Raw genomic sequence first — 42637 nt, 5'->3', positions numbered from 1 at the left:
CTGTCGGCTCAATCTGCGAACTCTACTCCTCAGACGAATGCTGGAATTATCTCAAACACGCTGGGTATGTTGCAGATTAATGGCTCGTTGCTCTAATGCGCAAGGACGCGATGGTCGGCGACATTCGCGGGGCGCGGCATTGGCGCTGAGTTTATGCGTGTTCGCTTGGACATTGGCAATTGCCCGCCCGGGATGAACACGACCGTGCTATTTCAGCCAACCCTGTTCCTGATACCATTCCGCTGCTTTCTTCAGACCCAATCTCGTGCCAACCTGCGGTTGCCACAGCGATGGCGGCGGGCGTTTCGCCGGGTCTATCACCCAGTCGGGATGGCAGAGATAATTGACCCGGTCTTCGGTCAGCTTTGCTTTTGTACCGCGGGCCAGCCGGTCCGCCTTGGCGGCAAGATGGAGGAACGCCCCGGGTAAAGAGACTGGTAGGATTCGCCTTCCCACGGCCCAGCCGATAGCTCGGCCGAAACTTTGATAACTCCATCCGCCCTCCAGGCGGTCGTCGGCTTCATAGATTGCACCGACGCTCTGTTTCTCATCGTGAGCGCAGGCGAGCAGCAGGCGTGCCAGGTCGCTCACCTCGATTACCGAAAACCGGCCTTTGGGAGGAAGCAGCACTAGGCCGCGGCGGGCAAGGCGGAATAGGTCGAGCATCTCGGTGTCGCCGGGACCGAATATGGCGGGGGGACGAACAATCGTCCAGTCAATGCCGCTCGCCATGACGATCTGTTCCGCACGACGCTTGGACCAACCATAATGTGAAAGGTGAGGCTCGCGGGCGGATAGCGAGGAGACGTGGACGAAACGCCGGATGCCAGCCGCGCGCGCTGCACGGACCACCGCCAGCGTGCCTGCGGCGTTGCCCGCCTTGAAGCCCGCGCGGCCGGGCGCATTCACCACTCCGGCAATGTGAATGACCGCATCGGCATCGGCCATCAGCCTCGACAGGCTATCGTCATGATCGAGCGCGCCATCGATCCATGTGACGCCTTCGCAGACCTCCTGCGGGCGACGCGTGAGGGCGTTCAAACTAACGCTCTGGGCACAGGCGAGGCTGACGACAGCCTTGCCTACAAAGCCGGTTCCGCCGGTTATGGCAAGGCGAAAGGGAGAGGTTATGGCAGGCATTTTTACTTCAGCAAACATAGCGGAAGCGGGGACCCATGGAGCGGCATTTGGCGGTGATGAACCATGAGGAATGGGTTCCCACGTTCGCGGGAATGACGATGTGAAACCTCATAGCATCACCATTTGATCGCGATGGACGAGAACTGAACGGGCGACGCCGCCCAGGATATGGGCAATCTCTTCCGACCGGTGTCCGGCAATTCGAACCGCATCCCTGCTATCATATTCGGACAGGCCCCGTGCTAGGATCTGACCTTCCTCCGTCAGGATATCGACGGCATCGCCACGCGCGAAATCCCCGCTGACACTGCGAACGCCTGCCGGGAGCAAGCTGTTCCCGCTGGCCAGGGCCTTTGCTGCTCCCGCATCGATAACGATCCGTCCCCGTATGGACAGGCGTCCCGCAAGCCATTTCTTACGTGCAGCGGGGCTCTCGGCTGCGTGGAAAACGGTGCCTTTACCAGTCTTCGCAAAGCCGCTTAGCGGATAATCCTGATGACCGCTGATAATGGCAAGGTGAATGCCCGCCTTGTTTGCGATTCTCGCGGCTTCTATCTTTGAAAGCATGCCGCCCGACCCCATGCCGGAAGATGAGCCGCCATCGGCCATCGCTACAATTTCGTCCGTGATCGCCTCGACATGCTCGACCAGATGCGCGTCGGGATTCCTGTGTGGATTGGCCGTGTAAAGGCCATCGATGTCCGACAGCAGGATGACTGCATCGGCGTCGGCCGCCTGCGCTATGCGCGCTGCCAGGCGGTCATTGTCGCCAAAGCGGATTTCCTCGGTCGCCACGCTGTCATTTTCATTGACGACGGGAATGACGTGAAGACCGAGCAGGCGTTCCAGCGTGGCCGACGCATTCAGGTAACGGCGGCGATGTTCAAGATCGTCGAGCGTGACCAGGATCTGCGCGGCCGTAAGGTTCTTTGCACCCAAAAGTTCGGCCCATTTCTGGGAAAGGGCGATTTGGCCCGTGGCCGCTGCTGCTTGCGCATCCTCAATACAGTTCCGACCGCCTTTGGGCAGCTTCAGACGGCGGGCGCCCAGGGCAATTGCACCGGAAGAAACGATGATGATCTGCTGCCCCGCCTCGCGGCGCGCGGCAATGTCCTCGATAACGGTTTTCAGCCACCCTTCCCGAATCTGGCCGTCGGCGTCCACGAGCAGGGATGAGCCAATCTTGACGACTATCCGGTTCCAACGGGTCGGATCGAAGCCTTCTATGACAGGGGCGACCATGCCATATCGTCCCCCTTATCCTCTTCCTCTTCGTCCAGATGGGCGGCGAGCAGGCGCACTACATCGTCCAGCAACTCGGGAATCCCGGCTCCGGTGGCGCCGGAGATGATGTAAATATCCTCCGCGCCCGCCTCTCTGAGTTGCGCGGCGATGTCGTTCATCAACTCGTCGTCGAGCAAGTCGCCTTTGTTGAGCGCCAGAAGCTGCGGCTTTTCATCAAGTCCGCCACCATAGGCGGTAAGTTCATCCTGTACGATATTCCATGCGGCCACCGGATCGTCGCCGGTCGCGTCGACCAGATGTAGAAGCACCCGGCAGCGTTCAATATGGCCAAGAAAGCGGTCGCCGATGCCCGCTCCCTCCGCCGCGCCTTCAATCAGGCCGGGTATATCAGCGATCACGAATTCCCGTTCGCGGTGGCTGACGACGCCAAGTTGCGGCTTGGTGGTGGTGAAAGGATAGGCGCCAACCTTGGCCTTGGCATTTGTGACCTGGTTGATGAATGTGGATTTGCCGGCGTTAGGCAGTCCGACCAGTCCCACGTCCGCGAGGAGCTTCAGCCGCAGCCAGACCCACATTTCCTCGCCAGGCCAGCCGGTGCCGTGCTGGCGGGGGGCACGGTTGGTGCTGCTCTTGTAACTGGCATTTCCGCGTCCACCGTCGCCTCCGCGCAGCAAGGTGATGCGTTGACCGACCTTGGTGAAGTCGGCCAGCAATTCCTCGCCGTCGTCAGAGATGACCTGCGTACCTACCGGCACCTGGATGAGAAGGTCCTGGCCGCCAGCTCCCGTGCGGTTCTTACCCGCCCCCGGGATGCCGCGCTGCGCCTTGAAATGCTGAGTGTAACGGAAGTCGATCAGGGTGTTCAGTCCGTCGACCGCCTCAAAGATGATGTCGCCACCCTTGCCGCCGTCTCCGCCGTCAGGTCCGCCATATTCAACATATTTTTCGCGCCGGAAACTCACCGCGCCGGGGCCGCCTGCGCCCGAACGGATAAAGATCTTGGCCTGATCCAGGAAATGCATGGGCGTGCATGTAGGATGGAATGGGGCGGATGGCTAGTTGTATATCCCTCTCCCTTCGAAGGAGAGGGTGGCGAGGTGAAACCGAACCGGGTGAGGGTGTGTGGGACTCCTTATTGAGAAGGAGTCTTGCTTACCCTCACCCTCAGGCCCTCTCTTTTACAGGGAGAGGGGGAGGTTAGGCGGCCATCGCGTGCCGATCATGATAAAGATCTTCCGAGGAGTCTTGTCGCATCTTCACAGGATCCCCTTCTTCGAACAGCGCGCAAGGCGCGTGTTCGCCCCGGCCACTGCTATGGCGCAGGGAGACGCGGCCGGTGGGACGGAAACCAATCTTGCGGAGAACATTGCCGGACGCGGGGTTATCCAGGAAATGCCCGGCCCGCAGCTTCGGCAGGTCCATCGCACGAGCTACTTTGACAACTGCTTTGCCGGCCTCGGTCGCAAATCCCAGGCCCCAATAGGGGCGGGCAATCCAATACCCAAGCTCAAGACCTTCATGATTATCAGGCATGATTCCGCAGCCGCCAACCAGGCGAGGGGCGCCACGCGTGCGGGAGAAGATCAGGAATTCAGGCAATCCTGAAGTCTGCATGCTTTCCAAATAGCGCAGCGCATCCTCCTCGCCATAGGGCCAAGGCGCGCGGGCGAGATTGCGGATGATGCCTTCGTCGCCAATGGCAGCGGCTAGTGCGGGCGCATCTTCACGCCAGCCGGGGCGGAGCAGCAATCTTTCGGTACGGGCAAACATTTTTCTCTCCTTTGCACGTTGCCGTGACGGCATTTGGTTACAGCTTGGCGACATTTTCAGGCCCCGGTGTGGGCAATGCGCCGAAGCGTGGTGATGGAGGGAGAAAAAACAAAAAGGGAGACCGGGGCGTCCCGTCTCCCTGCAAAGCGGATCCGACTGTTGCGGATCCCGGGTCGCCCTGGCGGACGACCCTGTCATGGAATCGTCCGAATTATTCTGCGGCTTCGGCCATCATGTCGACATGGACATATTTGCGACCGAGCTTGCCTTCGTGGAAGGATACACGGCCTTCTGCGAGGGCAAAGAGGGTATGATCCTTGCCGATGCCGACATTGCGGCCCGGATAGAATTTCGTGCCGCGCTGACGGACCAGAATGTTGCCGCCGATGACTTGCTGGCCACCGAATTTCTTTACGCCAAGGCGTTTGGACTCTGAGTCGCGACCATTGCGCGAGGAGCCGCCTGCTTTCTTATGTGCCATTTCCTATGCTCCTTATCTCGTCTCAGGCTTCGCCAGCTTCAGCAGCGGGGGCGGCCTCGGCCTTTGCAGCCTTCTTCGGCGCAGCCTTCTTTTCAGCGCCGATGCTCAGGATCTTCAGGATCGTGTGCTGCTGGCGATGGCCATTGCGGCGGCGGTAATTGTGCCGACGGCGCTTCTTGAAAACGATGACCTTCTCGCCCTTCGCCTGCGCGATGATTTCGGCAGAAACGGTCAAGCCCTTGGTGTCCTTCAGCTCCGTGCCTTCGCCGGCCAGCAGAACATCGTCCAGCGCAATCGTTGAACCAGCTTCACCAGCCAGCTTTTCAACTACGATCTTGTCTCCTGCGGCAACACGATATTGCTTGCCGCCCGTACGCACAACAGCGAACATGGCTTGTCTCTTCATTCTTCAATGCTTGGCGCAAGACAAATGGCTGATGCCGCATGCCTCGGCGCGGGAAGCCGGTCCGCTACTGGATTGAGTCCTTTCTGTCAACGGTCTTGGCCGGTGAGCAGCCACTTTTACGGTACGCCTTGGCCAAGCAAGGTAAGGATCGCCGTGATCGTCAGTACCGAAAGGACCGTGGAAAGGAATATCGCGCCCGAAGTCACCTTTCCGTCACGAGCGTAGAACTCTGTCACCATGAAGGGCCCAGTGCCGGTGGGGAGGGCGGCTATGGTTATGGCCATAACGGCGATCCGATCGGGCAATTGCAATATGAAGAAGGCGAGGACCGCAGTGATTGCCGGATGCGCCAGCAACTTTATGGCCGCGAGCGCCAGGACGGATGGATGCGCCGCCGCTTTCTTAATTGGACGGGCGGCCAGGAAAAGGCCGATCGCAACCAGCGCGACCGGACTGGCGGCGGTCCCGAGCAGGGACACAAATGTATCGACAGGCTGGGGCAGGGGTAAGCCAGTAAGCCACCACGCTAGGCCTGCGAGGGGCGACATCACGATGGGATTGCGCAGGATCGACTTAGTGACCTTCCCCAGGACGATGTGACTCTTATGGCCGCTATGCTGTGCAATTTCGATGAGGATGATGCCTGCCGCGAACAGCATCATCAGCGTCAATGTCGCGGCGATCACCACAAATGGGCGGCTGGCCTCTCCAAAGATCAGGAACATGAGGGGAAGGCCAATATAGGCGGAATTCGAATAGGACGCATTCAGCCCATCGACACTCATGTCCGCAAGGCTAAGCCCGCGCGCCTTGCCGGCCAGCAGCCCTGCGGCAAAAACCAGGAAGCTGCCGATCAGGGATGCGGCGACGAACCCCGGATGCCACACCGCCCGCCAATCTGTCGTGGCCACGACATCAAACATCAGGCAGGGGAGGGCGAGCCAGACGACGAACCGGTTCAGCTCACGGCTTGCCGGGTCGCCCAGCAGGCCTGCCTTGCGGCTTAGATAGCCGGCAAGGATGATCAGGAAGATGGGAAGGATGATCAGGGCGGTTGAAAGCATGTGATGCTTGCAGCTCTAGATGTTTCGGATGCGGTTGCCAATGCGCTCCGCTCTGCATAGATGAGCAGGATGAAGCTGAAAGCCGCTATCCAGATGTTTGCCTTGTTCCTGGCGGGATGCGCCGGTGGAACGAGTGGCGATTATCCATCGCTGGCCAAGCGGCCCATCGAGTCGAGTGGAAGCGAAGTGGCGAGCCCGGCTCCGACCGAGGTGCAGGAAGATACTGCATTGGCCAAAGAAGTGGGCGAATTGGTTGCCAAGGCGCGGGCAGGAGCGGTTTCGTTTGATGCTGGGCTGGCAGGCGCCAGGGAACGCGTCAATAAGGCGGCCGGTGCATCGGTTTCGAGCGAGTCCTGGGTTGCAGCAGAGCTTGCCATCTCCACACTGGAAAGTGAGCGCTATGACAGCGTGTCGGCGCTCGCGAGCCTTGATACCCTTTACGTCAAACGGATGAATGCGATTGCTGGCGGTGAGGCGCTAGGAGGCGACGACCTCATCAATCGGGCAAGGACGGATATCATCGCCATTGTGGACCGGCAGAATGATGTCCTGGATGAGCTGAGGAACCGGCTGGCTGCGCCTTGACCGCGGAACCGCTTACGCAGCTGCGATATAGACCCGGTTACGGCCGTCCGCCTTCGCATCATACATGGCCGCGTCGGCGGCGCGAAGCGCTTCGCGGGCGTCCTCATAAGCTGCGACATCGGCGATACCGGCGGAGAAGCTGACCGCGTCCAACCTTTCGCCTGTCGTCTTGTTCACCAGCGTCCGATGGGACAGATCGATGCGCGCGGCATCCACAATTTCACAGGCGGCTTTTGTCGATTGGCCCTCGAACAACATCACGAATTCTTCGCCGCCATGACGAGCCACATGGCAGGTGTCGTTGGATATATCTGCAAGCAGCTTGCCGACGAATTTCAGGATGCGATCGCCGACGTCATGACCATGGACGTCGTTGATCTGCTTGAAATGGTCGATATCGCAAAAGGCAATGCTGAGCGCTTTGCCGCTGATTTGCGCTCTTTGAGCGGCTTCGCGCAGGATGACTTCAAAGGCGCGGCGATTGGGCAGGCCGGTGAGGTGATCCTGTTCGGCGGCCTTGCGGGCATGTTCCAGATTTTTCTTGAGCAGCTTTGTCTGCTTCTGACTTTCGCGCATCTGCGCTTCAACAGCGCGGCTCTTGTCGATCATCGACTGAGTGAGCGCGATGAGTTGGCCCATGACTGGTCCAGCCTTTTCTGGGATAGCCAGATCGCGAACCTGCGCCTGCAACTGATCGCCATAATGATTGGCTTCGTGCTGCGATTTCTGCACCAGTTCCGATAGCTGGCCCAGATTGGCTTCAACCGAATCCAGCATTTCGGTCATGGCTTCGGGCGTGACCTCATCATGATTGGCTTCAGCCAATATGGTTTCCGCCTGGCTGTTGCTGAGCTTGCCCTTTTCCATGATGATGGCCCTGACCGCCTGCTCGATGGCGCGGTCATTGCCGGTCACATAATCATAGGCCAGGCCGAAATTGAGTGGCGTCAGGTCCAGGTCATGGGCGAACATGAACTCGCCGATTTCCTCATAGAGCCTAGCCCGCCGCTGTTCGAGCCGATCAAAGCGGGGCGGGCCCTCGGCTTCGCCATTATCCGCTTCTTCCGGCTCATTGGAAAGCAGGTTGCCCAACCATTGCGAAAGGCGACCGCGCGGCGCGGTTACAGCCTTGATGTGCCCTACCCGGATCGATGTAGCCTCATATCCCATGGGCACAAGAACGGTAACACAGGCGTTACATTTAACCTTAAGACATGAAAAATCCCGCCGGATTGCGCCCGGCGGGATTTTTGCGGAACGTCAGGCCGATCTGACATCGGCCAGTGCTTGTCATTCCTGATCGAGGTCCTCGGTCGTGAAATCCTCGCCCTGGACTGCGGCCAACGGATCGTCTCCAATGGCGGCTTCCGGCCCTTGCTGCAGTTCGGCCACATGCTCCTCTTCGGCCGTCAACGGCGCTATGAGGTGAGTCTGCATGGCCTTGAACTGAGCACGCAGCGCTGCATCGCGGCTGCTGGCGGCGATACGCATGCGGTTCATGCCTGCGCCAGTACCTGCAGGGATGAGACGGCCGACGATGACATTTTCCTTGAGGCCAACGAGCGTGTCCTTCTTCCCCTGAACCGCCGCCTCGGTAAGGACGCGAGTGGTTTCCTGGAAAGACGCGGCCGAGATGAAGCTGCGGGTCTGCAGCGACGCCTTGGTTATGCCCAGAAGCACCGGCTTGCCTTCGGCGGGCTCCTGGCCCGGCTTCAGCTTGTCGTTGATCTCGTTCATTTCCTCATGGTCGACCTGCTCACCGGGCAGCAGGGTAGTGTCGCCCGCATGGGTGATCTCCACCTTCTGCAGCATCTGGCGAACAATCACTTCGATATGCTTGTCGTTGATCTTCACGCCCTGCAAGCGGTAGACTTCCTGGATTTCGCTGACCAGATATTCGGCCAATGCCTCGATGCCGAGCACTTCGAGAATGTCGTGCGGGTCGGGCGATCCGCTGATGAGGTTGTCGCCCCGCTTCACATAGTCGCCTTCCTGAACGTCGATAACCTTCGACTTCGGGATCAGATATTCGACCGGTTCGCTGTCCTCAGGAACGATGGCGATTTTACGCTTCGCCTTGTAATCCTTGAGGAACTGGACGCGGCCGGACACCTTGGCAATGATGGCGTTGTCTTTAGGCTTGCGCGCTTCGAACAGCTCCGCAACACGCGGCAGACCGCCGGTGATGTCACGGGTCTTGGCGGCTTCGCGGCTGACGCGGGCCAGGACGTCACCGGCCTGCACCTGTTGTCCATCCTCGACCGAAAGCATTGCGCCGATCGCCAGCATGTAGCGCCCGGCTTCGCCGCTATCGGTGTCGAGCAGGGTGAGGCGAGGACGCAGGTCCTCCTTCGACCGTGCGGCGCCGCGATGCTCCGATACCACTTTCTGGGCGATACCCGTTGCTTCGTCGGTTTGCTCGATCAAAGTCTTGCCGTCGATCAGGTCCTGATATTTCACAATGCCTGGCTTTTCAGTGATCACCGGCATGGTGAAAGGGTCCCATTCGGCGATGCGGTCGCCTTTCTTCACCTGAGTCCCGTCGGCGTGCATGATCTGTGCGCCATAGGGCAGGCGATGGACGGCGCGTTCGCGGCCCTCGCTGTCCATGATCGCCAACTCACCATTGCGGGCGAGCGACAGGCGGCGACCGCGGCTGTCGACGATGGTCGGCATGTCGCGCAGTTCCAGCGTGCCGTCCGACACTGCTTCCAGGTTCGATTGCTCGTTGAGCTGCGCCGCGCCGCCGATGTGGAAGGTCCGCATGGTAAGCTGCGTGCCCGGTTCACCGATCGACTGCGCCGCGATGACGCCCACCGCTTCACCGATGTTGACTGGCGTACCGCGTGCGAGGTCACGACCATAGCATTTACCGCAAACGCCCATCTTCGATTCGCAGATCAATGGTGAGCGGATCTTGACCGCCTGGATGCCAATGGCCTCGATCCGCGCAATTGCGGCTTCATCGAGCAGCGTGCCGGTTTCGATCAGGATCGATCCGTCCTTGCTGTCGACGATATCCTCGGCAGTCGTACGACCCAGGATACGCTCGCCGAGCGAGGCAATCACCGAGCCGCCCTGGACGATGGCCTTCATCTCCAGCGCTTTTTCGGTGCCGCAATCCTCCTCGACCACGACGCAGTCCTGCGACACATCGACAAGGCGGCGGGTCAGGTAGCCCGAGTTCGCCGTCTTGAGCGCCGTATCTGCCAAGCCCTTACGAGCGCCGTGAGTCGAATTGAAGTATTCGAGAACGGTAAGGCCTTCTTTGAAGTTCGAGATGATCGGCGTTTCGATGATCTCGCCCGAAGGCTTGGCCATCAGTCCGCGCATCCCGGCGAGCTGCTTCATCTGAGCGGGCGAACCACGCGCGCCGGAGTGCGACATCATATAGATGGAATTGATAGGCGCGAGACGGCCATCATCCATACGTGGTGTCGCCTTGATCTCATCCATCATCGCATTGGCGACGACATCGCCGCAACGCGACCATGCGTCGATCACCTTGTTGTACTTTTCCTGCTGGGTGATCAGGCCGTCCTGATACTGCTGCTCATAATCGGCAACCAGCGCACGGGTTTCGTCGACGGTCGCCAGCTTCGAATCTGGAATGATCATGTCATCCTTGCCGAAGGAAATGCCGGCCTGGAACGCATGACGGAAGCCAAGCGACATGATCGCGTCGGCAAACAGCACCGTGTCCTTCTGACCCGTGTGGCGATAGACCTGATCGATCACATCACCGATGTCCTTCTTGGTGAGAAGGCGGTTTACGATGTCGAAGGGCACCTTGTGGCTCTTGGGCAGGCATTCGCCGATCAGCATGCGGCCCGGCGTCGTTTCAAAACGCCGCATATATTCATTGCCCTGCTCGTCCGTCTGGGGAACGCGGCTGACAATCTTGCTGTGAAGCGTCACTGCCTTGGCAAAGAGCGCCTGATGCACCTCGGCCATGTCGGACAGCAGCATACCCTCGCCAGGTTCGCCTTCGCGCTCCATGGAAAGATAGTAGATGCCGAGGACCATGTCCTGCGAGGGAACGATGATCGGTTTGCCATTGGCAGGGCTGAGGATGTTGTTGGTGGACATCATCAGCACGCGCGCTTCCAGCTGCGCCTCAAGGCTCAGCGGAACGTGCACGGCCATCTGGTCACCGTCGAAGTCGGCGTTGAAGGCTGAGCAGACCAGCGGGTGAAGCTGGATCGCCTTGCCCTCGATCAGTACGGGCTCGAAAGCCTGGATGCCAAGACGGTGAAGCGTCGGCGCGCGGTTCAGCATGACCGGGTGTTCGCGGATGACTTCGTCCAGAATGTCCCAGACTTCCTTGCGCTCCTTCTCGACCCACTTCTTGGCCTGCTTCAGGGTCATGGACAGACCCTTGGCGTCGAGGCGGGCGTAGATGAACGGCTTGAACAGCTCCAGCGCCATCTTCTTTGGCAGGCCGCACTGGTGCAGCTTGAGTTCCGGTCCGGTCACGATCACGGAACGGCCCGAATAGTCGACGCGCTTGCCGAGCAGGTTCTGACGGAAGCGGCCCTGCTTGCCCTTCAGCATGTCGGAAAGCGATTTCAGCGGACGCTTGTTGGCGCCGGTGATGATGCGGCCGCGGCGGCCATTGTCGAACAGCGCGTCAACCGCCTCTTGCAGCATGCGTTTTTCGTTCCGCACAATGATGTCGGGCGCACGAAGCTCCATCAGCCGCTTCAAGCGGTTGTTACGGTTGATAACGCGGCGATACAGGTCGTTGAGGTCGGACGTCGCGAAGCGGCCGCCGTCCAGTGGAACCAGCGGGCGAAGTTCAGGCGGAATGACCGGCACGACATCCAGGATCATCCATTCTGGGCGATTGCCCGAATCAATGAAGGACTCCACGACCTTAAGGCGCTTGATGATCTTCTTGGGCTTCAGTTCCGACTTGGTCTCGGCCAGGTCCTTGAGCAGAATTTCGCGTTCGCCCTCAAGGTCGAGGTCGATAAGCATCTGCTTGACCGCTTCCGCGCCGATGCCGGCAGAAAAGGCGTCTTCGCCATATTCGTCCTGCGCCTCGATCAGTTCGTCTTCGTTCAGAAGCTGATATTTCTCGAGCGGCGTCAGGCCCGGCTCGATCACGATATAGGCTTCGAAGTAAAGGACGCGTTCAAGCTGCTTCAGCTGCATGTCGAGCAGCAGGCCGATGCGCGATGGCAGCGACTTCAGGAACCAGATGTGAGCAACCGGGGCGGCGAGCTCGATATGGCCCATGCGCTCGCGGCGAACCTTCGAGACGGTAACCTCGACGCCGCACTTTTCGCAGACAATGCCCTTGTACTTCATGCGCTTGTACTTGCCGCACAGGCATTCATAGTCCTTGATCGGGCCAAAGATGCGCGCGCAGAACAGGCCGTCGCGCTCAGGCTTGAACGTACGATAGTTGATGGTCTCGGGCTTCTTGATCTCGCCGAAGGACCAGCTGCGGATACGCTCTGGGCTGGCCAGACCGATCTGGATCTGGTCGAAGGACTCTGGCTTGGAAACCGGGTTAGCGAAATTGGTCAGTTCGTTCATTTCTTTCCCTCATCAAGCTCCCCTCCCGCTTGCGGAAGGGGTTGGGGGTGGGAATTCTATCTCAAGGGTGCGCTTTCAGGCCCACCCCTTGCCCCTCCCGCACGCGGGAGGGGAGCGTATTACTCAGCCGCTTCAGCCTGTCCGTCCTCGATCTCGTCGAGCGCGGTCAGTTCGACATTAAGGCCGAGCGACCGCATTTCCTTGACCAGAACGTTGAAGCTCTCCGGAATGCCGGCTTCGAACGTGTCGTCGCCCTTGACGATCGCCTCGTAAACCTTGGTGCGGCCAACCACGTCGTCCGACTTCACCGTCAGCATTTCCTGCAAAGTGTAGGCGGCGCCGTAGGCCTGAAGCGCCCAGACCTCCATTTCCCCGAAACGCTGACCACCGAACTGCGCCTTGCCCCCCAGCGGTTGCTGTGTGACGAGCGAGTAGGGGCCGATTGAGCGGGCGTGGATCTTGTCGTCGACAAGGTGGTGAAGCTTCAACATGTAGATGTAGCCCACGGTCACCTTACGGTCGAACTTGTCGCCCGTGCGTCCGTCAAACAGATCCACCTGACCCGAGCGGTCCAGCCCAGCCAGTTGCAACATGTTGGCAACGTCCGCTTCACGTGCGCCGTCGAACACCGGTGTGGCCATCGGCACGCCCGTGGTGAGCAGGGTCGCCATTTCAACGATCTGATCGTCGGAACGGTCGTCCAGTTCGCCGGTGTAGCTTTCGCCGTAAATGGTCTTCAGCCGATCACGAACAGCTTCTGGCGGGGTAGCCGCCTGCGCATTCGGATTGGCTTCGCGCCATGCTTCCAGTGCTTCCTTGATCTGCTGGCCCAGACCGCGAGCGGCCCAGCCCAAATGCGTTTCAAAGATCTGCCCGACGTTCATGCGCGACGGCACGCCCAGCGGATTAAGCACGATATCGACGAAGGTGCCGTCCTCAAGGAAAGGCATGTCCTCGACAGGAAGGATGCGGGAGATGACACCCTTGTTGCCGTGACGGCCGGCCATCTTGTCGCCCGGTTGGAGTTTGCGCTTCACCGCGACGAACACCTTGACCATCTTCAGCACGCCCGGCGGCAGTTCGTCGCCCCGTTCCAGCTTGTCGCGGCGGTCCTCGAACTTGTCGACGATCAGCTTAACCGCATCGTCATACTGCGCCTTCACGGCTTCGAGGTGCGCCTGGACGGTGTCGTCCTGAACCGCGAACTTCCACCATTCGTGGCGCTCGACTTCCTCAAGCAGTTCGTCGGTGATTTCGACGCCCTTCTTGATGCCCTTGGGCGCCGCGGTGGCCACTTGGCCGAGCAGCATTTCGCGCAGACGGTTGAAGGTGGCGCGGTTGAGAATGCCGCGTTCGTCCTCGCGGTCCTTGGCGAGGCGGTCGATTTCTTCCCGCTCGATCGCCATGGCGCGCTCGTCCTTGTCGATGCCGTGGCGGTTGAAGACGCGGACTTCCACCACCGTCCCGGCAACGCCCGGCGGCAGGCGGAGCGAAGTGTCGCGCACGTCGCTCGCCTTTTCACCGAAGATGGCGCGAAGCAGTTTTTCTTCCGGCGTCATCGGGCTTTCACCCTTCGGCGTGATCTTGCCGACCAGAATGTCGCCCGGCTCGACCTCAGCGCCGATATAGACAATGCCCGCCTCGTCGAGGTTGTGGAGCGCTTCCTCGCCGACATTCGGAATGTCGCGGGTGATGTCTTCAGGCCCAAGCTTCGTGTCACGGGCCATGACCTCGAACTCTTCGATGTGGATCGAGGTAAAGACGTCATCCTTCACGATCCGTTCGGAGATCAGGATGGAGTCTTCGTAGTTGTAGCCATTCCAGGGCATGAACGCGACGAGGGTGTTGCGGCCAAGAGCCAGTTCACCCAATTCGGTCGAGGGGCCGTCGGCAATGACGTCGCCCTTTGCGACCACGTCGCCCACCTTCACCAGCGGACGCTGGTTGATGCAGGTGTCCTGGTTCGACCGCTGGAACTTCATGAGCGTGTAGATATCGACGCCCGACTTGCCGGGTTCGATTTCTTCGGTCGCGCGGATAACGATACGGGTCGCGTCGACCTGATCGACCACGCCCGCCCGCTTGGCGGCGATGGCGGCGCCGGAATCCCGCGCAACCGTCTCTTCCATGCCTGTCCCGACGAACGGTGCTTCCGCGCGGACCAGAGGCACGGCCTGACGTTGCATGTTCGAACCCATGAGCGCGCGGTTCGCGTCGTCATTTTCCAAGAATGGGATGAGCGAGGCCGCGACCGATACCAGCTGCTTGGGGCTGACGTCCATCAGTGTGATGGTGTCGCGGGGGGCCATCAGGAATTCGCCTGCCTGACGGGAGGAGACGATTTCCTCGGTAAAGCCGCCATCGGCATCCAGCTCGGCGTTCGCCTGCGCGATCGTGTGCTTCGCCTCTTCCATGGCGGAAAGGTAGACGACTTCATTTGTTACCTTGTTGTCGACCACCTTGCGATAGGGCGTCTCGATAAAGCCGTATTTGTTAACACGGCTGAACGAAGCCAGCGAGTTGATCAGACCGATGTTCGGGCCTTCCGGCGTTTCGATCGGGCAGATACGGCCATAGTGCGTCGGATGAACGTCGCGGACTTCGAAACCTGCGCGCTCGCGGGTCAAACCACCCGGTCCAAGGGCCGACACGCGGCGCTTGTGGGTGACTTCCGACAGCGGATTGGTCTGGTCCATGAACTGTGAAAGCTGCGAGGAACCGAAGAACTCACGTACCGCGGCCACGGCGGGCTTGGCGTTGATGAGATCGTTCGGCATCACGGTGGATACGTCGACCGAGCTCATCCGCTCCTTGACCGCACGCTCCATGCGCAGCAGGCCGACGCGATACTGGTTCTCCAGCAGCTCGCCCACCGAACGGACGCGGCGGTTGCCGAGATTGTCGATATCATCGATCTCGCCCTTGCCGTCCTTGAGGTTCACCAGTTCCTTGACGACAGCGATGATGTCCTCGCGGCGAAGCGTAGTGACCGTATCCTCGCAGTCGAGGTCGAGACGCATGTTGAGCTTGACGCGGCCCACTGCCGACAGATCGTAGCGCTCGGAATCAAAGAACAACCCTTCGAACAGCGCTTCGGCGGTTTCGCGCGTCGGCGGCTCGCCGGGGCGCATGACGCGATAGATATCGGAAAGCGCATGATCACGGTCTTCGGCCTTGTCGGCCTTCAGCGTGTTGCGGATCCAGGGGCCCGTGGTGACATGATCGATGTCGAGCAGGTCAAGATGGTCGATGCCCGCCTTGTCGATCTTTTCCAGATTTTCGCTCGAAACCTCATCGCCAGCTTCGATATAGATCTCGCCGGTTTTTTCGTTGATCAGGTCGTAGGCGCTGTAGCGGCCAAAGATTTCCTCGGTGGGAATCAGGAGGTTTTCAAGACCGTCCTTGGCGGCTTTGTTCGCTGCACGCGGCGAAATCTTCTGGCCGGCGGGGAACACCACCTCGCCTGAACTGGCGTCGATGATGTCGAAAGCCGGCTTTTGTCCGCGCCAGTTTTCCGCGCTGAACGGAATTTTCCAGCCGCCTTCGCCACGAACGAAGGTCACGGTGTTGTAGAAGGTATTGAGGATTTCCTCGCCGTTAAGGCCCAGCGCGAAGAGCAACGCGGTGACCGGCAGCTTGCGCTTGCGGTCGATGCGGACGTTGACGATGTCCTTCGCGTCGAATTCGAAGTCCAGCCAGCTTCCGCGATAGGGGATGACGCGGGCGGCGAAGAGATATTTGCCGGAACTGTGGGTTTTGCCTCGATCATGGTCGAACAGCACGCCCGGCGAACGATGCATCTGCGACACGATCACGCGCTCGGTGCCGTTGATGACGAAGGTGCCGTTCTGCGTCATGAGCGGCATGTCGCCCATATAGACGTCCTGCTCCTTGATATCGAGGACGGAGCGGGTTTCGGTGTCCTGATCGACTTCAAATACGATCAGGCGCAACGTGACGCGCATCGGCGCGGCATAAGTGATACCCCGCTGACGGCATTCCTCGGTGTCATATTTCGGTTCTTCCAGTTCGTACTGGACGAAATCCATCTCGGCCGTGCCGGCGAAATCGCGGATCGGGAATACGCTGCGCAGGGTCTTTTCCAGCCCCGATACATAGCCGATGGCAGGGTTGGAGCGCAGGAACTGCTCATAGGATTCGCGCTGAACCTCAATGAGGTTCGGCATCTGCACCACTTCGTGAATATTGCCGAAAACCTTGCGGATGCGCTTCTTTGCGCCGGAGTTGAGATGTGCCGGGGGGACTGCCTTGGTCGCCATGCTGTTCCTGCCTTGTTTTCATAAACTTTTTTCCGCCTTGCAGCGGGATTGCAGCCGATTCGCGGATGTAGGCCCACGAAAAAAAGTGCGGGTCCGGACTGTCGGAACCGCACTGTCTGCGTCTGGTAAAACCCTCAAAATCCCTCAATTCTGGCGATCCGCCGCGCAAAACGGATCGTATCCCGAGGGAGCGAGAGCGGCCTCAGTCACGGCAAGTGACGGGATGAAGCCAGGAAAACTCGAACGGCCTATATAGAGAGGCTGTTGGATTTTGTGAAGGGTAAATCGCTCTCCCACGGGTTCCCTCCGTCCTGCTATGAGCCCCGAGAAAAACAGGATGAGGAATATTCCTGCATGGGGCACTGCTCCAGAGAATCACTCGTCTTTTCCGAACAGTCCCAGGCTATAACTCTAAAGGATTAGCAGGTGGCAAGCGCCGTAATTTTTTAACAAATTTTCCATCTTACTTATAGGAATGTTTCCTACGCACGGCCAATTTGAAAATTGTTCTTGAGACAACATGGTTTTTGAACGGGATTACGCGGAGCCCCCGCCATTGTTGCGCCATCCCTCCTGTGTATAAACGGTTCTTGGGGAGCTTTGTCATCATAGGACAGCCATGAAAATCTTAATTACGGGCAATATGGGTTATGTGGGACCCGCCGTCGTCAGGCGGTTGCGCAGCGCCTTTCCCGGCGCTTTCCTTCACGGCTTTGACAATGGTTATTTCGCCCATTGCCTGACCGACGTCCGTTACCTGCCGGAACGCGAATTGGACCAGCAGACCTTTGGCGACGTTCGCATGATCGATCCCGCTATGCTGCGCGGATATGATGCCGTCATTCATCTGGCGGCCGTGTCCAATGATCCCATGGGGAACCGTTTTGCCGCTGTTACAAGGGCGATCAATCAGGATGCCTCGATCTCCATCGCCCGAATGGCCAGTGAGGCAGGGGTACGCAACTTCGTCTTCGCGTCGAGCTGCAGCGTCTATGGCGTTGCGGAGGGTGGCCCCCGCAAGGAGGACGATCCGCTCAATCCCGTGACTGCTTATGCTGCCTCTAAAATCGGAACGGAGCAGGGACTGGCCGAACTCGACACGGACATGGTGATCACCTGCCTGCGGTTCGCAACCGCTTGCGGGATGTCCGACCGGCTGCGGCTGGATCTGGTTCTGAACGATTTTGTGGCCTGCGCGCTTTCGCAAAAGAAAATCACGGTGTTGAGTGATGGCACCCCCTGGCGTCCGCTGATTGACACAGTGGACATGGCCCGCGCCATGGAATGGGCGGCGACACGCCGGGCGGAGCAGGGCGGCCGTTTCCTGACGGTGAATGCCGGGTGCAGCGCCGGCAACTACCAGGTCCGCGATCTCGCCGAAGCCGTGGCGAAGGAAGTGCCAGGCACCAGCGTCAGCATCAATACCGACGCGCCGGCCGACAGCCGTTCCTATCAGGTCGATTTCAGCCGCTATGCCGAACTGGCGCCCGATCATCAGCCTAGGATCAGCCTTGGCCAATCGATCGGGTTGTTGATCGAGGGACTGACTTCCATGGGATTTGCTGATCCCGATTTCCGCAATTCGTCGCTTATCCGGCTCCACGTTCTGCAAGGCCATATCGCCCAGGGGCGTTTGACCGAGGATCTCCACTGGCAGCCGGCCGCCTGAACGAGGGAGCATGAACATGGTCAAGGTGGCGCTGCTTGCAGGCGGCTTCGGTACGCGGCTGAGCGAGGAAACGACTATTCGACCCAAGCCCATGGTGGAAATCGGCGGGCGGCCGATCATGTGGCATATCATGAAAATGTATTCGCATTATGGTTTCAATGATTTTGTGATCCTGGGCGGTTACAAGGTCGATTTCATACGCAACTATTTCACCCATTATCGCGCTAATCATTCCGACTTCACCATTGATCTGAAGACGGGTGCCATGGAATTTCTGGATCCGGTCAGCGAGGATTGGCGGGTGACGGTGATTGATACCGGCCCCGACACCATGACCGGTGGGCGCATTCGGCGGGCGCGCCATTTGCTGGAGGGAGGGCGGTTCCTGCTCACATATGGCGATGGGGTCAGCAATGTCGACTTGCGCAAGCTGATCGCTACGCATGAGCAGGCGCGGGCCTGGTGTACCCTTACGGCCGTGACTCAGCCCGGCCGCTATGGCGCGCTGCGGATCGGCGCCGATGGAACCAGGGTAGAAGGCTTTCGTGAAAAGGGCATGATGGACGGCGGTCTCATCAATGGCGGTTTTTTTGCCTGCGAACCGGAGATGCTCGACCTGCTGGACAGCGACGATACCATATTTGAGCAGGAGCCGATGGAGCGTCTGATCGACCGGGGCAAGCTCGCAAGTTACCATCATCATGGCTATTGGCAGAGCATGGATTCCCTGCGCGACAAGCAGATGCTCGAGGCCCAGTGGGCCGACGGCGCACCGTGGAAAGTTTGGGACTGATGAAGTCTTTTTTTTCGCATCTGCGATCCCGGTGCAGGCGAACATCCAATTCCCGGCAGTCAACCAATCTGGAAGCTTGGGAGACGGATTTCCGCCTTTGCGGTAATGAAGAAAAGGCGATGTCGGGATTTCCTTTCTCGACGATCAGGAGGTCATTTTGATCATTGTGGACACTGCCCTGGCCCGCAGGGAAGCGGAGGGAAAACCCATCAGGGTCGGCATTGTCGGTGCTGGCTTTCAAGGCGCGGCCATCGTTAGGCAGATCGTCCGGTCGGTAAAAGGCATGCGGGTGGTTGCGCTTGCCAACCGGCATATCGATCCGGCTATCCGCGCCTTTACGGACATTGGGGTCGACCCGCTTCGCTGCGGTAATCGACGGGCCATCGAGGCTGCAATCGCTTCTGGCCACCCAGCGGTGACGGAGGACGCCATAGGCCTTGCTCAAGCCGACGGCGTCGACGTTTTGGTCGAAGTTACAGGCTCTGTCGATTATGCGGCGGGTGTGGTGCTGACGGCGATCGGCGCTGGCAAGCATGTGGTGCAGATGAACGCCGAACTGGATGGCACCATAGGCCCGATATTGAAGGCCAAGGCTGACGAAGCCGGTGTCATCTACAGCTTTTCCGATGGCGATCAGCCGGGCGTGCAGATGAACCTGTACCGATTTGTTGCGGGGCTTGGCGTAAAGCCGGTGCTCTGCGGCAACATCAAAGGGCTGCACGACCCCTATCGCAATCCCGAGACTCAGCGAGGCTTTGCCGAAAAATGGGGCCAGAAAGCAGCGATGGTCGCCTCTTTCGCCGATGGAACCAAAATCTCCTTTGAGCAGGCCATTGTCGCCAACGGCACAGCTATGAAGGTCGCTCGGCGGGGCATGGTCGGTCCGGATTTCTCCGGCGGCGACCCCACCGCGCCGCTGGTTCCTTTGGAAGAGACGGTCTCGGCCTTTGCCGAATATCTGGAGCCGCTGGGTCCGGGGCTGGTCGACTATGTGGTAGGCGCGCGACCTGGTCCGGGCGTGTTCGTACTGGGCACGCATGACGATCCTCGCCAGCAGCACTTTCTCAATCTCTACAAGCTTGGAAGCGGCCCTTATTATTGCTTCTACACGCCCTATCATCTTTGCCATTTCGAAGTGCCGAATTCGATAGCGCGGGCGGTCCTGTTCGGTGACGCCGTGCTCGCCCCCTTGGGCAAGCCGCAGGTTGGCGTGGTCGCGGTGGCCAAGAAGGATTTGGACCGGGGAGACGTCATTTCCGAATTCGGCGGCTTTGAAGCCTATGGCGTTGCAGAGAACAGCGATATCATTGCACGCGAGCGCCTGCTTCCGATGGGTATAGCCTTGGGGTGCCGCGTTATTCGGCCGGTAGCCAAGGATGCCGCCCTGACCTTCTCGGACGTCGAACTGCCAGCCGGGCGCGTGGTCGATGCGCTGTATGCCGAGCAAATAGAGCGGTTTCCCTTGATCGAACCGGCATATTGAAGGGGCGCGTAATGATCTTTCATGAAACCACACTTAAGGATGCCTGGCTGATCGAGCCCGAGTTGAGAGGCGATGAGCGTGGCAGCTTCGCCCGGACAATGTGCCGCGATGAATTTGCGAGATACGGGCTAGCAACGGATTATGTTCAGCAGAATATGTCCGTTTCCGCCACTGCGGGAACAATTCGTGGCATGCATTTTCAACGGCGGCCCTATACCGAGGCGAAGCTGGTTCGCTGTGTCAGGGGCGCTATACTGGACGTAATTGTGGACCTGCGTACCAATTCGCCGACATATCTTCGGCATGAGGGGTTTGAGCTTACAGCGGAAAACCACCGGCAGCTATATGTGCCGCCGGGCTTCGCCCATGCGTTTCAGACTTTGGTGGACGATATCGAAGTGTCGTATTTGGTGTCGGCGCCCTACACGCCGGAGGCTGAGGGCGGGGTGAGGTATAATGATCCACTGCTAGGCATAAAATGGCCGCTGCCGGTCTCGGTGATATCAGAGAAGGACGCCAATTGGCCGCTGCTCACTGCGGAGGGACCGGGGATGTTCTGAGGGAAAACTCCGATCCTTCATCCGCCATATAACGCGTCCAGCCGCTCCCCATAACGCGCCCGAATCATGTGCCGCCGGATCTTCAATGATGGCGTCATTTCCTGGTTTTCGATCGAGAAGGGCTCATCGGCGAAGATGAATCGGCGGACCTTTTCCGTGACGGACAAATCCTTGTTGACCTGATCCACCGAGGCGCGGACAGCGGCCTGGAAGGCCGAATTAACTTTCAGCGCCATTTCATCGTGCGGAAGGCCATTCGTCCTTGCCCATTCCCTCAGCCATTCTGCATCAGGTACGATGATCCCCACCAGGTGCGGGCGTTTGTCGCCCCAAACCATGGCCTGCCCGATTTCCGGCTGAAGGGTAAGCATCCCTTCAATTTTCTGCGGCGCGACATTTTCGCCCTTGTCGTTGACGATGATGTCCTTCTTGCGGTCGGTGATCTTGATACGGCCCTTTTCATCGATAAGGCCGATGTCGCCGGTATGGAGCCAGTCGTCGGAGAGAACGCGGTCGGTCTCCCGCTCATTGCGCCAATAGCCCTTCATGACCAGTTCGCCACGCACCAGTATTTCGCCGTCTTCAGCGATACGGACCTCAGTATTTTTGAGGGGCGGACCGACCATATCCATCTTCAGCCCGGCACGCGGCCGATTGCAACTGATCACTGGCCCCGCTTCGGTCTGGCCATAGCCTTGCAACAAGGTGAGGCCGAGCGAGTGGAAAAATATTCCTATATCGGGATTTAGCGGCGCGCCGCCTGAAACCAGCGCCTTCATCCGTCCCCCGAAACGTTGCTGAATCTTCGGTCGGATCGTCCTGTTTACTAGCGCCTGCGCGGGTCGGTCCCATAGCGGCACATTACCTTCGTAACTTTTTCCGCCAATGCGCAGTGCCTGCCGCAACAAATAGGCGGCGATCGGACCCTGCTTTTCGACGGCTTTTAGCATTCGAGCGCGCAGAACCTCAAACAGGCGAGGTACAACGACCATGATGGTGGGCCGTACCTCTTCCATGTTGGAAGCGAGCTTTTCGAGGCCCTCAGCATAGTATATCTGCGCGCCAAGGCCGATCGGAAAGAATTGGCCGCCTGTATGTTCATAGGCATGGGAGAGCGGCAGGAAGGAGAGGAATACCTCATCATTCCATCCGAAATCTTCGGCGATAATGTCGATGCAACCGTCGATATTGTGCAGTATCGCCCCATGATGCTGCATCACGCCGCGTGGCGCGCCACCAGTTCCGCTGGTGTAGACCAGACAGGCGAGATCGTGACGATGAAGCTGTTCGGCATGCTTCGCACAGTCGGCAAGGTTCCCCTCATGCGCAGTGATCAGCTTGCCCCATTCGCTGAACGCAATGTTGCCGCCCTGTACTGGACGGACCGGTTCCATGGATACGACCAGATTAACCTGGGAACGGAGCACCGCAGGCATAAGGGTTCGAGCCAGTTTTGCGGTAGAGACGATGACGGCTTTGGCGGCGCTATCGTCCAGTATATGTTGATGATCGCGAGTGGTGTTGGTGGTGTAGGTGGGAACCGTGACGCCGCCCGCCGCCATGATAGCCAGATCGGCAATGCAGAATTCCGGACGGTTTTCCGATACCAGCATCACCGTGTCGCCCCGGCGCAGACCGTTGGCCTTTAGCCCTTCTGCAAGGGCCGCCACCCGTCGCGCCGTTTCGGCCCAGCTTAGCGAGCGCCATTCGCCCGTTTCCTTGTACCAGAGAAACGGCGCATCGCCTTTATCCGCCGCCCGCGTGAAGAACATGGTCACCAGGTTTGGGAAATGTTCAAACGCGCGCATGCAGGCCCTCGTGGTTTGCACCAATCTTCCGTGGCGTTGACGCGGTGTCCGTCGGCTGGGGTAGGGAAGTCAAGGCGGAATATGAAAGGAGAGCGGGTATTTGCGCCCAGGCGCAGCCGCTTTTTATTGCTAAAGTTGAAGCTTCATTCCGCCAATGCCACGCCCGGACTGCGCGGATCGGCGGCTCCGGTCCACCCATTCGCTGCCCGCTGAACGGCATTCACCTTCGATGTCACAACGGTGGCCTGCACCTTCTGCCCCAATTTTTCCAAAGCCGGAATCATGGCAGCGACTGAACTATCCTGTTCGACCAGCAACCCCTCATCGTTGAAAAAGATATTGGGCAACGCGATCGCCGTTTCCACAGGGAGACCAAAGTCGAGCACGCCTACCAGCGTCTTCAACACATGCATGATGATCCGTTTGCCGCCTGCCGACCCCAGTGCCAATATAGGCTTGCCGTTCGCGTCATAAACGATGGTTGGTGACATGGAGGAAAGCGGCCGCTTTCCGGCCTCGACGCGATTAGCGACTGGCGCGCCATCCTTTTCAGGCGCGAAGCTGAAATCGGTCAGTTCATTGTTGAGGAAATAGCCGTTGGCGATCAGCTGGCTGCCAAAGGCGCCTTCTATAGTGGAGGTCATGGTGACGATGTTGCCATTCCCGTCCGCAGCCACAAAATGGCTTGTGGCAGGCACTTCTGAAGAGGGTGCAGGTGTGCGCTTGACCGCGCCCGCCGGCGTTCCAGGCTCATAGTTTTTGCGGGCATGGTCCGCCGAGATGAGCTTTGATCGCCGCAGCAGATAATTGGGATCGATGAGCCCAGCCACCGGCACCTCGACGAAATCGCGGTCGCCCAGATATTTGTCCCGATCCGCATAGGCCAGGCGCATGGCTTCGCCAATCAAGTGCCAGCTCTTCGGATTGTCCGCCCCAAGCTTTGCCATGTCGAAGCGTTCGAGCATGCCCAGCATCTGGATGATGGCGATCGCGCCGGAGGACGGCGGACCCATGCCGCAAACCACATAAATGCGGTAATGCGAACAGAGGGCAGGGCGCTGCTTGGCCTGGTAAGCGGTGAGATCTTCTGGGGTCATTACCGCCGGATTGATGGGGGCGCGAGCGAGGGCGTTCGTAATCGCCTGCGCATTGGCGCCACTGTAAAAGGCGCTTGGTCCTTCGGTGGCCAGACGCTTCAGAAAGGCCGCCAAAGCGGGATTGCGAATGACGGTGCCAACCGGAACGGGCTTTCCCTCGCGCCAGTAGATCGCCTGCGCGTCCGGAAAATCCTTCCAAAGCGGGGCTGTCGCCGTCAGTCGGCTATAGAGGATCTGATTAACCTCGAACCCCTCTTCGGCCAGCCGGATCGCAGGTTGGAACAGGTCGGTCCAGGGGAGCTTGCCCCATTTGCGATGCGCCATTTCCATTAGTCGCAAATTGCCAGGGACGCCGACGGAAAGACCGCCTGGAAAAGCCCGAATGAAGGGAAGAGGCTTGCCGTCGGTCCCCAGAAAGCGACCCGGTCCGGCTGCCGATGGAGCCGTTTCGCGCCCGTCAATCGTGTCCAGAAGGCCCAGCCTGCCGTCATGGTGGATCAGGAAGCCGCCCCCGCCGATGCCACTGGACTGAGGTTCTACCACCGTCAGCGCGACCAGCATGGCAAGAGCAGCGTCAGTAGCGCTGCCCCCTTTGCGCAGAATTTCCTGACCGGCGGCAGTCGCGCGCGGATCGGCCGAGGAAACGGACCCTCCCTCTGCCCTTGCGGGAAGAACGGGCACGGCGATGATCAGGAAAAAGGAGAGGAGGAATTTCAGCATCGTTTCTGCGGCCTCGTGTTAGGCGGCGTCGCTTCCAACCGCTTGGCATATTTGCGTAAAGCCATCGCGCAAAAGCAAGGTCTTAAGGCCGGCATTGATGCGCTTTGGCAGGCCCGGTCCTTCAAACACCAGCGCGCTGTACAGCTGAATCAAGGACGCACCCGCCCGGATGCGGGCATAAGCCTGCTCCGCAGTGGCAATGCCTCCTGCGCCGATAAGCGGGATCGATGCGCCCGTCGCCTTCCGAAAATCGCGCACCCTCTGCAGCGCTAGATCGTGCAGCGGCGCGCCGGAAAGGCCGCCTGATTCATCGGCAAAGCGCGACCGTAGCGGCGGGCGGCTAATGGTGGTGTTGGACACGATGAGGGCGTCCACATGATGCGCCGCGCTCAATTCGGCGATATCGTCTATATCCGCAGGCTCCAAATCGGGCGCCACTTTCAGGAAGATAGGAGGGCGTTTTCCCCCTCGCGCTTCCATGACAGCGGCGAGCAGTTCGTCCAGCGCGCCCCTGTCCTGCAGCGCGCGCAAACCTGGCGTGTTGGGGGAGCTGATATTGACCGTCAGATAATCGGCCAGCGGGCTCATGTTCCGAACCCCGATGGAATAATCGGCTATTCTGTCGCTGGCGTCCTTGTTTGCGCCAATATTGATACCTGTAATACCGCGTTTGGCATGCCCCTTCAGCCGCGCGATTGCCGCGGGTTGCCCGCCATTATTAAATCCCATCCGGTTGATGACGGCGTGATCTTCCAGCAGCCGAAAAAGGCGGGGGCGGGGATTGCCTGGCTGTGGAAGCGGCGTCAGCGTGCCAAGCTCGGTAAATCCAAAGCCCAAACGGTGCATCTTGTGTGCGACTTCGCCATCCTTGTCGAACCCCGCGGCGAGACCTACCGGATTGGGGAAACGAAGACCCGCTACGGTGCTGGAAAGTACCGGATCTTCGATTGGCGGGGTGCCGGAGGGCAGAAACGATAAGGCACGGACCGTAAGACGGTGGGCGGCTTCACCGTCGAGGCGGAACAGCAGGGAACGAAGGATCAAATAGGCCATAAGCAGCGGCCTATGCCAGCCTGTGGCTCAGGGGTCCAGTGATCCCGAACACCTGGGCGTGGAGGAGGCCGGGGTCACTGCTGTTTCTGAACTGCTGCCCTTACCACGACTACAGCACGTCAATTACTGAGGCGTGGCGGTTTTCGCATACTGACCGTCGCCTTCGGGCGCGGCAATGATGTCGCGAGTGGCCGCGCCTTTGCTGACGGTGGCCGTGGCGGGATCGCCAACGCTTGAGCGGATGGCGGGATCGGCGCTGCTGGTTTGAGCAGCGTTCAGCAGTCCTCGCTCGGCTGCGCTACGTGCGGCATCACCCCCGAACATGGCCTCCAGGGCCTGTCTATTGGCGTTGCTGCTGTCGGCACGGCCGGCAGCGCCCGGTTGGGGCGGGACCATGGCGAAATCGGGCGGAATGACCAGCGGGGCGGCGCGTGAAACCGCAAATTCGTCCGGCCGGTCACGACCGAAAATGCCGCCGCCCGAACCGCAGGCTGAAAGGCCCAGGGCCATGGCACAAAGGCCGAAGCCCACAACAACTCTACGCATTTCTTTTCTCCACATTCCCCCCCTTGTCGCGCAGCAGCAACGCCCGCGCAAGCAGGATCAACACACCTATCGTAATGGCCGCATCGGCAAGATTGAAGATCAAAAAGGGCCGCCAGTTGCCGATATGGAAATCGGCGAAGTCGACGACATAGCCGAATCGCACCCGGTCGACGATATTACCGAGCGCGCCGCCCAGGACCAGGCCGAGCGCTATCACATCGTCTCGCGCCTTTTCTCGCCACATCCACAGGCCGACAAAGATCGCAATTGCCGCTGTCATCCCCACCAGCGCCCAGCGCATGATGTCGGAATCGGCCCGGAAGAAGCCCATGGAGACTCCATAGTTGCGTACGAAGTTGAGATCGAAAAAGGGAAGGAGGTCAATGACCTGCCGGGATTCGAGCGCCAGCGGATAGACGACGACATATTTGATGAGTTGGTCGAGGGTGAAAATGGTCGCTGCTGCCGCAATGCCCAGATTCCGGTAATTTTTCCTGATGGCCATGATGCCCTTAATTCCTCGACCTGTCCTTGTTATGAATTCGTTTTTCGTCATTCCCGCCTGCCGGCTCGGGAATGACGAAGGATAAGGTTCATCCCTTCACCACATCCTCGCAGCGTCCGCAGAGGGTGTCGTCTTCCGTCACTTCAGGAAGCAGACGCCAGCAGCGGCCGCATTTGTGATATTCAGAGGGTGTAACGGAAATGAGGCGTAATTCATCGATATTATCATCGGCGATGCCTGAGACCGTCGCAGCCGCCGTAATGCAAATCTCGGCAAAATCCGTAGATGCTGCTCGTTCTGCGAGGAGAGGATCTTTTACCAAGACGCTTACCTCAGCTTCCAAACTCGACCTGATCACCTTTTCACGCCGCAAAGGCTCTATGGCTTCAGTCACATGACCCCTCAGTTCGCGTAAGTGGCTCCACTTTCGGGATAGCTCGTCATCTGCCCATCCCGCATCCACCTCCGGCCATTCCAGGAAGTGTACGCTGCCGTCCTCGCTCGGGAAGCGGCTTTGCCATACCTCTTCGGCCGTGAACGGAATGATCGGTGCGGCATAGCGGACGAGCGCATGGAACAGCGTGTCGAGCACCGTGCGATAGGCGCGGCGCTTAAGGTCGGTCTTCGCGTCGCAATAGAGGCAGTCCTTGCGGATGTCGAAGAAGAAGGCCGACAGATCGTCCTGCGCGAAGGTGGTGAGCGCGCGCATATAGCGGCCAAAGGTGAAGCCGTCGGTCGCCGCGCGCAGCTCCGCGTCCAGCTCTGCCAGGCGATGCAGGATATAGCGCTCCAGCTCCGGCATCTCGCCGACCGGCACCTTCTCGCTCTCATCGAAATCGCTAAGCGCCCCCAGCATGTAGCGGAAACTGTTGCGCAGCTTGCGATAGGCGTCGGACGATCCGGCGAGGACCTCCTTGCCGATGCGGACATCGTCGAAATAGTCGGTGCTCGCCACCCACATACGCAATATATCCGCGCCGCTTTCGCCGATGATCTTTAGCGGATCGACGACATTACCCAGCGACTTGGACATTTTTCGACCCTGCTGATCGAGCGCGAAGCCGTGGGTCAGCACGGCGTCATAAGGCGCGCGACCACGCGTGCCGCAGCTTTCGAGCAGCGAGGATTGGAACCAGCCGCGATGCTGGTCAGAGCCCTCAAGGTAAAGGCTGGCGCGCACCCCCTTGCCATAGCGCGCCTCGACCACGAAGCTGTGGGTCGAGCCACTGTCGAACCAGACATCGAGAATGTCGTTCACGACCTCATATTCGTCGAGCTTGTGATCATTCCCAAGCAACGCCTGATGGTCAGCGCCGAACCAGGCATCTGCGCCGCCCGCCTTGAACGCCTCGATGATGCGGACGTTAACGGCCGGGTCGTTCAGATATTCGCCTGATTGCTTATGCACATAGAGCGCAATGGGCACACCCCAGGCGCGCTGGCGGCTGATCACCCAGTCGGGGCGGCCTTCGACCATAGACCGAATGCGGTTGGTTGAGCGCTCTGGTACCCAGCGTGTATTTTCGATGGCGTTAAGGGCGATGTTGCGCAGGGTCGCGCCATTGCCCTGCGCCGCCATGATGTGCTCTTCTTCGACACAGCGGGGCGTGGCGCTATCAGTAATTGGCCGGTCCATCGGGATGAACCATTGCGGGGTGCAGCGGTAGATGATCCGCGCCTTCGACCGCCAGCTATGGGGATAGCTGTGCGGAAACGGACTGGCGGACAGAAGAGCGCCAGCATCGCGCAAGTCCGAACAGATTGGGCCGTCCGGGCCATTGAACTTCTCGTTGATGACGATCTTGGCTCGCTCGTCGGTTCTCGGCAGCCACGGCCAATCGGCACGATAATAGCCATCGTCCTCGACGGCAAAGACCGGTGCTATTCCGACTTCCTTGCACGCGATGAAATCCTCCTCGCCATGGTCCGGGGCCATATGGACAAGGCCCGTACCGGCGTCGGTGGTGACATGCTCGGCAGCGATGAAGGGGCGGGGCTTCGCGAAGAAGCCGCCGAAATGGTGCATAGGGTGGCGGGCGACCGCTCCGGTGAGTTGGGAGCCGCTGAATTCTTCGTCGACTTCCCAATGGATGTTAGTCGTTCGAGCTTCGAGAGCGGACAAAAGTTCTTTTGCAACCAATACTGGTCCGTACTCCTGCATCATCGGAGTTAGCTCACCCGGCGCTAGAGCTTTGACGAACTTGGGATAGCCTGTCGCTAGTACGTATCGGATATCCTCCCCATAAGCGATGCCCTGGTTCACAGGGATCGTCCAAGGGGTGGTCGTCCAGATGACCGCATGCGCGCCCACCAGTTCCGGCGCGTTCGGCGCTTCGACAATCTCGAACGCCACGTCGATCTGGGTCGAGGTTACATCCTCATACTCGACCTCAGCCTCGGCAAGCGCAGTCTTCTCCACCGGGGACCACATCACCGGCTTCGCGCCACGGTACAACTGACCGCTTTCCGCGAATTTCAGCAGCTCAGCGACAATCGCCGCCTCCGCCTCAAACTTCATCGTGAGATAGGGATCGTCCCAATCGCCCATGACGCCAAGGCGCTGGAACTGCTCCTTCTGCACGCCCACCCAATTGTCGGCATAGGCGCGGCACTGCGCGCGGAATTCCTGTGGGGGGACCTCGTCTTTGTTCTGCTTCTTCTTGCGGTACTCCTCCTCGATCTTCCATTCGATGGGGAGACCGTGGCAGTCCCAGCCGGGGACATAGGGCGCATCCTTGCCGAGCAGTGACTGGCTGCGGACGATGATGTCCTTCAGCACCTTGTTCATCGCATGGCCCATGTGGATGTCGCCATTGGCGTAGGGCGGGCCATCGTGCAGGATGAAGCGCTCACGGCCTTTCCGTGTCTCGCGCAGTCGCCCATAGACGCCGATCTTCGCCCAGCGATCGGCAATCGCCGGTTCCTTCTGCGCAAGCCCGGCCTTCATCGGAAAGTCGGTGACGGGCAGGAACACGGTGTCTTTATAATCCGTGTCTTTTTGGCTTGGTGCGTCGGTCATGGGCTCGAATTCTTGCTTTACACTGCGTTCGTGTCCAGCGCAGTCGAGGCACGCTGGCGCTCCACCAACGTCCCTCGACTTCGTTCGGAACGAACGGGAGCGGGGAAATAAGGCACGGCCTTAGGGCAGGCGGGGCGTTGCTGCAAGGATTCGCCGCGCATCGTCGCAATCGCGGGCAATCTGGGCGGTGAGGTCTTCCATGCTGGCGAATGTGGCTTCCGGACGCAGGAAGTGGATGAACTCTATCTCGACCATCTGTCCGTAGAGATTCTCGCCAAAATCGAAGAAATAGGGTTCCAGCAATTCCTTGGGCGGTTGGAACATCGGCCGGATGCCAAGATTTGCCACGCCGTCCAGCACCCGCCCATCCGGCAGCCGTCCGCGCACCGCGTAAACCCCATAAGCAGGGCGCAGATATTTGCCCATGTCGATATTGGCGGTCGGATAGCCAATATCGCTCCCCACTTTGTCGCCATGCTGGACCACGCCTTCGACAGCAAAAGGCCGGGTCATGAGCCGGGCCGCTTCATCGCAATCGCCTGCCTGCAGTGCGTCGCGGATCCGGCTGGATGAGACGATTTCGCCATCCAACGCCACTGGAGCCACCGACTCTGTGCGCAGGCCCAACTTGGCGCCCTCACGCATCAGGAGATCGATATTGCCACTGCGGCCCTTGCCAAAGGTGAAATCCATTCCGGTCACCACGGCTGCGGCGCCATAATCTTCGATTAATGCCCGGACAAAAGCCTCTGCGGTCGTTCCTGCCAGCCGGTCATCAAAGTGAAAGACCAGCATCGCATCTGCCCCGGCGGCAATGAACAGCCTCTGCCGCTGTTCCAGCGTGGTAAGGCGAAAGGGCGGCAGATCGGGAAAGAAATGACGGACCGGGTGAGGGTCAAAGGTCGCGATGATAGCCGGCCGGCCCTCGGAACGCGCCCAATCAATGGCGCGCCCGGCCACGGCCTGATGACCAAGGTGAAAACCGTCGAAATTACCCAGCGCGACAATCGCCCCGCGTAGGTGCGGCGGCACTGCCGAGCCGCTGTCCAGCCGCTCCATTCCCCGGCCTATAGGGTGTTCCGCACGCCCGTTCAATCCGTGCGGCGTAGGGTGACGAAACTGTAACCGGGCCGCCCCCCCTCCGGCTCATGATCTTCCCGCCCTATTTCTTTCCATTCACGCCGGTCGAAACCCGCAATGACGACATCTCCCTCGGGGGCGGCATGAACCTCCGTCAGTTCGATGCGGTCCGCCCTGGGAAGGAACAGCGAGAAGATATCAGCGCCTCCGATGACGGAGATATGGGGTGCATTGGCGTGAGCAATGGCGTCATCCATATTGTGCACCACCTCCACGCCTTCCTCTTCCCATTCGGGATCGCGAGTGAGCACAATATGGCGGCGTCCGTTGAGAAGGCCTGGCAAGCTGTCGAAGGTTTTGCGGCCCATGATCATCGGCGTGCCTTGCGTCAGCATCTTGAAACGGCGCAGATCGGCCGGCAGGTGCCAGGGAAGCCTTCCATTGCAGCCGATGACGCCATTATCGGCGCGAGCAAGGAGAAGGACAATTTCGGGGCGGTTCATTGGCATTATGCTCTTCTTGTCCTTCCTGTATCCAAGCTTTCACGTGATTGTACTCCTGCGAAAGCAGGAGCACAGAATGTCTTGGCGCGGCGCTTGTGCCTTCTGGGCTCCTGCTTTCACAGGAGCACTACAGTCTCACAAGAACAAACGGGTCACATGTCCCATCTTCCGTCCTGGCCGTCCCTCACCCTTGCCATAAAGGTGCAAATGATTTGAAGGGTCGGCGAGGATTTTTTCGGCATCCTCCACGTCATTTCCGATCAAGTTGCGCATTTCGACCCTCGTCGCGGCAAGGCTGGTTTCACCCAACGGCAAACCACAAATGGCGCGAATGTGATTTTCGAACTGGCTAGTGATTGCGCCTTCGATAGTCCAGTGACCGCTATTGTGCACGCGCGGGGCCATTTCGTTGAAGACCGGGCCATCTTCTCCCGCGAAAAACTCCAGCGTCAGCACGCCGACATAATCCAGCGCGTCAGCCACCTTGCGCGCCAACGCCATTGCCTCCTGCGCCTGTGCGGCGACTGTCGGGCCTGCTGGAACGGTGGAGAGCGCAAGGATGCCATGGTCATGCTCGTTATCCGGGCAATCCCAATAATGCACCCCCCCGTCCGCGGCGCGGGCAAGAATGACTGAGAATTCCCGGTCGAAACGGACAAAGCCCTCCATGATCGCAGGCTGCCCGGATATGGTTTTCCAGGCAGCGTCCGCGTCCTCAGATTTCCTGATCCGCGCCTGACCCTTGCCGTCATAGCCCAGCCGCCGGGTTTTCAGGATCGCCGGCGCTCCGATCTTAGAGAGTGCCGCGTCCAGTTCGTCCCGGCTATTGACGCTCGCCCAGGGGGCAGTGCGTCCGCCCAGCGAACCGACAAAGCTTTTCTCTGCCTTCCTATCCTGCGCGATCTCTAGCGCCTGCACGGATGGACGAAGGATTGCCTCCTCGCTCAGCGCTACGAGCGGTGCGTGATGGATATTCTCAAACTCATAGGTGACGACGTCCACCGAGGCCGCGAACTTCCGGAGGGCGGCAATATCGTCATAGTCTCCGCGCGTCCATTCCGCCGCAACCTCAGCTGCAATACTGGTTTTTTCCGGCGCGTAGATATGGCAGCGATAACCAAGCTGCGCCGCCGCCATGGCCAGCATCCGGCCTAACTGGCCTCCGCCCAATATGCCGATGGTGGAGCGGGAGGGGAGGGCCGTCATTCGGGTTCTGACGCTACGTCTGCGGTCTGCTTTGCCCGCCACTCGTCCAGTCGCGTGGCGAGGGCGTCATCATTTGTCGCCAGGATCGCCGCCGCCATCAGGCCGGCATTGATCGCCCCGGGCTTACCGATCGCCAGCGTGCCGACCGGAATGCCGCCCGGCATCTGCACAATGGAAAGCAGGCTGTCCATTCCCTTAAGAGCCTTGGATTCCACAGGCACACCCAGCACCGGCAGGCGCGTCATCGATGCGGTCATGCCCGGCAAGTGCGCCGCGCCGCCCGCGCCGGCGATAATGACCTTCAGGCCGCGTGCCGCAGCACCCCGGGCATAATCATAGAGCCGTTCTGGCGTGCGGTGCGCTGACACAACCTTGCATTCATGCGGCACGCCCAGCGCCGCCAGCATGTCGGCGGCATTGGACATGGTTTCCCAATCGGATCGGCTACCCATTATTATGCCGACCAGCGGTTTTGCCTGCGTCATGTCGCTCCTGGTGTCGTCGCTTGTGCGTAGGAAAGAAGCGATGGCTCTTAACCTTGCAAAACCGCAGGGGCAATGGGTTATCGCCTAGCTAAGGCGGGGCTTGGCAAATATTGCTTGTTGACCGGGCGCGCTAGAAATAAATTAACCAAGTCGGGGTATGGAGGTTTAGCTCCAATTGGGGATGGTCGTGCAGAGCCTGAAAATAGAAAATCGCGCTCCGTCGGGAGACGCGGAACGCATTCGTGATCTTGAAGCGCAGCTGGCCGTGCTAAGGCGTGAGCTACTGTCGCTTCGCATCGCAAACAGCGAACTTGAGCGAGTAGTGGAGCGCGATACGCTAACTCCACTTTATAACCGCCGCTATTTGATCAATGCGATCAACGATCGGCTGAAGCGGCTGGGTCGCTATGGTACGCGCTCCATATTGGTGTTCATGGACGTGGACGGCCTGAAATCGATCAACGACACCCATGGACACTGTGCGGGCGATTATGCCTTGATCCACATCGCCGGGCTTTTGTCCGCCAACGTGCGCGCGACCGATATCGTAGCCCGCATTGGTGGCGACGAATTCGCGCTTGTCCTGGAGGAACTGAGCAAGGAAGAAGCGGTGGCCAAACTCGCCGATCTGCAGACGGCGATTGCGCAGACTCCTTGCGAATTCAATTGCGCGAAGCTGACGCTGGGCGCGTCATTCGGAATGGCGGTCATGCTGGAAAGTGATACGGACGAAGCCCTTGTCGCTCGCGCCGATGCTGACATGTACGCCAACAAGCGTAAGTCGCGAAAGCAACGAGCGGCCTGATCAACTCCCGCGGGCTTTGGGCCGTCCCTATCGCTCCGACAAATAGTAACGCTCAACTTCGCGCAAATCGCCGTTCAGTTGATATACAATCGGTTGCCCCGTCGGTATTTCCAGTCCGGTGATCTCGGCGTCCGAAATTCCCGACAGATGTTTCACCAGCGCGCGTAGTGAATTGCCATGGGCGGAGATCAGCACGCGTTTGCCGGCCTTCAGCTCCGGCGCGATGCGGCTTTCCCAATAGGGGAGCACACGGGCTATGGTATCTTTCAGGCTTTCCGTATTGGGGATGGCGATGCCGGCATAGCGTCGGTCGTGGCTGAGATCGAATTCGCTGTCTTCATCCAGGGGCGGCGGCGGAATGTCGAAACTGCGGCGCCAGATGTGAACTTGTTCGTCGCCATGCTTGGCTGCGGTCTCCGCCTTGTTGAGGCCGGTCAGCCCCCCATAATGGCGCTCGTTCAGGCGCCAATCCTTTTCTACCGGCAACCAGAGCCGCCCCATTTCTTCCAACGCGAGGTTCAACGTCTTGATCGCGCGCGTTTGGACAGAGGTGAAGCAGCAATCGAAATCCAGGTCCTTTTGCGCCATCAGCTTGCCTGCCGCACGTGCTTCCTCCGCGCCTTTTTCGGTCACGTCCACATCCCACCAGCCGGTAAAGCGGTTCTCCAGATTCCATGCGGACTGACCATGACGAATGAGGACGAGCGTGGGCATGTGAATCTCCGTATCTGGCGCGGCCTTCTCCTTAGCGTTAAAATTTCCCCATGCAACTTGCAGCTAAATGCTGTCGATCATCTCTGCCAACGCCGCCAGGCAGTCCTTGCCCAATTGCGCGGACCGGGCGGGTGACCAGCCGAAATCGGGGTCCGGCAGACCATCATTGTCCTTGAACGGCATCTCCAGCGTCATCGACACGGCCCCATAGCGCTCGGCCAACTGGGCGGTGGACATGGAGAGATTTGCCTTGCCTGGAGGGGCGGACGGGTAACCGATGCGGGTCTGGAAATCGGGCGTGCGGGCGGAAAGAATATCGCGATAGCGGTGGTATAGAGCCAGCCGGTCCTCACGGAGCGAGGGAATCCCTTCAAACCCGGCGATGAACACAGCGGGAATCGCTTCATCCCCATGGACGTCCATTGCGAAGTCGACGCCGGTCTCGTCCATGGCGGCGCGGACCAGAAATACTTCGGGGCTCCGCTCCATGTTGGGATTATGCCATTCGCGGTTGAGGTTCACGCCCTTCGCATTCGTGCGCAAATGGCCCCGCCTGCTGCCGTCCGGGTTCATGTTCGGAACAATGTGGAAGGTCGCCTTTTTCCGCAGCAGGCGGGCCACACTGTCCTCCATGTCGGTGAGGCGCTCGATCGCGCCCTCCATCCACCATTCGGCCATGGTTTCACCGGGATGCTGGCGGGCGTACAACCACACCTGCTTGGGCCCTTCGCCCACGCTCAGCAGGTCCAGCGGCTGCCCGTCCAGCGTCAACCCCAATTGCCGCTGGGTAACGCCCGGCTGATTTGCGGCATAAGCGATCAGGTCATGATGCCGCTCCATGGAAAAGGGTGCGAAATAGGCGACCCACATCGCATTGCTGTCGGGCGAAACGCGTATGGTGAGCACCCCGTCTGCATAGCTGGTATCGGCAAGCCACCAATTCTCCCGATCCTCGCTTACCCGCGCCTTATAGCCGGGCCAGCCGTCCGGATAAGCCGCGCTGGCGCAGTTGACGATGCGGAGTTCTATGTCCTCGCCAGCGGCGCCAGAGAGGCGGAAGTAGAACCATTGGTGAAACTCGCTGTCCTGGTCCTTGATGATTTCAAGGTCCGCGCGGTTACCGCTGATGTTGAGGACGCGAATATTGCCGGCGTCAAAGGAGCTGCTGATCGAAAGGGTCATTTGACCTTGATAGTCTGTCCCGACACGCCCGGAAAGTCCTTGAACAGCGCTTCGGCAAGTTTCGAAGCCGCCATGCCGGGTTGCGCGGCGGGAGATCCTTCCTTAGCCTCGGTGACCGCGCGGCCCTCCCATATCACGCTACGGTCAGAGCGGCGCCTGATCTGCACATTTAGCTGGGTGGTCACGAGGGGCTTGGGCGGTCCGGACAGGTTGATGCCCACACCCAGCCCTACGCCGCTCCCATAGCTTCCGGTTGCTCCGCCCACGCCTACGCTGACGGGCGAGCGGCCACCGCCCAACGTATCGCGCACGCCGCGCATATAGTTCACGCTTGCGACATATTGGCTGTTCGCACCGGTTTGTTCGGCAAAGCCGATCCGCTGAAGTTCCTGTGCGACGGCGGCCGCATAGGTTCGGTACTCAATGCTGGAGTCATCAGAAAGGGTCATCGGCTCCACCGCGACGGAGCCCCGGCCGGTCTGGTCGCCCATATGAAAACGAGTGACCTCCACTGGCGCGACGGCAGTCTGACAACCCGCCAGCGTCATCGGAACCAGCAGCGCAGCGATCCGCTTGTTCATCGCTATTCCTTTCCGACATTTATCATCTTGTCTTAAACGCATAACACATGGTCTTGCTGCACGCAGCCTGAATGAGGGATTCCATTGCGTTGATGCAACCGATATGAAACCGGGCACAGCCAAATTTTTCAGGGAGTTCTCATGAGCGAAAAGCCCGCAGTCCTGGTTACCGGGGGCGCCGGTTATATCGGCAGCCATGCCGTCCTCGCGCTTAGGGACGCCGGCTATCGGGTAGCGGTGATCGACAATCTCACCACTGGTTTCCGCCGCGCCGTACCGGAAAACGTCGATTTTTATGAAGGGGACATCGCGGATCATCACCTTGTTCAGGAGATCATCGCCGAGCAGGGCGTCAAGGCGATCATGCACTTTGCGGGCTCGATCATCGTCCCGGAATCGGTCGAGAACCCGCTCAAATATTATGACAATAACAGTGCCAAAAGCCGTTCGCTCATTGAAAGTGCGGTGCGCGCGGGCATCGGGCATTTTATCTTTTCGTCCACGGCCGCAACCTATGGAGTGCCGGAGGAAAGTCCGGTGGGGGAGAATGCGCCCAAACGCCCAATCAACCCCTATGGCATGTCGAAGCTGATGACAGAGATCATGCTGGACGATGTGTCGAAAGCGCATAACCTGAACTATTGCGCGCTGCGCTATTTCAACGTTGCGGGGGCCGATCCGCAATGCCGTACTGGTCAGTCGACGGCAGGCGCTACGCATCTCATCAAGGTCGCGGTGGAGGCGGCTTTGGGAAAGCGCGGTCATGTCAGCGTCTTTGGCACTGACTATGGCACGCCTGATGGCACTGGCGTGCGCGACTATATTCATGTTTCGGATCTGGCGCGCGCGCATGTTCTGGCGCTGGAGGCGTTGATGGCCGACCCCGCCGCCAACCATATTCTCAACTGTGGATATGGACGGGGCTTTTCAGTGCTGGAAGTGCTCGATGCCGTAGATCGCGTCAGTGGTAAAAGGATTGAGCGCCGCTTCGAAGGCCGTCGTCCCGGCGATCCCGATTCGCTCATTTCGGACAATCGCGCCATCATGGAGCGGTTCCCATGGCGTCCCGAATTCGCTGATCTCGATCTGATCGTCGCCCATGCTCTGGCTTGGGAACGGAAGTTGAGTGAAATACGGGCAGACGCTTGACTTTCTGCCGCTTCCCCCATAGGTGGCGGCCTTCAATTTCTCGCACAACATATTAATCGGAAGCGTTTCGACATGAAGATCCGCAATAGTTTGAAGTCGCTCAAGGACCGTCATCGCGACAACCGCGTGATCCGTCGTCGCGGCCGCACCTATGTAATCAACAAGACCAATCGCCGGTTCAAGGCCCGCCAGGGCTAAGCCGCGTGCCGGACATTTCCGCCGTCATCTTCGACGTCGGCAATGTTCTTTACGATTGGGACCCCCGGTTCCTTTACGAGCGCCTGATCGATGACGAACAGGCGCTCGAAGCATTTCTGCGCGACGTCGTTACGATTGAGTGGCATTTGCAACATGATGCGGGACGGCCTTTCGCTGAAACCAGCGCAGAGTTGGCCGCGCGCTATCCCGAGCATGCTGAACTGATTCGCGCCTGGGGGCCTCGGTTCAACGACAGCATCGGCAACCGGATTGGCGGCATGGAACAGTTGATGGTCGATTTGTCCGGCGCGGATGTACCGCTGTTCGCCATAACGAACTTCAGCCACGAATTTTGGCCTTCATTTCATGAGAAGGAGGCTGACATGTTCCACTATTTCAGGGACGTGCTGGTATCCGGCCAAGTCGGATTGATAAAGCCGGACCCTGCTATTTACCGCCTGGCGCTCGACCGTTTCGGAATTGCCGCCCCATGCGCATTGTTCGTTGATGATCGGGCGGACAATGTGGAGGGTGCCGAAGCCGTGGGAATGCGCGGCCATGTTTTTCGCGACGCACCCACATTACGAAGAGAATTGATCGCGCTCGGGGTTTTATCTGAGCTTTGATCGCTGCCTCAGGAAGCGTGGCGACTTCGGGTTAAGGCTCTACGCTTTCTCCAGCGTGCATTGGAGGGGATGCTGATTCTCCCTGGCGAAATCCATCACTTGATTGACCTTGGTCTCGGCGACTTCATAGCTGAAGATCCCGCAGATGCCGACGCCGCGCTGATGAACGTGGAGCATGACGCGCGTCGCCTCCTCCATATCCATCTTGAAAAAGCGCTGAAGAACCAAAACAACGAATTCCATCGGCGTATAATCGTCGTTCAGCATCAGGACCTTATAGGGCGCAGGCTTTTTGGTACGCGTGCGCGTCCGGGTCGCTACCCCCAGATTGCTGCCGTCGTCGTCGCCCTTCCGATTCGCCATCCTGACGGGGCCAAAAGATATGTCGCTAATTTGATGCATGCGTCCCGCAAGATATGGCATGGATGCGCCGGAGAGCAAGGGGGCTCTGGCGTTTGGCATGCAAATTCTGCCGACAAAAAACGGCCGCGCTATTTGGCGCGGCCGTTCCTGTTTCAGCTTGACGGATGTCAGGCGGAAAGGTTCTTCACCTTCTCCGTTATCACCGCGACGCGAGTGGAAATCGGCTGAACCACATCGCCAGCAAGCTTCAGTACCGCTTCGCTGTTCTTCGATGCTTCGGATGCGAAGCTGTCGAATGCGCTCGAAAAGAATTCGCTCTGCAATTGGAAGAATTCGGTCGGCGACTTTACCGATGCAAAGTTCTTGATCGTGGCCGTTGCCTTCTCGAAGCTCTTGCGGCCGTACTCAGCAGCTTCCTGACCGAAAGCCTCGGCGCCCTTGACCGCAATCTTGCTCGATTCGACCAGCGCTTCGACATTGCCCTTGGTGATTTCGTTCACTTCTTCAACGATCTTGCCGCTCTTCTCGACAGTGGCCTTGGTCTTTTCGTTGAAATCACCGAAAATGGCCTGGAATTTTTCCTTGGCATCGGCGGCAACTTTCTTGGTGGTCTCAATAGCTTCGGTCATTATAGTTGTTCCTTCTTCTGCTGCTGCTGCCGGAATGAAGTCGACTATTGCCTCCGGCTCTTTCTTCTGGGGTTCGACGGCAGCTTCCGGGGTTGCCTTAACCCCTTCCGCTGCGGCCTCGACCGCCTTTGGTGCGGCTTTGACGGCTTCAATGACCGGCTCGGCTGCGGTGATCTCTTTGAGCGGCTCAGGCGCCGGCGGCGGCGCAACCACTTCCTTTGGCGCGGTTGGCGCGGGAAGGTCGGGCTTGCTGCTCGCGGCCTTCGGAGCCGGCTGTGGGATAGCTGCCTTTGTTTCCTGTGGTGCAGCCCTGGGCCTCTCCACGGCTTTCTTTTCCAGAGTGGTCTTCTTCGGTGGGGACTTTGGCGGTGTTTCGGCCATCGAAGCTTCCCTTTCATTCTTGCTGCAGTGCACAATAAGGGATTCGCTCGGCAATTGCAAGTCTTATTTTGTGCAACGCAACAGGCATAGATTTGGTGCCGGATTTGCCGGACTTACCGCGATTTCACGTAGCGCCCCGGGGCTTCTTCAATAGCCTCTAGTGCGCCTTTTCCGGGGATGCGGGCGTCAATTGCGGGCACTGCTTCATTGCCCATCGATTCGACCCAGTCAATCCAGTCCGGCCACCAGCTTCCGGGTGTTTCTTTCGCACATGCAACAAAATCGGCGAGCGAAGAAATCTTCTTCTCGCAGGTCCAATATTGATATTTTCCGGAGGTCGGGGGATTGACGACCCCTGCAATATGTCCCGATCCGGCAAGCACGAAACGCAGCGGCCCTGAAAAATGTTCCGTTATTTTCCAAACACTTTCGGGCGGCGCGATATGGTCTTCCCGGCCTGCCTGTACATAGCTTGGCGTTTTCACCTTACGCAGGTCGATTGGCGTACCATCCACTGAAAGGGCGCAGGGTTGAACCAGCTTGTTATCGCGATAGAGGTCGGCCAGATAAGCCAGATGCCATTTTGCGGGCAAATTCGTCGTGTCGCCGTTCCAATAGAGCAGATCGAAAGGCGGGTAGTCCTGCCCCAGGAGATAGTTGTTGACGACATAATTCCAGATGAGGTCGCGACCCCGCAACAGATTGAACGTGGCGGCCATGTAACGGCCGTCCAAATAGCCTTCTGAGGACAGCGCTTGGACCAGCTTCAATAGTTCATCGTCGATGAAAAGACCAAGATCTCCCGCCTTGGAAAAGTCCACCTGGGCCGTGAAGAATGTGGCGCTTTTTACCTTCGCTGCCTGCTTGCGCGCGGCAAGTAGGGCTAGCGTGGCCGCTAGCGTGGTTCCGGCGACACAATAGCCAATCGTATGGACACTTTCGACGTTCAATAACTCGCGTACCGTGTCGATCGCGTCGATCTGGCCGTTCACGATATAATCGTCCCAACTGACGTCTTTCATGCTCGCATCGGCCGACTTCCATGACACGACAAAGACCGTCAGGCCCTGGGCTACTGCCCAGCGGATGAAGCTTTTTTCCGGACTAAGATCCAGGATGTAGAAACGGTTGATCCAAGGCGGGAAGATGATGATCGGCGTCGTCAGTACTTCCTTCGTGACCGGCTCATATTGGATCAACTGGTAAAGCGGAGTTTCCTTGATGACTTTGCCGGGCGTCGCAGCAACGTTGCGGCCGACCTCGAACGCCGTTCCGTCGGTGTGACTCAATTGCCCCTTATCGAGATCGTTGAGCAGGTTCTTCAGGCCCCGCAACAGGTTTTCGCCATTGGTTTCGATGGTCTTTTCCAACACCAGCGGGTTGGTAAGGGCAAAGTTGCTGGGGCTCATCGCATCGATGAAGTTCCGTGTGACGAAGCGCAGTTGTTCCTTCTGTTTCGGCTGCACTTCTTCGACCGTCTCAACCAGCCGCATCATATAATCCGATGTCAGCAGATAGCTCTGACGAATCAGGTCGAAAATCGGGTCCTTCTGCCATTGCTGGGCGGAAAAGCGGCGATCCTTTATAAGCTGCGCTTCCGAAGGCGCTTTCCCGGCGCTGTCCAGGAAGCGTTGCCAGAGCGATGTTGCGTCGGACCAGAATTCGGCCTGTACCTTGCCTGCGACTTCAGCATCGATGGGTGGTCGAACTCCGGACGCTATCTTGTCGGTCTGGGCGTCGGCCTTGGCCATCAGCCTCGCATTATGTTCAAGGATAAGTTGCTGTGCCTGGCCGATCACTCTGGTCCAATGCTGCATCTGTTCCAATGTCGGGACGGCGTCCCCCAGCAAGCCGGCTTGATTCGATGGCTGCTTTGCATCGGCGTCGCTCATCTGGTCTCTCCTTTGCCTGCCAACTTCTTCGCTGGTATGGTCCTTTGAAGGGAGTATATATGCCGCTGCAGCGCGAACAAGCTTTTATATTGCGCTGCAATAAAAGATCTGAACGAGAAAGCAAAGGAATGTTCCGATAATGTCCGAAGAATTCTACCGCATCAAACGTCTGCCCCCTTATGTCATCGCCGAAGTCAATGCGATGCGGGCGGCGGCGCGAGCGGCGGGTGAGGACATTATCGATCTCGGCATGGGCAATCCGGACCTGCCTCCGCCTGATCATGTGATCGACAAACTGTGCGAAGTCGCCCGGAAACCCGACGCCCATGGCTATTCCGCCTCGAAAGGTATTCCAGGCCTGCGCCGCGCTCAGGCTGGCTATTATGCCCGCCGCTTCGGTGTCGAACTGGACCCTGAGACGGAGATTGTGGTGACGCTTGGGTCGAAAGAGGGGCTTGCCAATCTGGCGCAGGCCATCACCGCGCCTGGCGATGTCGTGTTGGCGCCCAATCCCAGCTATCCGATCCATACTTTCGGCTTCATTATTGCGGGCGCGACCATTCGGTCGGTCCCTACAACGCCGGATGAAAATTACTGGCGCTCGTTGGATCGGGCAATGGCGTTCACCGTGCCGCGGCCGTCAATCCTGGTCGTTGGCTATCCATCCAATCCGACCGCTGAAGTCGTGGACCTCGCCTTTTACGAAAGGCTGGTCGCATGGGCGAAGGAGAACCAGGTCTGGGTGCTATCCGACCTCGCTTATAGCGAGCTTTATTACGACGACTGCCCGACCCCCTCGATCCTGCAGGTGCCGGGAGCCAAGGATGTGGCCGTGGAATTCACCTCCATGTCGAAAACATTCAGCATGGCCGGTTGGCGCATGGGCTTTGCCGTTGGTAACAAGACGCTGATCGCGGCGCTTACACGCGTGAAAAGCTATCTTGATTATGGCGCGTTCACCCCCATTCAGGCAGCGGCGGTGGCGGCCATCAATGGTCCCCAGGACATCGTTGAAAAGAACCGGCAGCTCTACAAGAAGCGTCGCGACGTGCTGGTCGAAAGCTTCGGTCGCGCA

The 42637-nt window shown here is 59.1% G+C and carries 36 protein-coding genes (1 of these 36 only partly in view); 10 read left to right on the top strand and 26 right to left on the bottom strand.

What is annotated here, in order from left to right:
• Window positions 1-207: 207 nt before the first annotated feature.
• From HNQ99_RS08520 to HNQ99_RS08490, 7 genes are all read right to left on the bottom strand, one after another.
• Entirely contained in the window at window positions 208-1140 is a 933-nt protein-coding gene (locus HNQ99_RS08520) for an NAD-dependent epimerase/dehydratase family protein (RefSeq protein WP_184475209.1), read from the bottom strand.
• Between the two features lie 108 nt (window positions 1141-1248).
• Window positions 1249-2382 (bottom strand): glutamate 5-kinase, encoded by a 1134-nt coding sequence (gene proB, locus HNQ99_RS08515; RefSeq protein WP_184475208.1) that lies wholly within the window; start codon window positions 2380-2382, stop codon window positions 1249-1251.
• On the bottom strand, window positions 2364-3407 hold the full coding sequence (gene obgE / locus HNQ99_RS08510; protein ID WP_184475207.1) for a GTPase ObgE: 1044 nt from the start codon (window positions 3405-3407) through the stop codon (window positions 2364-2366). Before obgE ends, proB begins: the two co-directional genes overlap by 19 nt.
• Window positions 3408-3582: 175 nt before the next feature.
• Window positions 3583-4155, bottom strand: a complete 573-nt coding sequence (locus HNQ99_RS08505) for a GNAT family N-acetyltransferase (protein WP_184475206.1) — start codon at window positions 4153-4155, stop codon at window positions 3583-3585.
• 211 nt (window positions 4156-4366) lie between these two features.
• Complete coding sequence (gene rpmA, locus HNQ99_RS08500; protein WP_184475205.1) at window positions 4367-4636, bottom strand: 50S ribosomal protein L27; 270 nt, start codon at window positions 4634-4636, stop codon at window positions 4367-4369.
• Window positions 4637-4658: 22 nt separating this feature from the next.
• Window positions 4659-5027, bottom strand: a complete 369-nt coding sequence (rplU, locus tag HNQ99_RS08495; protein ID WP_184475204.1) for a 50S ribosomal protein L21 — start codon at window positions 5025-5027, stop codon at window positions 4659-4661.
• A gap of 131 nt (window positions 5028-5158) precedes the next feature.
• The gene (locus HNQ99_RS08490; protein ID WP_184475203.1) at window positions 5159-6106 is read right to left on the bottom strand and encodes an AEC family transporter; all 948 of its coding nucleotides are present in this window, start codon (window positions 6104-6106) and stop codon (window positions 5159-5161) included.
• A gap of 69 nt (window positions 6107-6175) precedes the next feature.
• Here HNQ99_RS08490 and HNQ99_RS08485 point away from each other — a divergent pair, with 69 nt between their 5' ends.
• On the top strand, window positions 6176-6691 hold the full coding sequence (locus HNQ99_RS08485) for a hypothetical protein (RefSeq protein ID WP_184475202.1): 516 nt from the start codon (window positions 6176-6178) through the stop codon (window positions 6689-6691).
• A 12-nt stretch (window positions 6692-6703) separates the two neighbouring features.
• On the opposite strand, the gene HNQ99_RS08480 is transcribed toward HNQ99_RS08485, so the two are convergent.
• From HNQ99_RS08480 to rpoB, 3 genes are all read right to left on the bottom strand, one after another.
• Window positions 6704-7861: a GGDEF domain-containing protein gene (locus tag HNQ99_RS08480; RefSeq protein WP_184475201.1), complete on the bottom strand. Its 1158-nt coding sequence runs from the start codon at window positions 7859-7861 to the stop codon at window positions 6704-6706.
• Between the two features lie 120 nt (window positions 7862-7981).
• Window positions 7982-12235 carry a DNA-directed RNA polymerase subunit beta' gene (rpoC, locus tag HNQ99_RS08475; RefSeq protein ID WP_184475200.1) on the bottom strand — a complete coding sequence of 1418 codons (4254 nt, stop codon included), beginning with the start codon at window positions 12233-12235 and terminating at the stop codon, window positions 7982-7984.
• A 119-nt stretch (window positions 12236-12354) separates the two neighbouring features.
• Complete coding sequence (gene rpoB / locus HNQ99_RS08470) at window positions 12355-16515, bottom strand: DNA-directed RNA polymerase subunit beta (RefSeq protein WP_184475199.1); 4161 nt, start codon at window positions 16513-16515, stop codon at window positions 12355-12357.
• Between the two features lie 619 nt (window positions 16516-17134).
• Here rpoB and HNQ99_RS08465 point away from each other — a divergent pair.
• From HNQ99_RS08465 to rfbC, 4 genes are all read left to right on the top strand, one after another.
• Window positions 17135-18184, top strand: coding sequence for an NAD-dependent epimerase/dehydratase family protein (locus tag HNQ99_RS08465; RefSeq protein WP_184475198.1), 1050 nt, complete (start codon window positions 17135-17137; stop codon window positions 18182-18184).
• A 10-nt stretch (window positions 18185-18194) separates the two neighbouring features.
• On the top strand, window positions 18195-18977 hold the full coding sequence (gene rfbF / locus HNQ99_RS08460; protein ID WP_322790343.1) for a glucose-1-phosphate cytidylyltransferase: 783 nt from the start codon (window positions 18195-18197) through the stop codon (window positions 18975-18977).
• Between the two features lie 166 nt (window positions 18978-19143).
• On the top strand, window positions 19144-20460 hold the full coding sequence (locus HNQ99_RS08455) for an NAD(P)H-dependent oxidoreductase (RefSeq protein ID WP_322790345.1): 1317 nt from the start codon (window positions 19144-19146) through the stop codon (window positions 20458-20460).
• An 11-nt stretch (window positions 20461-20471) separates the two neighbouring features.
• Window positions 20472-21020, top strand: a complete 549-nt coding sequence (rfbC, locus tag HNQ99_RS08450) for a dTDP-4-dehydrorhamnose 3,5-epimerase (protein WP_184475196.1) — start codon at window positions 20472-20474, stop codon at window positions 21018-21020.
• A 17-nt stretch (window positions 21021-21037) separates the two neighbouring features.
• Here rfbC and HNQ99_RS08445 read toward each other — a convergent pair whose 3' ends face one another.
• The 10 genes from HNQ99_RS08445 to purE all read right to left on the bottom strand — a co-directional run bounded on the left by HNQ99_RS08445 (window position 21038) and on the right by purE (window position 33042).
• Window positions 21038-22828 carry an AMP-dependent synthetase/ligase gene (locus tag HNQ99_RS08445; RefSeq protein WP_184475195.1) on the bottom strand — a complete coding sequence of 597 codons (1791 nt, stop codon included), beginning with the start codon at window positions 22826-22828 and terminating at the stop codon, window positions 21038-21040.
• 143 nt (window positions 22829-22971) lie between these two features.
• On the bottom strand, window positions 22972-24645 hold the full coding sequence (gene ggt, locus HNQ99_RS08440) for a gamma-glutamyltransferase (RefSeq protein WP_184475194.1): 1674 nt from the start codon (window positions 24643-24645) through the stop codon (window positions 22972-22974).
• Between the two features lie 18 nt (window positions 24646-24663).
• The gene (locus HNQ99_RS08435) at window positions 24664-25698 is read right to left on the bottom strand and encodes a quinone-dependent dihydroorotate dehydrogenase (protein ID WP_184475193.1); all 1035 of its coding nucleotides are present in this window, start codon (window positions 25696-25698) and stop codon (window positions 24664-24666) included.
• Between the two features lie 123 nt (window positions 25699-25821).
• The gene (locus tag HNQ99_RS08430; RefSeq protein WP_184475192.1) at window positions 25822-26244 is read right to left on the bottom strand and encodes a DUF3035 domain-containing protein; all 423 of its coding nucleotides are present in this window, start codon (window positions 26242-26244) and stop codon (window positions 25822-25824) included.
• Window positions 26237-26749: a signal peptidase II gene (gene lspA, locus HNQ99_RS08425; protein WP_184475191.1), complete on the bottom strand. Its 513-nt coding sequence runs from the start codon at window positions 26747-26749 to the stop codon at window positions 26237-26239. Before lspA ends, HNQ99_RS08430 begins: the two co-directional genes overlap by 8 nt.
• Before the next feature lie 88 nt (window positions 26750-26837).
• Window positions 26838-29768: an isoleucine--tRNA ligase gene (gene ileS, locus HNQ99_RS08420; protein WP_184475190.1), complete on the bottom strand. Its 2931-nt coding sequence runs from the start codon at window positions 29766-29768 to the stop codon at window positions 26838-26840.
• A 120-nt stretch (window positions 29769-29888) separates the two neighbouring features.
• Window positions 29889-30827: a bifunctional riboflavin kinase/FAD synthetase gene (locus tag HNQ99_RS08415; protein ID WP_184475189.1), complete on the bottom strand. Its 939-nt coding sequence runs from the start codon at window positions 30825-30827 to the stop codon at window positions 29889-29891.
• Between the two features lie 32 nt (window positions 30828-30859).
• Window positions 30860-31351, bottom strand: a complete 492-nt coding sequence (locus HNQ99_RS08410; RefSeq protein ID WP_184475188.1) for a dihydrofolate reductase — start codon at window positions 31349-31351, stop codon at window positions 30860-30862.
• A 135-nt stretch (window positions 31352-31486) separates the two neighbouring features.
• On the bottom strand, window positions 31487-32557 hold the full coding sequence (locus tag HNQ99_RS08405) for a 5-(carboxyamino)imidazole ribonucleotide synthase (RefSeq protein WP_184475187.1): 1071 nt from the start codon (window positions 32555-32557) through the stop codon (window positions 31487-31489).
• Window positions 32554-33042, bottom strand: coding sequence for a 5-(carboxyamino)imidazole ribonucleotide mutase (gene purE / locus HNQ99_RS08400; RefSeq protein ID WP_184475186.1), 489 nt, complete (start codon window positions 33040-33042; stop codon window positions 32554-32556). The genes HNQ99_RS08405 and purE overlap by 4 nt, the downstream gene beginning before the upstream one ends.
• A 187-nt stretch (window positions 33043-33229) precedes the next feature.
• On the opposite strand from purE, the gene HNQ99_RS08395 reads away from it, so the two are divergent.
• Window positions 33230-33847: a GGDEF domain-containing protein gene (locus tag HNQ99_RS08395; protein ID WP_184475185.1), complete on the top strand. Its 618-nt coding sequence runs from the start codon at window positions 33230-33232 to the stop codon at window positions 33845-33847.
• Between the two features lie 27 nt (window positions 33848-33874).
• On the opposite strand, the gene gpmA is transcribed toward HNQ99_RS08395, so the two are convergent.
• From gpmA to HNQ99_RS08380, 3 genes are all read right to left on the bottom strand, one after another.
• Window positions 33875-34561, bottom strand: coding sequence for a 2,3-diphosphoglycerate-dependent phosphoglycerate mutase (gene gpmA, locus HNQ99_RS08390; protein WP_184475184.1), 687 nt, complete (start codon window positions 34559-34561; stop codon window positions 33875-33877).
• 63 nt (window positions 34562-34624) lie between these two features.
• Window positions 34625-35743, bottom strand: a complete 1119-nt coding sequence (locus HNQ99_RS08385) for a M14 family metallopeptidase (RefSeq protein ID WP_184475183.1) — start codon at window positions 35741-35743, stop codon at window positions 34625-34627.
• Complete coding sequence (locus HNQ99_RS08380; protein WP_184475182.1) at window positions 35740-36324, bottom strand: DUF4136 domain-containing protein; 585 nt, start codon at window positions 36322-36324, stop codon at window positions 35740-35742. Before HNQ99_RS08380 ends, HNQ99_RS08385 begins: the two co-directional genes overlap by 4 nt.
• A 141-nt stretch (window positions 36325-36465) precedes the next feature.
• Here HNQ99_RS08380 and galE point away from each other — a divergent pair, with 141 nt between their 5' ends.
• The 3 genes from galE to HNQ99_RS08365 all read left to right on the top strand — a co-directional run bounded on the left by galE (window position 36466) and on the right by HNQ99_RS08365 (window position 38297).
• Window positions 36466-37473 (top strand): UDP-glucose 4-epimerase GalE, encoded by a 1008-nt coding sequence (gene galE / locus HNQ99_RS08375; protein ID WP_184475181.1) that lies wholly within the window; start codon window positions 36466-36468, stop codon window positions 37471-37473.
• A 72-nt stretch (window positions 37474-37545) separates the two neighbouring features.
• On the top strand, window positions 37546-37671 hold the full coding sequence (gene ykgO, locus HNQ99_RS08370; RefSeq protein ID WP_003046794.1) for a type B 50S ribosomal protein L36: 126 nt from the start codon (window positions 37546-37548) through the stop codon (window positions 37669-37671).
• 5 nt (window positions 37672-37676) lie between these two features.
• Complete coding sequence (locus HNQ99_RS08365; RefSeq protein WP_184475180.1) at window positions 37677-38297, top strand: HAD family hydrolase; 621 nt, start codon at window positions 37677-37679, stop codon at window positions 38295-38297.
• Between the two features lie 39 nt (window positions 38298-38336).
• Here HNQ99_RS08365 and clpS read toward each other — a convergent pair whose 3' ends face one another.
• From clpS to HNQ99_RS08350, 3 genes are all read right to left on the bottom strand, one after another.
• Window positions 38337-38660 carry an ATP-dependent Clp protease adapter ClpS gene (clpS, locus tag HNQ99_RS08360; protein WP_246414802.1) on the bottom strand — a complete coding sequence of 108 codons (324 nt, stop codon included), beginning with the start codon at window positions 38658-38660 and terminating at the stop codon, window positions 38337-38339.
• A gap of 167 nt (window positions 38661-38827) precedes the next feature.
• Window positions 38828-39670 (bottom strand): phasin family protein, encoded by an 843-nt coding sequence (locus HNQ99_RS08355; RefSeq protein ID WP_184475178.1) that lies wholly within the window; start codon window positions 39668-39670, stop codon window positions 38828-38830.
• Window positions 39671-39783: 113 nt separating this feature from the next.
• On the bottom strand, window positions 39784-41562 hold the full coding sequence (locus HNQ99_RS08350) for a PHA/PHB synthase family protein (RefSeq protein WP_184475177.1): 1779 nt from the start codon (window positions 41560-41562) through the stop codon (window positions 39784-39786).
• A 139-nt stretch (window positions 41563-41701) separates the two neighbouring features.
• Here HNQ99_RS08350 and HNQ99_RS08345 point away from each other — a divergent pair, with 139 nt between their 5' ends.
• Window positions 41702-42637 carry the 5' portion of an LL-diaminopimelate aminotransferase gene (locus HNQ99_RS08345; RefSeq protein ID WP_184475176.1) on the top strand. Its footprint extends 273 nt past the window's final position, so the window shows 936 of its 1209 coding nt (coding positions 1-936); it begins with the start codon at window positions 41702-41704; the stop codon falls past the right edge of the window.

The sequence above is a fragment of the Rhizorhapis suberifaciens genome (genome assembly GCF_014200045.1).
Lineage (GTDB): Bacteria > Pseudomonadota > Alphaproteobacteria > Sphingomonadales > Sphingomonadaceae > Rhizorhapis > Rhizorhapis suberifaciens.
This window is presented reverse-complemented; position numbering and strand designations above follow the sequence as displayed.

Coding starts and splice junctions, on each gene's coding strand:
- HNQ99_RS08520 (WP_184475209.1), bottom strand. CDS start 1,140: ATGCCTGCCATAACCTCTCCCTTTCGCCTTGCCATAACCGGCGGAACC.
- proB (WP_184475208.1), bottom strand. CDS start 2,382: ATGGTCGCCCCTGTCATAGAAGGCTTCGATCCGACCCGTTGGAACCGG.
- obgE (WP_184475207.1), bottom strand. CDS start 3,407: ATGCATTTCCTGGATCAGGCCAAGATCTTTATCCGTTCGGGCGCAGGC.
- HNQ99_RS08505 (WP_184475206.1), bottom strand. CDS start 4,155: ATGTTTGCCCGTACCGAAAGATTGCTGCTCCGCCCCGGCTGGCGTGAA.
- rpmA (WP_184475205.1), bottom strand. CDS start 4,636: ATGGCACATAAGAAAGCAGGCGGCTCCTCGCGCAATGGTCGCGACTCA.
- rplU (WP_184475204.1), bottom strand. CDS start 5,027: ATGTTCGCTGTTGTGCGTACGGGCGGCAAGCAATATCGTGTTGCCGCA.
- HNQ99_RS08490 (WP_184475203.1), bottom strand. CDS start 6,106: ATGCTTTCAACCGCCCTGATCATCCTTCCCATCTTCCTGATCATCCTT.
- HNQ99_RS08485 (WP_184475202.1), top strand. CDS start 6,176: ATGAAGCTGAAAGCCGCTATCCAGATGTTTGCCTTGTTCCTGGCGGGA.
- HNQ99_RS08480 (WP_184475201.1), bottom strand. CDS start 7,861: ATGGGATATGAGGCTACATCGATCCGGGTAGGGCACATCAAGGCTGTA.
- rpoC (WP_184475200.1), bottom strand. CDS start 12,235: ATGAACGAACTGACCAATTTCGCTAACCCGGTTTCCAAGCCAGAGTCC.
- rpoB (WP_184475199.1), bottom strand. CDS start 16,515: ATGGCGACCAAGGCAGTCCCCCCGGCACATCTCAACTCCGGCGCAAAG.
- HNQ99_RS08465 (WP_184475198.1), top strand. CDS start 17,135: ATGAAAATCTTAATTACGGGCAATATGGGTTATGTGGGACCCGCCGTC.
- rfbF (WP_322790343.1), top strand. CDS start 18,195: ATGAACATGGTCAAGGTGGCGCTGCTTGCAGGCGGCTTCGGTACGCGG.
- rfbC (WP_184475196.1), top strand. CDS start 20,472: ATGATCTTTCATGAAACCACACTTAAGGATGCCTGGCTGATCGAGCCC.
- HNQ99_RS08445 (WP_184475195.1), bottom strand. CDS start 22,828: ATGCGCGCGTTTGAACATTTCCCAAACCTGGTGACCATGTTCTTCACG.
- ggt (WP_184475194.1), bottom strand. CDS start 24,645: ATGCTGAAATTCCTCCTCTCCTTTTTCCTGATCATCGCCGTGCCCGTT.
- HNQ99_RS08435 (WP_184475193.1), bottom strand. CDS start 25,698: ATGGCCTATTTGATCCTTCGTTCCCTGCTGTTCCGCCTCGACGGTGAA.
- HNQ99_RS08430 (WP_184475192.1), bottom strand. CDS start 26,244: ATGCGTAGAGTTGTTGTGGGCTTCGGCCTTTGTGCCATGGCCCTGGGC.
- lspA (WP_184475191.1), bottom strand. CDS start 26,749: ATGGCCATCAGGAAAAATTACCGGAATCTGGGCATTGCGGCAGCAGCG.
- ileS (WP_184475190.1), bottom strand. CDS start 29,768: ATGACCGACGCACCAAGCCAAAAAGACACGGATTATAAAGACACCGTG.
- HNQ99_RS08415 (WP_184475189.1), bottom strand. CDS start 30,827: ATGGAGCGGCTGGACAGCGGCTCGGCAGTGCCGCCGCACCTACGCGGG.
- HNQ99_RS08410 (WP_184475188.1), bottom strand. CDS start 31,351: ATGAACCGCCCCGAAATTGTCCTTCTCCTTGCTCGCGCCGATAATGGC.
- HNQ99_RS08405 (WP_184475187.1), bottom strand. CDS start 32,557: ATGACGGCCCTCCCCTCCCGCTCCACCATCGGCATATTGGGCGGAGGC.
- purE (WP_184475186.1), bottom strand. CDS start 33,042: ATGACGCAGGCAAAACCGCTGGTCGGCATAATAATGGGTAGCCGATCC.
- gpmA (WP_184475184.1), bottom strand. CDS start 34,561: ATGCCCACGCTCGTCCTCATTCGTCATGGTCAGTCCGCATGGAATCTG.
- HNQ99_RS08385 (WP_184475183.1), bottom strand. CDS start 35,743: ATGACCCTTTCGATCAGCAGCTCCTTTGACGCCGGCAATATTCGCGTC.
- HNQ99_RS08380 (WP_184475182.1), bottom strand. CDS start 36,324: ATGAACAAGCGGATCGCTGCGCTGCTGGTTCCGATGACGCTGGCGGGT.
- galE (WP_184475181.1), top strand. CDS start 36,466: ATGAGCGAAAAGCCCGCAGTCCTGGTTACCGGGGGCGCCGGTTATATC.
- ykgO (WP_003046794.1), top strand. CDS start 37,546: ATGAAGATCCGCAATAGTTTGAAGTCGCTCAAGGACCGTCATCGCGAC.
- clpS (WP_246414802.1), bottom strand. CDS start 38,660: ATGGCGAATCGGAAGGGCGACGACGACGGCAGCAATCTGGGGGTAGCG.
- HNQ99_RS08355 (WP_184475178.1), bottom strand. CDS start 39,670: ATGGCCGAAACACCGCCAAAGTCCCCACCGAAGAAGACCACTCTGGAA.
- HNQ99_RS08350 (WP_184475177.1), bottom strand. CDS start 41,562: ATGAGCGACGCCGATGCAAAGCAGCCATCGAATCAAGCCGGCTTGCTG.